The organism is Methylophilus sp. Leaf414 (assembly GCF_001425425.1).
Lineage (GTDB): Bacteria > Pseudomonadota > Gammaproteobacteria > Burkholderiales > Methylophilaceae > Methylophilus.
In genome coordinates this window covers 461370-519040 of the sequence record NZ_LMQQ01000002.1, presented here as the reverse complement: position 1 = coordinate 519040, position 57671 = coordinate 461370, and the positions used below count along the sequence as shown (strand labels likewise).

57 protein-coding genes (2 of these 57 cut by a window edge) are annotated in these 57671 nt (G+C 49.0%); 13 read left to right on the top strand and 44 right to left on the bottom strand.

All coding sequences use genetic code 11. From position 1 onward, the window contains the following. From ASG24_RS06780 to ASG24_RS06665, 24 genes are all read right to left on the bottom strand, one after another. Positions 1-129, bottom strand: partial view of a phosphoribosyl-ATP diphosphatase gene (locus ASG24_RS06780; RefSeq protein WP_055868985.1) — the beginning only. It extends 189 nt beyond the left edge of the window; only the first 129 of its 318 coding nucleotides appear in the window; it begins with the start codon at positions 127-129; the stop codon falls past the left edge of the window. Then, on the bottom strand, positions 122-505 hold the full coding sequence (gene hisI / locus ASG24_RS06775) for a phosphoribosyl-AMP cyclohydrolase (protein WP_055868984.1): 384 nt from the start codon (positions 503-505) through the stop codon (positions 122-124). The genes ASG24_RS06780 and hisI overlap by 8 nt, the downstream gene beginning before the upstream one ends. Further along, positions 502-1266 (bottom strand): imidazole glycerol phosphate synthase subunit HisF, encoded by a 765-nt coding sequence (gene hisF / locus ASG24_RS06770; protein ID WP_055868983.1) that lies wholly within the window; start codon positions 1264-1266, stop codon positions 502-504. The genes hisI and hisF overlap by 4 nt, the downstream gene beginning before the upstream one ends. Continuing rightward, on the bottom strand, positions 1266-2006 hold the full coding sequence (hisA, locus tag ASG24_RS06765; RefSeq protein WP_055830071.1) for a 1-(5-phosphoribosyl)-5-[(5-phosphoribosylamino)methylideneamino]imidazole-4-carboxamide isomerase: 741 nt from the start codon (positions 2004-2006) through the stop codon (positions 1266-1268). Before hisA ends, hisF begins: the two co-directional genes overlap by 1 nt. 53 nt (positions 2007-2059) lie before the next feature. Next, the gene (gene hisH, locus ASG24_RS06760; protein ID WP_055868982.1) at positions 2060-2704 is read right to left on the bottom strand and encodes an imidazole glycerol phosphate synthase subunit HisH; all 645 of its coding nucleotides are present in this window, start codon (positions 2702-2704) and stop codon (positions 2060-2062) included. Between the two features lie 60 nt (positions 2705-2764). Then, a complete protein-coding gene (gene hisB / locus ASG24_RS06755) occupies positions 2765-3355 on the bottom strand; it encodes an imidazoleglycerol-phosphate dehydratase HisB (protein ID WP_055830074.1) in 591 nt (196 codons plus the stop codon). Between the two features lie 153 nt (positions 3356-3508). Then, entirely contained in the window at positions 3509-4378 is an 870-nt protein-coding gene (gene hxlA, locus ASG24_RS06750; protein ID WP_055868981.1) for a 3-hexulose-6-phosphate synthase, read from the bottom strand. Positions 4379-4595: 217 nt separating this feature from the next. Continuing rightward, complete coding sequence (gene hisC, locus ASG24_RS06745) at positions 4596-5660, bottom strand: histidinol-phosphate transaminase (RefSeq protein WP_055868980.1); 1065 nt, start codon at positions 5658-5660, stop codon at positions 4596-4598. 9 nt (positions 5661-5669) lie between these two features. Continuing rightward, positions 5670-6965 carry a histidinol dehydrogenase gene (gene hisD, locus ASG24_RS06740; protein WP_055868979.1) on the bottom strand — a complete coding sequence of 432 codons (1296 nt, stop codon included), beginning with the start codon at positions 6963-6965 and terminating at the stop codon, positions 5670-5672. Between the two features lie 24 nt (positions 6966-6989). After that, positions 6990-7631, bottom strand: coding sequence for an ATP phosphoribosyltransferase (gene hisG / locus ASG24_RS06735; protein ID WP_055868978.1), 642 nt, complete (start codon positions 7629-7631; stop codon positions 6990-6992). Between the two features lie 51 nt (positions 7632-7682). After that, entirely contained in the window at positions 7683-8948 is a 1266-nt protein-coding gene (gene murA / locus ASG24_RS06730) for a UDP-N-acetylglucosamine 1-carboxyvinyltransferase (RefSeq protein ID WP_055830084.1), read from the bottom strand. Between the two features lie 2 nt (positions 8949-8950). Continuing rightward, positions 8951-9259, bottom strand: coding sequence for a Grx4 family monothiol glutaredoxin (gene grxD / locus ASG24_RS06725; protein WP_055868977.1), 309 nt, complete (start codon positions 9257-9259; stop codon positions 8951-8953). A 32-nt stretch (positions 9260-9291) separates the two neighbouring features. Further along, positions 9292-9540 carry a BolA family protein gene (locus ASG24_RS06720; protein WP_055830088.1) on the bottom strand — a complete coding sequence of 83 codons (249 nt, stop codon included), beginning with the start codon at positions 9538-9540 and terminating at the stop codon, positions 9292-9294. A gap of 78 nt (positions 9541-9618) precedes the next feature. Then, on the bottom strand, positions 9619-10437 hold the full coding sequence (locus ASG24_RS06715) for an ABC transporter permease (RefSeq protein ID WP_055868976.1): 819 nt from the start codon (positions 10435-10437) through the stop codon (positions 9619-9621). After that, on the bottom strand, positions 10437-11348 hold the full coding sequence (locus ASG24_RS06710; RefSeq protein WP_200934441.1) for an ABC transporter ATP-binding protein: 912 nt from the start codon (positions 11346-11348) through the stop codon (positions 10437-10439). The genes ASG24_RS06715 and ASG24_RS06710 overlap by 1 nt, the downstream gene beginning before the upstream one ends. A 78-nt stretch (positions 11349-11426) precedes the next feature. Then, positions 11427-11720 (bottom strand): lipid asymmetry maintenance protein MlaB, encoded by a 294-nt coding sequence (locus tag ASG24_RS06705; RefSeq protein ID WP_088178521.1) that lies wholly within the window; start codon positions 11718-11720, stop codon positions 11427-11429. Positions 11721-11738: 18 nt separating this feature from the next. Further along, a complete protein-coding gene (locus tag ASG24_RS06700) occupies positions 11739-12341 on the bottom strand; it encodes a phospholipid-binding protein MlaC (protein WP_200934442.1) in 603 nt (200 codons plus the stop codon). A 26-nt stretch (positions 12342-12367) separates the two neighbouring features. Beyond that, positions 12368-12913, bottom strand: a complete 546-nt coding sequence (mlaD, locus tag ASG24_RS06695) for an outer membrane lipid asymmetry maintenance protein MlaD (protein WP_055830103.1) — start codon at positions 12911-12913, stop codon at positions 12368-12370. Positions 12914-12950: 37 nt separating this feature from the next. Next, positions 12951-13736: a lipid asymmetry maintenance ABC transporter permease subunit MlaE gene (mlaE, locus tag ASG24_RS06690; protein ID WP_055868975.1), complete on the bottom strand. Its 786-nt coding sequence runs from the start codon at positions 13734-13736 to the stop codon at positions 12951-12953. Beyond that, positions 13736-14539, bottom strand: coding sequence for an ABC transporter ATP-binding protein (locus ASG24_RS06685; RefSeq protein ID WP_055830106.1), 804 nt, complete (start codon positions 14537-14539; stop codon positions 13736-13738). Before ASG24_RS06685 ends, mlaE begins: the two co-directional genes overlap by 1 nt. Before the next feature lie 129 nt (positions 14540-14668). Next, the gene (locus ASG24_RS06680) at positions 14669-15310 is read right to left on the bottom strand and encodes a type II secretion system protein (RefSeq protein WP_055830107.1); all 642 of its coding nucleotides are present in this window, start codon (positions 15308-15310) and stop codon (positions 14669-14671) included. A gap of 239 nt (positions 15311-15549) precedes the next feature. Then, positions 15550-16695, bottom strand: coding sequence for a c-type cytochrome biogenesis protein CcsB (ccsB, locus tag ASG24_RS06675; protein ID WP_055830108.1), 1146 nt, complete (start codon positions 16693-16695; stop codon positions 15550-15552). 29 nt (positions 16696-16724) lie between these two features. Beyond that, positions 16725-18647, bottom strand: a complete 1923-nt coding sequence (locus tag ASG24_RS06670; RefSeq protein WP_055869428.1) for a cytochrome c biogenesis protein ResB — start codon at positions 18645-18647, stop codon at positions 16725-16727. Positions 18648-18884: 237 nt separating this feature from the next. After that, positions 18885-19478 carry a cytochrome c gene (locus ASG24_RS06665; RefSeq protein ID WP_369814165.1) on the bottom strand — a complete coding sequence of 198 codons (594 nt, stop codon included), beginning with the start codon at positions 19476-19478 and terminating at the stop codon, positions 18885-18887. A 158-nt stretch (positions 19479-19636) separates the two neighbouring features. On the opposite strand from ASG24_RS06665, the gene yihA reads away from it, so the two are divergent. After that, the gene (yihA, locus tag ASG24_RS06660; protein ID WP_055830110.1) at positions 19637-20272 is read left to right on the top strand and encodes a ribosome biogenesis GTP-binding protein YihA/YsxC; all 636 of its coding nucleotides are present in this window, start codon (positions 19637-19639) and stop codon (positions 20270-20272) included. A gap of 31 nt (positions 20273-20303) precedes the next feature. Here the strand turns inward: yihA and trmB are convergent, their stop codons facing one another. Both trmB and ASG24_RS06650 read right to left on the bottom strand, forming a co-directional pair. After that, positions 20304-21017 (bottom strand): tRNA (guanosine(46)-N7)-methyltransferase TrmB, encoded by a 714-nt coding sequence (trmB, locus tag ASG24_RS06655; RefSeq protein ID WP_055868973.1) that lies wholly within the window; start codon positions 21015-21017, stop codon positions 20304-20306. Positions 21018-21776: 759 nt separating this feature from the next. Next, entirely contained in the window at positions 21777-22946 is a 1170-nt protein-coding gene (locus ASG24_RS06650) for a class I SAM-dependent methyltransferase (RefSeq protein ID WP_055868972.1), read from the bottom strand. 42 nt (positions 22947-22988) lie between these two features. On the opposite strand from ASG24_RS06650, the gene ASG24_RS06645 reads away from it, so the two are divergent. From ASG24_RS06645 to topA, 3 genes are all read left to right on the top strand, one after another. Further along, positions 22989-23753 (top strand): pteridine reductase, encoded by a 765-nt coding sequence (locus ASG24_RS06645; protein WP_082488008.1) that lies wholly within the window; start codon positions 22989-22991, stop codon positions 23751-23753. Between the two features lie 168 nt (positions 23754-23921). Continuing rightward, positions 23922-24878, top strand: a complete 957-nt coding sequence (gene ttcA / locus ASG24_RS06640; RefSeq protein ID WP_055868971.1) for a tRNA 2-thiocytidine(32) synthetase TtcA — start codon at positions 23922-23924, stop codon at positions 24876-24878. 110 nt (positions 24879-24988) lie between these two features. Further along, on the top strand, positions 24989-27580 hold the full coding sequence (topA, locus tag ASG24_RS06635) for a type I DNA topoisomerase (RefSeq protein WP_055868970.1): 2592 nt from the start codon (positions 24989-24991) through the stop codon (positions 27578-27580). 50 nt (positions 27581-27630) lie between these two features. Here the strand turns inward: topA and ASG24_RS06630 are convergent, their stop codons facing one another. The 3 genes from ASG24_RS06630 to metK all read right to left on the bottom strand — a co-directional run bounded on the left by ASG24_RS06630 (position 27631) and on the right by metK (position 31607). Then, positions 27631-28848 carry an HD-GYP domain-containing protein gene (locus tag ASG24_RS06630; RefSeq protein ID WP_055868969.1) on the bottom strand — a complete coding sequence of 406 codons (1218 nt, stop codon included), beginning with the start codon at positions 28846-28848 and terminating at the stop codon, positions 27631-27633. Positions 28849-29082: 234 nt separating this feature from the next. Beyond that, entirely contained in the window at positions 29083-30309 is a 1227-nt protein-coding gene (locus ASG24_RS06625) for an HD-GYP domain-containing protein (protein ID WP_055868968.1), read from the bottom strand. A 134-nt stretch (positions 30310-30443) separates the two neighbouring features. Continuing rightward, complete coding sequence (gene metK, locus ASG24_RS06620; RefSeq protein ID WP_055868967.1) at positions 30444-31607, bottom strand: methionine adenosyltransferase; 1164 nt, start codon at positions 31605-31607, stop codon at positions 30444-30446. 165 nt (positions 31608-31772) lie between these two features. Here metK and dapF point away from each other — a divergent pair, with 165 nt between their 5' ends. From dapF to ASG24_RS06595, 4 genes are all read left to right on the top strand, one after another. Further along, the gene (dapF, locus tag ASG24_RS06615) at positions 31773-32603 is read left to right on the top strand and encodes a diaminopimelate epimerase (protein WP_055830126.1); all 831 of its coding nucleotides are present in this window, start codon (positions 31773-31775) and stop codon (positions 32601-32603) included. 17 nt (positions 32604-32620) lie between these two features. Beyond that, positions 32621-33274 carry a DUF484 family protein gene (locus ASG24_RS06610; RefSeq protein WP_055830128.1) on the top strand — a complete coding sequence of 218 codons (654 nt, stop codon included), beginning with the start codon at positions 32621-32623 and terminating at the stop codon, positions 33272-33274. A gap of 216 nt (positions 33275-33490) precedes the next feature. Further along, the gene (gene xerC, locus ASG24_RS06600) at positions 33491-34372 is read left to right on the top strand and encodes a tyrosine recombinase XerC (protein ID WP_055868965.1); all 882 of its coding nucleotides are present in this window, start codon (positions 33491-33493) and stop codon (positions 34370-34372) included. Positions 34373-34584: 212 nt separating this feature from the next. Continuing rightward, the gene (locus ASG24_RS06595; RefSeq protein ID WP_055868964.1) at positions 34585-35169 is read left to right on the top strand and encodes a superoxide dismutase; all 585 of its coding nucleotides are present in this window, start codon (positions 34585-34587) and stop codon (positions 35167-35169) included. Between the two features lie 426 nt (positions 35170-35595). Here the strand turns inward: ASG24_RS06595 and ASG24_RS06585 are convergent, their stop codons facing one another. Both ASG24_RS06585 and ASG24_RS06580 read right to left on the bottom strand, forming a co-directional pair. After that, positions 35596-39312 (bottom strand): EAL domain-containing protein, encoded by a 3717-nt coding sequence (locus ASG24_RS06585; protein ID WP_055868962.1) that lies wholly within the window; start codon positions 39310-39312, stop codon positions 35596-35598. A gap of 207 nt (positions 39313-39519) precedes the next feature. Continuing rightward, positions 39520-40713, bottom strand: a complete 1194-nt coding sequence (locus ASG24_RS06580; protein WP_235562338.1) for a CynX/NimT family MFS transporter — start codon at positions 40711-40713, stop codon at positions 39520-39522. Between the two features lie 197 nt (positions 40714-40910). On the opposite strand from ASG24_RS06580, the gene xth reads away from it, so the two are divergent. Then, positions 40911-41681, top strand: a complete 771-nt coding sequence (xth, locus tag ASG24_RS06575; RefSeq protein ID WP_055869418.1) for an exodeoxyribonuclease III — start codon at positions 40911-40913, stop codon at positions 41679-41681. A gap of 24 nt (positions 41682-41705) precedes the next feature. Here xth and ASG24_RS06570 read toward each other — a convergent pair whose 3' ends face one another. Genes ASG24_RS06570 through ASG24_RS06560 form a run of 3 tightly spaced genes read right to left on the bottom strand, consistent with a single transcriptional unit; the run spans position 41706 to position 44482 of the window. Further along, positions 41706-42533, bottom strand: coding sequence for a hypothetical protein (locus tag ASG24_RS06570; protein WP_055868961.1), 828 nt, complete (start codon positions 42531-42533; stop codon positions 41706-41708). A 22-nt stretch (positions 42534-42555) separates the two neighbouring features. Further along, positions 42556-42972: a DNA polymerase III subunit chi gene (locus ASG24_RS06565; protein WP_055868960.1), complete on the bottom strand. Its 417-nt coding sequence runs from the start codon at positions 42970-42972 to the stop codon at positions 42556-42558. 22 nt (positions 42973-42994) lie between these two features. After that, positions 42995-44482: a leucyl aminopeptidase gene (locus tag ASG24_RS06560; protein WP_055868959.1), complete on the bottom strand. Its 1488-nt coding sequence runs from the start codon at positions 44480-44482 to the stop codon at positions 42995-42997. A gap of 89 nt (positions 44483-44571) precedes the next feature. On the opposite strand from ASG24_RS06560, the gene lptF reads away from it, so the two are divergent. After that, positions 44572-45675: an LPS export ABC transporter permease LptF gene (gene lptF / locus ASG24_RS06555; protein WP_055830145.1), complete on the top strand. Its 1104-nt coding sequence runs from the start codon at positions 44572-44574 to the stop codon at positions 45673-45675. Positions 45676-45678: 3 nt separating this feature from the next. Further along, a complete protein-coding gene (gene lptG / locus ASG24_RS06550) occupies positions 45679-46773 on the top strand; it encodes an LPS export ABC transporter permease LptG (protein ID WP_055868958.1) in 1095 nt (364 codons plus the stop codon). Between the two features lie 28 nt (positions 46774-46801). Here the strand turns inward: lptG and ASG24_RS06545 are convergent, their stop codons facing one another. The 3 genes from ASG24_RS06545 to ASG24_RS06535 form a co-directional block, all read right to left on the bottom strand. Next, positions 46802-47200, bottom strand: a complete 399-nt coding sequence (locus tag ASG24_RS06545; RefSeq protein ID WP_055868957.1) for an RDD family protein — start codon at positions 47198-47200, stop codon at positions 46802-46804. Positions 47201-47289: 89 nt separating this feature from the next. After that, positions 47290-47832, bottom strand: coding sequence for a formaldehyde-activating enzyme (gene fae, locus ASG24_RS06540; protein ID WP_055830150.1), 543 nt, complete (start codon positions 47830-47832; stop codon positions 47290-47292). Between the two features lie 48 nt (positions 47833-47880). After that, positions 47881-48321, bottom strand: a complete 441-nt coding sequence (locus tag ASG24_RS06535) for a GNAT family N-acetyltransferase (protein WP_055868956.1) — start codon at positions 48319-48321, stop codon at positions 47881-47883. An 85-nt stretch (positions 48322-48406) separates the two neighbouring features. On the opposite strand from ASG24_RS06535, the gene ASG24_RS06530 reads away from it, so the two are divergent. After that, on the top strand, positions 48407-48790 hold the full coding sequence (locus ASG24_RS06530; protein WP_229008015.1) for a DoxX family membrane protein: 384 nt from the start codon (positions 48407-48409) through the stop codon (positions 48788-48790). Between the two features lie 63 nt (positions 48791-48853). On the opposite strand, the gene ASG24_RS06525 is transcribed toward ASG24_RS06530, so the two are convergent. From ASG24_RS06525 to def, 7 genes are all read right to left on the bottom strand, one after another. Next, a complete protein-coding gene (locus tag ASG24_RS06525) occupies positions 48854-50116 on the bottom strand; it encodes a sigma-54 dependent transcriptional regulator (RefSeq protein ID WP_055830155.1) in 1263 nt (420 codons plus the stop codon). Positions 50117-50128: 12 nt separating this feature from the next. Continuing rightward, on the bottom strand, positions 50129-52291 hold the full coding sequence (locus tag ASG24_RS06520) for an ATP-binding protein (RefSeq protein WP_055830157.1): 2163 nt from the start codon (positions 52289-52291) through the stop codon (positions 50129-50131). A gap of 3 nt (positions 52292-52294) precedes the next feature. Further along, positions 52295-52867, bottom strand: a complete 573-nt coding sequence (locus ASG24_RS06515) for a DUF4390 domain-containing protein (protein ID WP_055868955.1) — start codon at positions 52865-52867, stop codon at positions 52295-52297. After that, complete coding sequence (gene rsmB, locus ASG24_RS06510; protein WP_055868954.1) at positions 52845-54134, bottom strand: 16S rRNA (cytosine(967)-C(5))-methyltransferase RsmB; 1290 nt, start codon at positions 54132-54134, stop codon at positions 52845-52847. The genes ASG24_RS06515 and rsmB overlap by 23 nt, the downstream gene beginning before the upstream one ends. Before the next feature lie 144 nt (positions 54135-54278). Next, entirely contained in the window at positions 54279-55151 is an 873-nt protein-coding gene (gene htpX / locus ASG24_RS06505; protein WP_055868953.1) for a zinc metalloprotease HtpX, read from the bottom strand. 131 nt (positions 55152-55282) lie between these two features. Next, positions 55283-56221, bottom strand: a complete 939-nt coding sequence (gene fmt / locus ASG24_RS06500; RefSeq protein WP_055868952.1) for a methionyl-tRNA formyltransferase — start codon at positions 56219-56221, stop codon at positions 55283-55285. Between the two features lie 16 nt (positions 56222-56237). Beyond that, positions 56238-56753: a peptide deformylase gene (gene def, locus ASG24_RS06495; protein WP_055830166.1), complete on the bottom strand. Its 516-nt coding sequence runs from the start codon at positions 56751-56753 to the stop codon at positions 56238-56240. A 255-nt stretch (positions 56754-57008) separates the two neighbouring features. Between def and ASG24_RS06490 the strand changes: the two genes are divergently transcribed. Continuing rightward, a protein-coding gene (locus ASG24_RS06490) for a LysM peptidoglycan-binding domain-containing protein (protein ID WP_055868951.1) crosses the window boundary here: on the top strand, positions 57009-57671 show its 5' portion. It continues 372 nt past the right edge of the window; the window shows 663 of its 1035 coding nt (coding positions 1-663); its start codon is at positions 57009-57011; its stop codon lies beyond the right edge, outside the window.

Here is a 57671-nt window from a genome sequence, read left to right as displayed (position 1 = left end):
TTCCTCACCAATTTTCTTTAGGATACTGTCCATGCCTTTTGCATACAGTCTGGCCACATATGAAGATGCAGGATCAGCAGATTTGCGCTGCTCCATTAATTCAGACAGCCTATCAAGTACATCACTCATGATAAATCGCTTTCGGGTCTTTAATGACAGGCTCAACCGTCACCCAATCATCGCCTTGCAACTGTTGGAAAAAGCAATTGTGTCTTCCTGTATGACAGGCGATACCACCCTGTTGTTCAACCTTGAGCAAAACCACGTCATTGTCGCAGTCAAGGCGGATATCGTGCACGATTTGCGTATGCCCGGACTCTTCACCTTTGTGCCAGAGTTTGTTGCGCGAACGCGAGAAATATACGGCATGACCAGTCTCGCGCGTCAGCTGTAAAGCTTCGCGGTTCATCCAGGCAAACATCAGGATCTTGCCTGAAGACTGTTCCTGTGCAATCACGGGCACAAGACCATCGTCAGTCCAGGCCACTTGATCAAGCCAGTTCATCGTACTTCCAACCCATGTTGACGCATATAGTCTTTCGCTTGCTGCACCGTGTATTCACCATAGTGAAAAATGCTGGCGGCCAGTACCGCATCCGCACCGCCCAGTGTCACACCATCCACCAAATGCTGAAGGTTACCCACACCACCGGATGCAATTAATGGCACTGCTACTGCATCACTAATCGCTTTGTTAAGTGGATTATTAAAACCGATCTTGGTACCATCGCGGTCCATGCTGGTGACCAATAATTCGCCTGCACCCAGGCTGACCATCTTGCGAGCCCATTCAACAGCATCTAATCCGGTAGGATTACGGCCACCGTGGGTAAACACTTCCCACTCAAATGGTTTGTTATCCACTTTTTTGGCATCGATGGCAACGACGATACATTGTGACCCATAACGGCTCGCAGCATCTTCAACCACTTGGGGATTCAGCACTGCAGTTGTATTGATACTGACTTTGTCCGCACCGGCATTCAATAAACGCCTGACGTCTTCGACTTTGCGCACACCACCACCGACAGTGAGCGGAATAAATACTTTTTCTGCCACACGCTCGATAATATGCAGAATCAGGTCGCGGTCATCAGAACTGGCGGTGATATCGAGAAAGGTCAGTTCATCTGCCCCCTGCTCGTTGTAGCGCTGGGCAATTTCTACCGGGTCTCCGGCATCGCGCAGCTCAAGAAAGTTAACACCTTTAACCACACGGCCATTGGTGACATCCAGGCAGGGAATGATGCGTTTAGCACATCCCATTACGCGCTAAGCTCATCGGCCAGGGTCTGGGCTGCTGAGAAATCCAAAGTGCCTTCATAAATTGCACGACCGGTAATCGTCCCGATAATACCTTCAGCCTGCACCGCGCATAATTTGCGCACATCATCAAGATTGGTAACACCACCACTGGCAATCACTGGAATGGTCAAGGCTTGCGCTAAAGCGACAGTCGCTTCAATATTCACGCCATTGAGCATGCCGTCCCGGCCAATATCAGTGTAGACGATGCTTTCCACACCGTAATCTTCAAATTTCTTTGCCAGGTCAATCACATCGTGACCAGTCAATTTTGACCAACCATCTACTGCAACTTTACCGTCTTTAGCATCGAGGCCAACCATGATCTGTCCAGGAAATGCATAACACGCTTCATGCAGGAAACCCGGATTCTTGACGGCAGCGGTTCCAATAATGATGTAACTGATGCCGTCATCCAGATAACGCTCTATCGTATCCAGATCACGAATACCACCGCCAAGCTGGATAGGAATATCCCCTCCCACTGCAGCCACTATAGATTTAATCGCATTTTCATTAATCGGTTTACCAGCAAATGCGCCATTCAAATCAACCAGGTGCAAGCGTTTGCCGCCCTGGTCTACCCAATGCCTGGCCATCGCCGCAGGGTCTTCAGAAAATATGGTGGACTCTTCCATCAGCCCCTGCTTCAAACGTACGCAGTGACCATCTTTTAAATCAATTGCCGGGATAATTAACATGCTGTTTTAATGTAGATATGTAACGGGTTTGGACAAAATTTAGGGAAACGCACTTATGGTTTCCAGTTTACAAAATTACGTAAAAGTTGCAAGCCTGATTCTGCACTCTTTTCCGGGTGGAATTGCACGGCAAACACATTGTCGCGTGCAATGGCACATGTATAGTCAAACGGATAAGCCGTTGTCGCTGCGGTTAGCGCCGCTTCGGCAGGGTCTACATAATAACTATGCACATAATAAAAGCGCGCCTGGTCAGGAATATCTTGCCACATGGCATGCTCGTCGGCTTGGTGCACCTGGCTCCAACCCATGTGCGGCACTTTTAATTTGGCACCCTGGATATCCACCATTTTATCGGCAGGGAAACGTTTCACTTCGCCTGGATAAATACCCAGACCAGGCACGTCGCCTTCTTCAGAATGCTCAAACAGCATTTGCAAACCGATACAAATACCAAAAAATGGCTTTTCACGGGTAGCTTCAACCACTGCCTGGCGTAAACCACGCATATCCAGTTCACGTATACAGTCAGGCATCGCACCTTGCCCGGGAAACACTACACGCTCAGCTGCAGCAATTAATTCCGGGTCACTGGTGATCTCTATACTCACCTCTGGCGCCACTGCTTTTAAGGCATTCGCCACGGATCTTAAATTACCCATGCCGTAATCAACAACGGCCACTTGCAAACGATTCATGGTTTGACTATCAACTTTTTAACGAGTAACTTTAAACGAGCGTCTTTGTAAGAAGCGATTTTATAACGAGCCTTTGGTGGATGGCATCATACCGGCCATGCGCAGATCAGGCGTGATTGCCATGCGCAATGCACGGCCAAATGCCTTGAAAATGGTTTCGGCCTGGTGGTGCGCATTGTGACCTTTAAGGTTATCAATGTGCAGGGTGATCAGTGAGTGATTGACGAACCCCTGAAAAAACTCGTAGAACAGGTCGGCATCGAACTCACCTATCATGGCGCGCACAAACTTGCAGTCAAACTCCAGTCCCGGACGGCCGGATAAATCCAGCACTACGCGGCTCAATGCTTCATCCAATGGCACATAGCTATGACCATAGCGCGTAATCCCTTTTTTATCACCTAGCGCCTTTGAAAAAGCCTGACCAAGTGTGATACCGATATCTTCCACAGTGTGGTGGCCGTCAATATGCAAATCACCTTTGGCGTGAACTTTCAAGTCGATCATGCCATGACGGGCAATTTGATCAAGCATGTGGTCCAGAAAGCCCAATCCACTTTTTAAATCCGACTGACCTGTACCGTCCAGGTTGATCGCAACAGTAATTTGGGTTTCGAGAGTATTGCGCGTAACTTCAGCTTGGCGTGACATAGTGGGAAAAGGTAATCACAGGGATTTAGCAAATAATACAGGCATTTTACAGCAAGTCTTAACGGCCTGGCAAAATCTGTGGTGTAAAAACAAAAAAGCAGTCCTTGCGGACTGCTTTTTTAGTCTGATTACTATCCGGAGATAGTAAGGAGATTAGTTAGTTGCAGCTGGAGCTTCTGCTGCAGGTGCAGCTTCTTCAGTTGTTGCAGCTGGAGCAGCTTCTTCAGTGACTGGCGCTTCAGCAGCTGGAGCAGCTTCTTCAGTGACTGGAGTTTCAGCAGCAGGTGCCGCTTCTTCAGATTTTTTGCCCAACAAAGAGAATACCAATACTGCAGCAACCGCAGCGATGATCCATGGCAGCAATTTGTTACCACCTTTTGCAGAAGTACTAGCACCGTGAGCGATCTTAGTGATTTCTGAAGCAGCAGCAGCAGGATCAGCGGCACCATAGATAGCAGCACCAGCAACAACGATGTCAGCACCAGCGTCAACTACTTGTTTAGTCGTTGCAGCTTTAACACCACCAGCAACAGATACTTTAGCACCTGTTTTCAAGCCTGAAACCAGGCCCAGGTCAGCAAATGGAGTGTGGCCAGCAGCTTGTTGATCCAAACCTGTATGCACGCCAATGATGTGTGCACCCAGTTTAACAACTTCCAAAGTGCGGGCTTTTTTGTCTTTAACGTTGATCAGGTCGATTTGTGCTTCTTTGCCATATTTGTTAGCAGCATCGATTACACCTTTGATCGTACCAGCATCAGCAGTACCCAAAACGGTACAAATGTCAGCACCTGCTTTGTAGAATGGCTCAGCTTCGTAGAAGCCAGCATCCATGGTTTTCAGGTCAACCAAAATCTTGTTGTTAGGGAATTTAGTACGCAATGCTTTCAACAGTTCGATACCGTTATGCTTGATACAAGGTGTACCAATTTCCAGGATATCAACATGTGGCGCTACTTTAGCCGCCAAAGCGATTGTTGCGTCAAAATCCAATGAGTCTAATGCCATCTGGGTTTGTGCCATTTTTCTTCCTCCGAGTTTGCTCTATTTTAAATCCAATGAACTTTTGCGCAGCAATGATGCAAACGCAACCCTCACTGCACATTATGTACAATAGCGTGCATCATAACCGTATTTCAAACAAAATGACAATATTGCGACACATTTTTTTGTACCGCGATAGAATCATTTAAGCGATGTTAGCGGTTAGATTGATGCTGATACTTTGATTTTAGCGACATCAGATACTTAAATATGATTTCAATGCCTGTATCAATGCGTCATTTTGCATGTTATTCCCTACCGTAATTCGCAAAAAGTCTGCAATTCTGGCAGGTTTTTTGAAATGCCTGACGAGGACGGCATGTTCGCGCAATTTTGCGGCGATTTCTTCACCCGGCTGTTGTGAATGACGTGCAAAGATAAAATTTGCACCTGATGGCAAGATATCAAAGCCCAGTGATTGCATTTGCGTGACTAATTGTTCGCGCGAAGCAATTACCTGTTGTCGTGTTTGCTGGAAATAAGCTTCATCTTGTAAAGCAGCAACTGCCCCGGCTTCAGCGAATCTATCGATAGGATAAGAGTTAAAACTATCTTTCACCCTTATCAAGGCTTCAATCAAATTTGCATCGCCCACAGCGTACCCCACTCTAAGTCCGGCTAATGAGCGGGATTTTGAATATGTATGCGTTACCAACAAATTGGGATAGCTTTTTATTAACGCTACCGCTGATTCAGTGCCAAAATCGACATAAGCTTCATCAACTACAACTACCGAGTCTTTATTGGCTTGCAGTAACCGTTCAATCTCAGCCAAGGGCAGTGGAATGCCTGTTGGCGCATTCGGATTCGGGAAAATAATGCCGCCGTTTGGGCGGGAATAATCGTCGATATCAATTTCAAACTGGTCGTTCAGCGGAACGGTTTCATACTGAATGCCATACAAACCACAATACACCGGATAAAAACTGTAAGTGATATCAGGAAACAGCAACGGCGAATCGTGCTTAAGCAAAGCCTGGAACACATGCGCCAATACTTCATCGGAACCATTACCGACAAATACTTGATTGACCTGCAAGCCATGATATTCAGCAATCGCGGCTTTCATACGGCTGGAATCCGGATCAGGATACAGGCGCAAACTATCCGCCGCTTCAGCCTGCAATGCTGCAATCACCTTGGGGCTCGGCCCGTACGGATTCTCGTTGGTGTTCAGCTTGATCAGGTTTTGAATCTTGGGTTGCTCACCTGGCACATAGGGTGTCAGGGTATGCACGATCGGGCTCCACAATTTACTCATCTGCCAGCCTTATTTCAAACGGTACTCAGCGCTGCGTGCGTGCGCTTGCAAGCCTTCGCCATAGGCTAACGTCGCTGCGACTTTACCTAGGGTTTGCGCGCCTTCGCTAGAAACCATAATCAGGCTTGAACGCTTCTGAAAATCATAAACACCCAATGGTGAACTGAAGCGTGCCGTACGTGAAGTCGGCAACACGTGGTTTGGCCCGGCACAATAATCACCCAGGGCTTCGCAGGTATCACGGCCCATGAAAATGGCACCAGCATGCTTAACTTTTTTACTATAAGCGAGTGCGTCATCCATTGATAACTCCAAGTGCTCCGGCGCAATGAAGTTACAAATGTCGGCAGCCTCTTCCAAATCTTTTACCTGGATCAATGCACCGCGGTTTTGCAGTGAAGTGCGGATAATTTCCTGGCGTGGCATGTCAGTGACTTGCCGCTCTATGCTCGCCTGCACCTGATCCAAAAATTCAGCACTTGGGGAAAGCAGAATCGCTTGCGCTAACTCATCGTGCTCGGCTTGGCTGAACAAATCCATCGCTGTCCAGTCCGGGTTACTTTTACCATCACTGATCACCAGAATCTCTGACGGCCCAGCCACCATATCAATACCGACTACGCCAAATACGCGGCGTTTGGCCGCGGCTACATAAGCATTTCCCGGGCCGACAATTTTATCCACTTGCGGCACCGTCTCTGTACCGTAAGCCAGGGCGCCAACCGCTTGCGCACCACCGATACAAAATACGCGAGTCACTCCGCATACGGCTGCGGCCGCCAATACCAATGGATTTTTCTCACCGTTAGGCGTTGGCACCACCATAATCAACTCCTGTACACCGGCCACCTTCGCTGGAATGGCATTCATAAGCACAGAAGATGGATACGCTGCTTTACCGCCTGGCACATACAAGCCTACGCGATCCAGTGACGTCACTTGCTGACCCAGCAAAGTGCCATCCGGCTCGGTGTATTGCCAGGATTGCATGACTTGTTTCTCGTGGTAGCTACGCACGCGGTTCGCTGCCGTTTGCAATGCTTCACGCTGTTCAGCTGGCAAACCATCTAGCGCAGCTTGCAATTCGGACTGCGGGATTTCCAGTTGCGTCAGGCTATCCGCATTGGTTTTATCAAAACGGTTGGTGTATTCCAGCACCGCGGCATCACCGCGTGCTTTAACATCCTTGAGGATATTGGCAACCACATGGTCGATGTTATCGTCCTGTGCGGTTTCAAATGCCAGCAAGGCTTTCAGTTCGCTCTGGAAATCAGCAGATTGGGTAGATAAACGTTTAATCTTCATATCTTTAAATGTGTCGTAATGACATTAGTCTTTCGTGATCGCACTGGCAAAACTGTCGATAATTGGTTGCAACGAAGGGCGACTCACCTTGTAAGAAGCCTGATTTACAACCAGGCGCGAACTGATCGCACCGATCTCCTCCACCGCCTTTAGCTTGTTGGCACGCAAGGTACCACCGGTGCTGACTAAATCCACGATCGCATCCGCCAAACCTACCAAAGGACCCAACTCCATTGAGCCATACAACTTAATCAGGTCGACATGCATGCCTTTGGCGGCAAAATGCTCACGTGCCGTTTTGACATATTTCGTGACCACTTTCAGGCGTGCACCCTGGCGGATACTGGCTTCATAATCAAAGTCTTCGCGCACGGCTACCATCATTTTGCATCTGGCTATATTCAAATCCAGCGGCTGGTACAAGCCTTCACCGCCATGCTCATCCAGCACATCCTTACCGGCAATACCGATATCAGCCGCACCATATTGCACATAGGTTGGCACATCCGTGGCGCGGACGATAATCAATCGCACGTCTTCACGATTGGTTGGCAAGATCAGCTTGCGTGAAGATTCCGGATCTTCCAGTGACTGTATGCCTGCAGCAGCCAGCAATGGTGTGGTTTCTTCAAAAATTCGCCCTTTACTGAGCGCGATAGTAATCATGATTTATTTAACCTGCGTATCATTTAATGTGGACTGTGGGGTTGGTTTAACCTAATTCGACCTGCGGACTTTAGCGCCCAATTGATTGAGCTTTTCTTCCAGCCGTTCGTAACCTCGGTCAAGGTGGTAGATGCGGTCAATCACCGTCTCACCATCTGCCACCAATCCTGCCAGCACCAGTCCTGCAGAGGCACGTAAGTCAGTCGCCATGACATTGGCCCCTTCGAGTGCAGAAATACCTTTGACCACTGCGGTATTACCCTGCACTTCAATATTGGCACCCATGCGCTGCAACTCTTGCACATGCATAAAGCGGTTTTCAAAAATGGTTTCCACCACCGTAGATACGCCATCAGCGATGGTATTCATCGCCATAAACTGCGCCTGCATATCTGTAGGGAAAGCCGGATGCGGTGCAGTGCGAATATTAATCGCTTTCAACTGGCCGTTACTCCTGACCGTAATACTGTTGGGATCACTGCTGATCTCTGCCCCAGCCTCGCGCAGTTTTTCGATGACTGCTTCCAGTAAATCTGGTCGCGCATTTTTCAATGTCACTTCACCGCCGGTCATCGCGGCGGCAACCATGTAAGTGCCCGCTTCAATCCGGTCGCAAACAATGTGGTGCTCGGCACCCGTCAGTCGTTCCACGCCCTCGATGGTGATGGTATCTGTTCCAGCGCCACTGATTTTTGCACCCATCTTGTTCAGGCATTCTGCCAGATCCACCACTTCTGGCTCTTTGGCAGCATTTTCCAACACAGTTGTGCCTTGTGCCAGTGCCGCAGCCATCATCAGATTTTCAGTGCCGGTGACGGTGACCATATCCATATAATAAGTGGCACCCTGCAAGCGGCGATTTGGCAGATGCAATGTGCTGGCCTGGATATAGCCATGCGTAATATGCATGGCAGCACCCATGGCTTGCAAACCCTTGATATGCAAATCTACCGGACGCGAGCCAATGGCACAGCCGCCTGGCAATGAAACGCGGGCAGTGCCGAAACGTGCCAGCAATGGGCCAAGTACCAGTATAGAGGCACGCATGGTTTTCACCATTTCGTAAGTTGCTTCAAACGAAGCTACATCACTGGCATCCAGCGTAACTCGGTCATTGTCTTTTCCGACTTTCACGCCCATGGTGTCTAGCAACTTAAGCGTAGAAGCTACGTCCCGTAATTCGGGAACACCGGTCAAGACCAGCGGCGTTTCAGCCAGTAACCCTGCACATAAAATCGGTAACGCAGCATTCTTTGCACCGGAAATCACAACTTCGCCGCGCAAAGGCACGCCGCCTTCAATAATCAGTTTGTCCAAGATTATGCTTCCGACAACAGCGTTTGCAACTCACCGCTCTGGTACATGCTACGCATAATGTCGGCACCGCCGATAAACTCACCTTTTACGTACAATTGGGGAATCGTAGGCCAGTTAGCATATTGCTTGATGCCTTCACGGATATCCATGTCCTGCAAAACATCAATGGCGACGAATTCAGCGCCACAGGCATCCAGAATCTGAGTCGCCACATTTGAAAAACCACACTGTGGGAATTTCGGGCTACCTTTCATATACAGCACCACTTTGTTATTGGTTACTGTGTCTTTAATTTTTGCTTGCGCGTCCATATTTTCTCCAATCAATTCCGTTAAAACACCGCTTATGCTTGCTGCATTTGCTGCCACTGTGTCGGCGTATATGTTTGCAGGGCCAGCGCATGAATCTCCGCACGCATACGGTCACCCAATGCGGCGTACACCATTTGATGCTGCTGTACCATGCGTTTACCTTCAAATAAAGAGCTGACGACCACCGCATCAAAATGCGTTCCGTCGTCTCCGTTGACCTTTATATAATCGCATTCCAACCCACTCAGGATATACGATTGCAATTGAGCTGCTGTTAACACAAAACCTCGCTTTTATTTCAATTCGGCCAGGCATCAAATGCAAGGCTTGCGCCTGCTCTTCACCTTTGCCTGAGCCAGTTAACTACGTAATTTATAACCGGATTTTAACATCTTTAGGCAACCCCACGCTAATGCCAGCAGAAACACGCCTACAACGCTGACGCTTAGCCATGGCGAGACATCGCCCTGCCCAAAAAACCCGTACCTGAACCCATCAATCATGTAGAAAAACGGGTTAAGTTGCGAGACAGCTTGCCAGAATGGCGGCAAGGAATGGATAGAGTAAAACACCCCAGATAAAAACGTCAGCGGCATAATCACAAAGTTCTGGAAAGCTGCCATCTGGTCAAACTTATCCGCCCAGATACCGGCAATGACACCAAAAGTCCCCAGTAGAGCACTACCCAGCAAAGCAAAGGTAATGATCCACCATGGGTGCACAGTAGGCACATCTACAAAACACAGCGCCACCAGATAAATGCTAAAACCGACTACGAGACCACGAATCATTGACGCCGCCAGGAACGCTACAAAAAACTCCATATAAGTCAGCGGCGTAAGCATCAGGAAAATAATATTGCCCATCACTTTCGACTGGATCAGGCTCGACGAGCTATTAGCAAAAGCATTCTGCAGCAGAGACATCATCATTAGCCCCGGCACCAGAAAAGCCGTGTAGCTGACTTGGTCGTAGACTTTCACATGTGATTCCAGCACATGTGAAAAAATGAGCAGGTACAGCAATGCTGTCATGATAGGTGACGCAATGGTTTGAAAAGCCACCCGCCAGAAGCGCAGCATCTCTTTTTTGAACAAAGTATAGACGCCACGCCTGCGCGAGCTGATATGGTTGTCCAGCCAGTAGAAAGGGTTTAGCCAAGTTAAAAGTGATTTCATTATGCCTGACCTCCATGACTACCCACCAGATTCAGGAACACATCTTCTAAATCCACTTCTTGCAATTGCATATCCTTTACCGTAACTTGCGCCTGGCGCAGGGCAGATAAAATCGTTTCAACCTGTGCAATTTCTGATAAATTGAAAATAACCAAATCTTCCTTCTGGTGCTTGATGAAAGTATGCAGATGCGCCGGCACCGTGCCTTCGAGACGCAATATCAGCTGCTTGGCAGCATGGCTACGTAACAACTGCTGCGTAGTATCCAGTGCCACAATCTTGCCACTCTTCATCATTGCGATGCGCTCACAGAGTGTTTCCGCCTCTTCCAGATAATGCGTGGTCAGGATAATGGTATGGCCCTGCTGGTTAAGCTTCTGGATAAATCCCCAGAGCATTTGGCGCAACTCAACATCAACTCCCGCAGTTGGTTCATCAAGCACAATGACAGGCGGTTTATGTGCAAGTGCCTGCGCAATCAGGGCACGGCGTTTCATACCACCGGACAGTTGACGCATATTGGTATGTGCTTTATCGGTGAGCCCCAGACCTTCAATCACTTCATCCACCCAGGCATCGTTTTCCGGGCCACAGCCAAAATATCCCGCCTGGAAACGCATCATTTCGCGAACATTAAAAAATGGGTCAAACACCAGCTCCTGCGGTACAACGCCTAAGGCCATCCGCGCTTGTTGATACGATGTTTGCACATCGTGGCCCATGATGCTGATCTGGCCACTAGTTGGCTTGATAAGACCGGACAGCAGATTGATGAGTGTCGATTTACCGGCACCATTCGGCCCTAACAAAGCGAAGAATTCCCCCGGCTCTATGGTCAGGTCGATGCCACGCAATGCTTCAAACGCACCAAAATGCTTGGTTATTCCTTGAATTTTTACGGCTGCCACCACGGTGTTGCCTTTCACTATCCTAAAAAAACGAAACCCCACCTCTATGCAGAGCTGGGGTTTTCTGACTTGAGTGTTTGGTTAATTTAACAAGAAACTATCCACACCATATAACTGCATCAAACTACGCAGGTTGTCAGGCACCCCCACCACCGAGACTGACCCGGCCTGAGCGTGCTCATGATGAAACTGTCGCTGAATCTCGAAGATCAGGCTAACAGCCACCGTATCCACCTCTTCCACTTTGGAAAAATCCAAAGTCAATGGCGGATCAAGGCGTAACTTCTGCAACTGAGCCAAAGCATCATTGATGTTATTGATCAACAAATCTCCGCTAAAACTCAATGTATTCTCTTGTTGCGTAATAGTTGCCACGATGACCCTTTGAGATAATTATTTACCAGTAGCGGCTTTGTTTTTTTCAGCCAGCTTTTTGTTCAAACTGTCCAAACCGTTCTGGCGGATTTCTTGTGCGAACTGGCTGCGATAGTTTGTCACCAGGCTGACACTTTCGATCACGATATCGAACACTTTCCAGTCTTCGCCTTTTTTACTCAAAGTGTAGTCGACAGAGATCGGCTCGCCACCTGGTTGCTGAATAGCTGTTTTCACAGTTGCGGTTTCTGCGCCAGCTTCCTGACGGAAAGGCTTGTATTCGATGGTCTGGTTTTTATATTTGGACAAAGCAGTCGCATAAGTACGCAGCAACAGCGTCTTAAACTCAGCCTGGAAAGCTGATTGTTGCTCAGGTGTCGCTTTTGTCCAGTTTTTACCCAAAACTAAACGTGATACTTTATCAAAGTCGAAGTTTGGCAGAATTTTTTCTTCAGCCAAGGCAAAAATCTTTTGCTGGTTGCCAGCCTGGATATCCTTGTCAGACTTGATGACATCAATCACATCATCCGCAGTTTTCTTCACCAGTTGATCCGGTGCCAAACCCGCAAATGCAACACCAGTTACCAGCCACATGGCACAAGCCATCCACCATTTTTTCATCGAATTCCCTTTATCAAGCATTTAAATTACTTACCAATTTTGTCCAATGGACTTGCATCTAACGCATCAGCACCAGTTTCGGTTGATGTCGCAGCGGTATTCGCCGGTTTGTCATCATTTTCAGTGGCTTTGCTATACAAAAACTGACTGATCAATTTTTCCAGGACCACGGCGTCTTGTGTCTGAATAATTTTATCGCCATTTTTCAAGCTGTTTTCATCGCCACCAGCTTCCAGACCTACGTATTGCTCACCCAATAAACCCGCAGTGTAAATATTCGCGAAAGTATCTTTAGGGAAGCTGAAGCGTTTGTCGATGTTGAGACTCACAACGGCTTCATAAGTTTTAGGATCCAGCTTAATTCCTTCAACACGGCCCACCACTACGCCAGCGCTTTTAATTGGCGCACGTGGTTTAAGACCACCAATATTCTCAAAGTTCGCCGTGACCATATAAGTTTCACCAATATTAGTGGTCGTCAGGTTGCCTACTTTCATGGCCAGTCCCAGCAAAGCTGCAAAACCCATTGCCACAAAAATCCCCACCCATAAATCAATTGTTGTTTTTTCCATTGCTGCTCCTCACGAATGCTCTTGATCTAGTATTTTTCTAGCCAAGCATGAACGCCGTTAATATAAAATCCAGTGCCAATACTGCCAGTGACGATGTGACCACCGTACGTGTCGTTGCCCGGCTGACGCCTTCTGCCGTTGGCGGAGCGTCGTAGCCTTCAAACAAGGCAATCATCGTACATGCCACACCAAATACCACGCTTTTGAAAACGCCATTCAGAATGTCATATTCCCAATCTACGTTGGCCTGCATCTGCGACCAGAAAGAACCGGCATCCACGCCGATCAAGGGCACGGCAACCATATAGCCACCAAGAATACCCATCATGGTAAATAATGTGGCAAGGATAGGCATGGCGATCACTCCCGCCCAGAATCTGGGGGCGATCACGCGCGCAATCGGGCTAACCGCCATCATCTCCATTGCAGAAAGCTGCTCAGTCGCTTTCATCAGGCCGATTTCCGCAGTAATGGCTGTACCGGCGCGACCAGCGAATAGCAATGCAGTCACCACCGGACCAAGTTCACGCACCAAAGCCAGTGCAACCAATACACCGATGGCTTCTGATGAACCGTATTTTTGTAATGTATGGTAGCCTTGCAAAGCCAGCACCATACCGACGAAGAACGCCGATACCAGAATGATGATCAGCGACAACACGCCGGTGAAATAGACTTCGCGTATCGTTAAGCGGAAACGGCGGAAACTTTCCCCGGAAGAAACCAGTGTTAACCCAAACAGTCTGGCACCAGCGCCAAACCGCCACATCTTGTTAATAAAGCCTGCGCCAAGATTTTTGAGCAGCCGTTCGATTTTACGCATTAACGTGCCCCTCTCAACAAACTGGCATGATATTCAGGCGCCGCGTAGTGGAATGGTACCGGACCATCTTTTTCGCCATGCACAAATTGGTGCACAAACGGCATTTCGGACTTGCGCAAATCTTCAGGCGTACCTTCAGCGGCAACGACGCCATTTGCCACAAAATATACATAGTCCGCAAACTGGAAGGTTTCTTCCACATCATGCGTGACGATGATAGAAGTTGCGCCCAAGGCATCATTAAGGCTGCGGATCAAATCACAGATCACTGCCATCGAAATCGGATCCAGTCCGGCAAAGGGCTCGTCATACATGATAATGCTGGGATCCAGCGCAATCGCCCTGGCCAAAGCCACGCGTCGCGCCATCCCGCCAGATAACTCGGTCGGGCGTAACGCATGCGCCCCGCGCAAGCCCACGGCATTCAGCTTCATCAGTACCAGGTCGCGAATCATGCTTTCCGGTAAATCGGTATGCTCACGAATCGGGAAAGCCACATTCTCAAACACGGACAAATCGGTGAACAGAGCCCCATGCTGAAACAGCATGCCCATTTTCCTGCGCAAACGGTAAATACCGTCACGGTCTTGTTTGTGTACTATTTCGCCACTTACTTGCACCTCACCTTTGGTCGGTTTAAGTTGACCGCCTATCAGGCGCAACAAAGTGGTTTTACCACTACCGCTACCTCCCATAATCGCAATCACCTTACCTTTAGGAAAGGTCATATTGATGCCGTGATGCAGCAATTTACCTTTGTAACCAAAGGAAAGATCTTTTATTTCTACGATTGATTGGGCCATGTGGTTGGATTCTTTTGCAAGCGGCTCTCATTCTAAATCAGAAACCGTTGAGAATTCTGTATGTAAAACGTATAAAACAAAAAGCCCGTAAAACAGGCTTTTTGCGTTAAAGATGTGTTGTATTCTACACTAAAAACTCATGCAAACTAAGTACGGCGTGGCTGGTTGAGGTGTTGCCTCACCCACTCCTTGTGTACCATTGACCAATATTCTCATCACGCCAGTATTACCGGCACCATCATCCAGCATGGTGTCGAGCTGAGTGGCATATCTGCCAAGAATTCCGTCCGAACACATGGCATGCGCGCTGTTAAAAGTATTCGCGCTGACCGCACCTAAAGCATCAACACTCGTGACACCCACCCTGCCACCTTCACTGTTGCGCGGAATATATTGCGTGCTGCCCGTGTCAGTAGCACCAGTGGCCAATCCACCTAGACGCAAATGTTGCCACAACAAGAAAGACTCATCAGTGGCAGTATCCGAATTCCAGGCGCCTTGTATCAAACCGTTTTGTGTTTGACCGGCAGTAGTGGCGCTAGTACCGCCATTTAAATGGGTGCCGGCGGCATGATCATCACCCGGCAAAACACGAAACCGGTCCTGATAGCCATAAAAGTAAGTTGGGATATTCCTGAAATCGCTAGCCAGACTCTTCACTTTTGCATTGGCGATTAACTCCTGCCCACGCATCACGCCTGCCAGCAATAAACCTGCAATTACCAGAACAATTGCCAATTCAATCAAACTAAACCCGTGTTGCCTCTTCATTTGAATTCTCCTGTTATTTATTTTTAAAAGCATTTATATGCTGAATCGAGCTTTCATAAACGATCCAACGCTCAAAATATTAACATTTATTAAATAAAATAAACATTAGTTAATTTTAAGCTTTGCTTTTTTTGGAGTATTCAAACAAAAAGGGCAAACGTTCAACGCCTGCCCTTCTTTAGAATTACTTTTTAAAATTTTATCTTTTGATAAAGTTTTCTATCCCCCAAACTTTCACACTATAAAGTGCCGTATGAATGCAATCCACTCAGGAACATATTCACACCAAGGAAAGCAAAGGTTGTAACCAGCAAGCCAACCAACGCCCACCAGGCCAATACGGTGCCGCGCAAGCCTTTCATCAGGCGCAAATGTAACCAGGCTGCATAGTTAAGCCAGACGATTAGCGCCCAAGTCTCTTTGGGATCCCAGGACCAATAACCGCCCCAGGCCTCTGCCGCCCACATCGCACCCAGAATAGTGGCAATGGTAAAGAAGGCAAAGCCGATGGCAATCGCTTTGTACATCAGGTCATCCAGCACGTGAAGTGCAGGTAAACGGCTGGCCAGCACACCCTTTTTAACCAGCAAATAAGCGCCCGCAACCATGGCTGCCAATGAGAAAGCACCGTAACCGATAAAATTAGCCGGGACGTGGATTTTCATCCAGTAACTTTGTAATGCCGGCACCAAAGGCTGGATTTCATTCGCATGACGATCAAAGGTATACCAGAGGATAAAACCAACGGCGGCGTTGATCACCACCAGCACAAAACCACCCAGCTGACGAGTTTTGAATAGCTGCTCATAATGCAAATAAAGCAAGGCAGTAATCAGGCAAAACAGGATAAATACTTCGTACAAATTGCTGATAGGTATATGGCCAATATCAGGTGCAATCAAATAAGACTCATACCAGCGCACCATCAGCCCGACAAAGCCAAACAAGGTTGCCGACCAGGTTAAGGCCGAAGCCACTTTTGCAGTAAATTCCGAGCGCTGAAACAGTGCCAGCCAGTAAGTCAGCATTGCGAGTACGAACAATACATTCATCCACATCACTGCCGATTGGCTGGAAAGCAAAAACTTGAGCAGGAAACGTTGTCCGCCATTCGCAAGGTCACCCTGATAAGTGTAGACGCCCAGCAAACTGATAATCGCAACACCAAGTACCAGCCTGGCAATCGCCGACCAGCGCCAGCCCAGATAACTGAAAACGCCAACTGCTCCAAACAGAAAGCCAACTTCGTAAATATCCATGTAGCCAGCGTAACGCTGGTAAGAAAACAATCCGCCTGCAAGCAGCAACACCGCGTATAACCAGTCATACGTGGTCAGCGTTTGCCAGAACGAAGGTTGTTTAGTCCATGATGGTGATGTGTTCATCGCATTCCCCTTTATGTACGGACAAGCAGTTAAGCCGCCTGCCCTGTTTGCAACAACGTGGTAAGTTGCTGTTGCATGCGTGCAAAATCCTGGTCCAGATCCATATTTTTACGGTTGGATGACATTGCCAGCAAAACTTCTTGCTGTGCTGGTTTGATTAGTAACCAGACACGGCGTTCCCTGATATAAAACATAGAAAAAATACCCAGTACCAGCATCACAGAGCCCAGATATACCCAATTCTGCCCCGGCGAACGCGTCAACTGGAAACCACTTGCCTGTTTAAGCGTGTAATCTTTTAACTGGAAATAATAAGGTGTGCCATAGAAAAACAGGTCGTTCATGGCATTTAAACTATCTTGAATAAATATCGCGGTCGCTTGATCTTGCGGCGCCGGCGCCAGATTTCGCTGCGCACGGCTGATCTGGTAAGCCTGCAATGCAGCCGTATTCAATAATTTCAAATAAGTTTGCGCAGCTTGTTCGCGCTGGTCTTTCGGCACTGCTTTCTCAATAATGTTAGAAAGCTCACTGTAGCCGCCGCGTTTGAACGTCAGCAACAACTGCTGCAAGCTTTGCTCAAACTGCACTTTCAACTGCGCATTGCCACTAGGCATCTGCTTCGCCACCTGGCTGGCAATGTCGCGGATTGATTGCTCATTACGCATGGTCTGGCGCAAAGCCATAAAACCGGTGATTTCAAGTTCATCATCTGCTGGCACCCGCAAATACTTGAATTCATCCTGCACGGTTTCGCGCATACCGGAAACAAAATAGGCACGACCGTCCAGTTGCAATGGCTGCATGTAATTCACATACTCGCGAGCCTGGCCGCTGGCATTACGTAACTTCAAGGTGGTATTAGGCCCGACATTGTGTGGCTTGCCTTTACCATCTTTGGATAAATTCAGGATATTAAACTGGCGGAACTCGTTGAATTCCACACTCAGTTTATCCGCCCCTTCTCCCAGTGACCCTTTTTGCAGGATCACGCCATCCACATCAAAACTATCCTGATTAGCTGCCGCCAGATTCCACAGTTTGAATTTGAGTTGCGAACCGCCATCCTGGAAATCGGACTGATAAATGGCAATGCCTTTATGAATATATGGGTGATTGACTCGTACAGTCGCTTCAATCGGCTTGGTCAGCTCCGGGTCAGTAATGACAATATCGCTCTCAAACGATTTCGGCATGCCGGTAGGATAATGTTCAATGCGGAAATCTTTCAGTGCTACGGTGAATGGCAAATCCTGCACCAGGTAACCATCACGCACGCGCACAAAAGCCACATTATCGCGCTCTCCTTCAGGCAAGGTCATGTTGGCACGAAACGACAGATTATTCACACCCAGCCGACTTTCTTCAGGCACTTTGCGCGAAGCGATATCCCGGGTTTCAATTTTCTTGAACCCTAGTAGTTCCTGCACTTTTAAAGGCAAATTGCCATCCAGCAAACCACCAAAACAAATCACGACAATTGCGGTATGCGTAAAAATATAGCCCAGGCGCTGATGCGTACCCAAGCGTGCCGCCATCAGCACATCACCGTTATCCTGTTGCCTGGTTTTAAAGGTATAGCGCTCAGCGGATAAAAAATCACTCAGTCTTGATTGTGTCTCTGCAACAGGTTGCGCAGCAGTTAAACTCGTCTGGTGGCTAAACAAGCGCAAGGATTTCTCGGTAGCATTTTCCTTATAGGCTTTCCACTCCTTGAGCATCACCGGTGTATTGCGGAAAACGCACAGCGTGGTCGAAATCACCAGAAACAATAAAATCAGCAAAAACCAGGCAGCATGGTAAACATCCAGCAGGCCCAGTAACTCAAACAGCTCAAACCAGAACTGGCCGAACTTGATGATGTAATTTTGATAAGGCTCGTTTTGCTTAAGAACAGTACCAATAATCGAAGCCACGCCGAGCAATGTCAGCAAGCTTACGGCAAAGCGCATGGAACTCATCAGTTCGTAAATACGCTGGGATAAAGGAACGGACGCTTTCAATATACTCTCTTCAGGTTTGGCTTAGGTGATTAGCAGAGGGAAATTATGATGTACAACGTTGCACGCGCATGGGTGGACGACATTGACGATAAAAGGTTGCATGATTACTTACGTTTTTGCAAAACCCGATCTGCCAGCATTTAGCAAAAAAGGTGGCCGTGGCCACCTTTATGCATCTTGCGCAGATTAACGCAGACCTTGAATGTAATCTGCCACAGCCTGCATTTCAGCATCACTCATTTTGGCAGCAATCGTCATCATCATCGGCGCATTGGCGCGCTCACCGGTACGGAAAGTGCGCAACTGCTGCACGGTGTAATCGGTATGCTGGCCTGCCAGGCGCGGGAACTGTTTAGGCAAACCGGCACCAGTCACACCATGGCAAGCCGCACAGGCCGGCACTTTATTCGCCGCGATACCGCCACGGTAAATTTTCTCACCAAGTGAGCCCTTACCGTTTTCTTTCGCTTTCGCCAGCTTGATGCTTTGATTGGAGAAGTATTTAGCAATACCTTCCATGTCTTCCTGGCTCAAGGCACTTGCCATGCCAGACATCACCGCGTTAGCACGCGAGCCATCTTTAAAGTTAGACAATTGCTTGACTAAATACTCGGGATGCTGACCCGCCAGTTTCGGGTTGGTCGTGATCACGCTATTGCCGTCTGCGCCATGACAGGCAGCGCACACATTTTGCACCACTTTATCCGGACTATTCACTTCAGGTGCGGCTTCGGTAGTAGCCGCTTCTTCCGCAAATGCAGGCTGAATGGCTATAGTCATACTAATCGCCAGCAGTGCACACAATCCTGCTTTAAAACTCTTCAACATAATTCAATGCCCCAACATTTTATTTGGCGCCATTTTATCAAACAAACCCTGTTCGTGATAGCATTCATGGCTGAATACTCCATAAAACCTTGAGGCAACTCAACCCCACCATGCCAGTTTTCCAAAACGCCCGCTTTCACATCTCGGCACATCATTTACGTGACCTCCCGCCTGCAAGCGGCATTGAAGTTGCATTTGCCGGACGCTCGAACGCCGGAAAATCCAGCGCACTGAATACATTGGCTAACCATAATCGCCTGGCATTTGTCAGTAAACAACCTGGCCGTACACAATTAATAAACTTCTTCACGCTTGGTGATGACAAGCACCTGGTGGATTTGCCTGGCTACGGCTATGCGAAAGTGCCGGAAGCCATGCGCACGCACTGGCAAAATGTACTTTCCCGTTACCTGAGCGAACGCAGAAGCCTTGCCGGTTTGGTATTGGTGATGGATAGCCGCCATCCACTGACGCCGCTGGATAAACAAATGCTGGACTGGTTTTGCCCGACCGGCAAACCGGTGCATGTGTTGCTGACCAAAAGTGACAAACTGTCACGCGGCGAATCAACCATCACCTTGAATAAAGTTCGCAAGGAACTTAAAGACACCTGGGGTGAAGAAATCAGCGTGCAATTATTTTCCAGCCTGAAAAAACAAGGTGTGGATGAAGCAGAAAAAGTGTTGGGAGAATGGTTTTCAACTGCTGAAACAGACCCCGCAGCAGAACAACCTTTACCTGATTAGAAGCTGCAGTTTCCAACATTTACCATCGCTGTTAACCAATACGTTTAAACACCAAATCCCATACACCATGGCCAAGCTTCAGGCCACGATTCTCAAACTTGGTTAGTGGTCTGTAGGCTGGTTTCTCAGCATAATCCACCGCCGTATTTTGCAATAGTGGTTCAGCTCGCAAAACTTCCAAGACCCATTCAGCATATTCTTGCCAGTCAGTGGCTACGTGAATGTAAGCGCCCGCCTTCAGTTTTGAACATAGCAACTGCACAAACTCGGCTTGTATCAAGCGGCGTTTGTGATGGCGCTTTTTGTGCCAAGGGTCAGGGAAGAATATATGCACGCCATCCAGTGAGGCATCAGCCAACATATTCTGTAAAACTTCCACCGCGTCGTGTTGCAGAATACGGATATTGGAAATATCGCCTTCCTGCATCAACTTAAGCAAACCACCCACGCCAGGCGTGTGCACTTCCACTGCCAGGAAATCACTGTCCGGCAAAGTCTGGGCAATTTTTGCAGTTGCATCACCCATCCCGAAACCAATTTCAAGGATTTTAGGGCTGTTGTCACGACCAAAAGCTTTAGCTAGGTCCAGGGATTGTTCGGCATATTCAATGCCGAATTGCGGCCAGGCAGTTTCCAGGGCGCGCTCTTGACCCTTGGTCAAGCGACCTTGGCGCAGGACAAAACTGCGGATGCGGCGTTGATAATGAGCTTCAGAGGATTCAGGTGTTTGATCGATTTCAGTCATGGGGCGCATTATACTTTAGAGCGTGAATTTCCTTAGCATTTGGGAGAATAGATGATTTCTTGTAGAGAATTAGTCTTAAGGGGGGATTAAGCGTTCTTTTTCGCCTCTAGGCGAGTTACTTTTCTTTGCTTGCCCAAAGAAAATGTAACCAAAAGAAATGCACCCTAGCTTCCGCTTTTTCCCTGCGTTGCTCGTCAACGTGGGCGTCCAACAAAACTCGCCCTAGCGGCTTGCAAAGAACGCAAGCCACCGCGGAACTCAAACAGCCGCTGGCCGACCTCTCCCACGCTGACTGCGCTACTCGGCGCGTCAGATAGGGGCCCGTTTAAAACCATCACGATGGAACGTTAGTTAAACGGGTTGGGATTGAGGGCGCTAAGCACCTGTGTAATTTAAGACTAACCCGCCAACTATCTTTCTGCTTTGCTTTTGATTTGTTTTGTTACGAAGCAACGGACGAAAGTCCTAGTTCGAGCAACGCAGGAAACAAGCGGAAGCTAGGGTGCCCTTTCTTTTGGTGCCTTTTCTTTGGGCACGCAAAGAAAAGGCACTCGCCTAGAGGCGAAAGAAAATGCCGAAACACAGCACCAACCATCCAAAGAGTTACTGATTAGAACGTCACAGCAGATGCAACAAAGCTAAACATGAACATTGTCTAAATTCCAGCCTCCGCCGCAATTAAAGTATATTGAAGTGAGCAACAGCTTTCCCTACACGTAAGGTACTGAGTAGTTAAAAAGCATGCTCTGAGAACAGCAATCACAACTGATGCCGCTTATCCCCCTGCAAAAACCCCACCAATGGCAATTCCAACCCCTTACCCAATGCCAATACCTTAAACAACTCGCCCATCTCTGCCGGGGAGAGCAACTTTTGCACCGCCGCCACCGCAGGTAAATAACGCCCATTGTCTTCCGGCGATACTGCTTCCAGCATCTGCAAAATGCCACAGTTAATTAAAAACTGTGCCTGCGGGGTGTAGCCTGCACAACTCAAGCCATGCGCAAGTGCCGTTTCAGCCATGGCCGTAAAATTCACATGCGCAGTGATGTCTTGCAAACCGGGATAGATAAACGGATCATCATGCGCATAATGCTGGAAGTGGCACATGACTGTGCCCTGGCTGCGTTGCGGGTGATAATACTCGCGTGCTGCAAAACCGTAATCAATCTGCACAATCAACCCTCGCTGCAACATTGCCGCCAAACTGGCGATCAGGCCTTGCGCATCCGGGCATACTTCGGTGAAATAATCGTCTGGTAGCTGGTCGCTATCTATATGTTGAACAAGCGACAAATCTTGTAGCGGGCGATCCTGCCAAATTAATCCTTGGTTATAAGTTACACCCCGTTCCAGCCACTGCCCACTTCTCCAGCACACAATATGCACCGGAATCGCATCCAGCACTTCATTGCCTAACACGACACCAGTCATTGTTTCCGGCAAAGTATCCAGCCACCGCACGCGGGAAAAAACCGCTTCAGGCAAGGATTGCTGCAAGTTTTGCTGCTGCCTCTCACGCAAGCTGGCGCTTACATCCAGGATGTAATAATGATCGGGCAGTTGCCCAAGTACATTCAACTGTCGCAATATGTCTATTGCCAGCTTGCCGGTCCCGGCGCCCAACTCCAAAACATCACCACCGGAATCACTGAGCACCTGGCTAATCTGGTTTGCCACAGCGCGAGCAAATAAAGGTGAAATCTCTGGGGCGGTGACAAAGTCTCCTGCGCGGCCAAACTTGTTGGCGTCACCGCTGTAATAGCCAAGCTGCGGTGTATATAGAGCCATCTGCATATAGTCCGCAAAGGTGATCCAGCCGCCTTGCTGATCTATCTGCTGCTGGATATGCGCGACGACGGCCTCGCTATGTTGTTGAGCACTAGCATCCAGTGCGGGCAATCTTGAAGAAATAGTTTGCGCAGTCATTCAGCCATTATAATGTGAGCAGTCCAGAATAAAGAGTGTGCCGTGAATTCCAATCCTGCAGCCCAGCAATCATCCAAGGTAGTGTTAATCACTGGCGGAGCCAAACGTGTGGGCGCCGCGATTACGCGTGAACTTCACAGCCATGGCGCGAATATTCTGCTGCATTACAACACCAGTGCAGCGGAAGCGCTGGCCTTGCAAGCCGAGCTTAATGCAGTGCGCGCGGACAGTGTCATTATCCAGCAAAGTAACCTGCTTGAAACGGCTAACTTGCCGGCATTGATCGAAGCCACCCTGGAACACTTTGGCAAACTGGATGCACTGATTAACAATGCTTCCAGCTATTATCCGACTATCCTGGGCAGCATCCAGCCGGAACAGTGGGAAGACCTGATGGGCAGCAATCTTAAAGCACCATTATTCTTGAGCCAGGCCGCGGCTGATGCGCTGGAAACGAGTCAGGGCTGCATCGTCAATATTACCGATATGCATATTGAGCGCCCCAAAAAGAATTACCTTGTTTATAGCGCTGCCAAAGCGGGCTTGGTCAGTTTAACCAAATCCCTGGCGCAGGAACTTGCTCCAAAGGTAAGAGTCAACGCAGTCGCACCCGGGCCAGTGTTATGGCCGGATGATAATCAGGAGTTTGATGAGGCGTATCGCCAGCAAGTGGTTAACCAGACACTGCTTAAACGTACCGGCGAACCCTCAGATATCGCCAAGGCAGTGAAGTTTCTGATTTATGACGCGCCTTTTGTGACCGGCCATGTATTGGCAGTGGATGGCGGCCGCCACTTGAGTACTTGAGCAATCCACATACAAAGTTTGGCGAATAATTGGCTAAATCTTTTAAAAATGATTGTCTGCCTGTTCATTTGAATTAAATGATTCAGCCAGTCATGGGAGATTTAAATCAACCAGATTAATCAAAGACTTAGCGTGACTTTACATCGCTATCCGCTATAATGCGCGCCTATGAAGATCAAACACTACCCTGAGGGCGTTAGCCAAAACTTTCTAAAACTGCGCAATCAGTTGATCAGCGCCACCGGTAAAGCCATTGGCGATTACAACATGATTGAAGATGGTGACACTGTGCTAGTCTGCATGAGCGGCGGCAAGGATAGCCATGCCATGCTGATGATTTTGCTGGCCTTGCAAGAACGTGCGCCTATTAATTTCAAACTGATTGCGATGAACCTGGACCAGAAACAGCCAGGTTTCCCTGCGGACATTTTACCGGCCTACTTTGAAAAACTGGGTGTGGATTTCCGTATTGTCGAGGCGGATACTTACTCTATCGTCAAAGAGAAAATCCCAGAGGGTAAAACCACTTGCAGCCTGTGTTCACGCTTGCGTCGCGGCATTATCTATACCACTGCACAGCAATTGGGTGCGACCAAAATTGCGCTGGGGCACCACAGGGATGACATTGTGCAGACCTTGTTCCTGAATATGTTTTATGGCGCAAAAATGAAGGCAATGCCGCCAAAACTCGCGACCAACCGTGGCGAATTTATGGTGATCCGTCCGCTGGCATATTGTGCGGAAAAAGATATTGCAGCCTATGCCCGCGGCATGCAGTTTCCTATCATTCCGTGCGACTTGTGCGGTAGTCAGGAAAATCTGCAACGGCAAAAAATCAAGGATATGCTGAACAACTGGGAACGCGAGCAGCCAGGGCGCATTAACAATATTTTCCGCGCGATAGGCAATGTAGAACCTTCGCATCTGGCCGACTTTGATCTGTATGATTTCAAGCATTTGAGCCAGTCCAGGGAAGAAGATGAAGACCCGATGTTTGATCATCAAAAGTTTGAACAGGAAAAGTTTGCGGCCAGTGAGATGGCACTGACCATTGCCACCCAGGATGACAAACGCATTGAATTTGCGCGTAAACCTTTCCCTGTTTCAGTCACGGCTGAAGAATAAGCACATTACATGCCGGGAAGTTTTAAAAAATATGGACTTTCCACAAGGATAGGTTGTCTATTCGCTGGAACGCTTGCTATTATCTAGCCAACTCTTATGTACACCACCTAATGTCAAAACTGCTTATCGTTGAATCCCCGTCAAAAGCCAAGACACTCGAGAAATATCTGGGTAGCGAATTTAAGGTATTGGCTTCGTACGGGCATGTGCGCGACCTGATCCCGAAAAACGGGGCTGTGGATCCCACACAGCAATTTGCGATGAAGTACGACATCATTGATCGCAACAGCAAACATGTGGACGCGATTGCCAAAGCAGTTAAAAATGCAGACAGCATTTACCTGGCGACCGACCCGGACCGCGAAGGGGAGGCCATTTCCTGGCATATTGCCGAGATCCTGGCGGAAAAAAACCTGACCAAGAACAAGCTGGTCAAACGGGTCGAATTTAACGAGATTACACAAACGGCGGTGAAATACGCGATTGATCATCCGCGTGACATCTCGATGGATCTGGTCAATGCACAGCAGGCGCGCCGTGCGCTGGATTACCTGGTTGGCTTTAATTTATCGCCATTACTTTGGAAAAAAATCCGCCGCGGCTTGTCTGCCGGCCGCGTACAAAGCCCGGCGTTGAGACTGATTGTAGAACGCGAACTGCAAATCGAAGCGTTTACCAGCCAGGAATACTGGAGCATTCATATGAGTGCGCTCAAGCATGCGCACGGATTTGATGCCAAGCTGGTGCAACTGAATGGCCAGAAAGTTGAACAATTCACAATCACCCAGCATGACCAGCAAGCAGATATTGTCGGCAAGCTTTTACTGGCCTCCGCTGGCAAAACCACTGTTACCCGCGTTGAGAAGAAACAGCGTAGCCGTAGCCCTGCTGCCCCGTTTACTACTTCAACCCTGCAACAGGAAGCAGTCCGTAAGTTAGGCTTTACTACCAGTCGCGCCATGCGTGTAGCCCAGCAGCTCTATGAAGGTATGGATGTGGGTAGCGGCACAGTTGGTTTGATTACCTATATGCGTACCGACTCTTTCAGCCTGGCGGCTGAAGCGGTGATGCAAATTCGTGAGTATGTGAAAAAGAATTTTGATGCAGACTACCTGCCAAAATCCCCTATCATGTACAAAACCAAGGCCAAAAATGCCCAAGAGGCACATGAGGCGATTCGTCCGACTGACATTACCCGCAGCCCCGCCAGTGTGCGTCAGTACTTGAATGACGAACAATTCAAATTATATGAAATGATCTGGAAACGTACTTTGGCGTGCCAGATGACCCAGGCAAAATATGATGCCGTCAGCGTTGACCTGGCTGTTGGCAGCGATGCGACACTATTCCGCGCCAGTGGCCAGACCCTGATCTTCCCGGGCTTTATTGCCGTATATATGGAAGGCAAGGATGACGACAAGGATGATGAAGATGCAGAGGCAAAATTGCCGCATCTGGAAACCGGTGAAGTGCTGACCGTAGAAAAAATCTTTGGTGAACAACACTTTACCGAACCACCACCACGCTATTCAGAAGCCAGCCTGGTGAAAGCACTGGAAGAATACGGCATCGGCCGCCCTTCCACCTACGCCAGCATCATCTCGACCTTGCAAGACCGCGAGTACGTGATCCTGGATAAAAAGCGCTTTACGCCAACTGATGTCGGTCGCGTGGTCAACAAGTTCCTGACTGAACATTTCACCCAATACGTTGACTATGATTTTACCGCCAAACTGGAAAACGAGCTGGATGAAATCGCTGAAGGTAACCTGGACTGGATACCGGTCATGGATAAATTCTGGCAAGGGTTTAACCAGCAGATCCTGGGCAAGGCGGATGTTGAACGCCCTGGTAACGAGTTAATCGACGAACTATGCCCGAAATGTGGCCGCCAGTTGCAAAAACAACTCAGCCGCTATGGCAGTTTTATTGGCTGTACTGGCTACAACGTCACGCCAAAATGTGATTACAAACGCAGTATTGATGGCGAAGCAAATACTGCCAGCGAACCGGTAGTCATCGGTCAGGATGCTGAAACCAGCAAAGATATTTACCTGATGAATGGTCCATATGGCCCTTATCTGCAGGTAGGCTTGCCAGTTGAGGGCGAGAAGAAAAAACCTAAACGCGTGAGCATTCCGAAAGAGATTCCGCTGAGTCAGGTGAATATCGATACGGCAACCATGCTATTAAGCCTGCCGCGTGACCTAGGTACCCATCCGGAAACTGGCAAGAAAATCATTGCTAATATTGGTCGTTTTGGCCCGTATGTAAATCACGATGGCAAGTTCAAATCCATCCCCAAGAGCGAAAGCGTTTTTGGCATCAACCTTGAAGGCGCAGTTGCACTATTGGCTGCGGCCAGTGGGCCGGCGGTATTGGCAGATTTAGGTGCCCATCCTTCCGGAGAAGGCAGGATAGAAGTATTTTCTGGCCGTTTTGGCCCTTATGTACAACACAATGGCATACGCGCAACCTTGCCGAAAAGCGTGACGCCGGAAGAGCTGACCATAGAACAAGCGTTGGAATTACTGACGGAGAAAGCTGCCAAAGGCGGTGGCAAAACGACGGGCAGAAAAACATCGGCCAAAAAAGCACCGGCAGCGAAAACATCAACTGCAAAAGCGCCAGCTAAAAAAGCCGCTACCAAAGCGACCACTACCAAACCCGCAGCCAAGCGAACGAAGAAAACAGCGGAATAGTACGAAAAAGAAACTGTGAAACATTAAAAAAAGGAGCATAGGCTCCTTTTTTATTTGGTGGGAATCGCCCATAAATGGTCTACATTACCCAGCCCCCAGGTTTCCGCAGATTCGTTCCCTACAATCTCATCCATGCCTTTCGATAAATCCAGTTCCATCACGGGAATATAGAGTTTGGACTTGGTGGAGAAAAAGGCTTTCACCACCGGTTTTAACAGGCTGGCAGGTGCCTGGCGTACGACGACAGCCAAAAGCCCGGATTTCAGGATCACCACTGTACCAATCGGATAAATACCCAGGCTTTTGACAAACGCTTTTAAGATATCCATATCAAAGTGGCCTTGCCAGTTGGCCATCCGCTTGAGCGCGATACCCGGCTCCCACGCCGGTTTATAAGGGCGGGTTGAGGTCACGGCATCATACACATCGCACACTGCCCCCATTCTGGCAAACAGACCGATTTGATCCGAAACAAGCTTTTCGGGATATCCGCTGCCATCCATCTTTTCATGATGGTGCAGGCAAACTTCCAGTGTCGCCGGATCAGTAATATCGGCTTTTATCAACATATCGTGGCCCAGTTTTGGGTGATGGCGAACCACCTCAAATTCTTGCTCGGTCAACGCACCAGGTTTATTCAGAATCTCCAGAGGAATGCCGGCCTTGCCAACATCATGCATCAAACCCGCCAGGCCAGCTTGCTTCACCTCAGTTTCAGACAACTCTAGCGCTCGCGCCAGGGCCGTCATCAGTGCACAGACAGCGATGGAATGCATATAGGTACAATCGTCGATTGTTTTCAGGCGCACCAAACTGACGAGGGCGTGCATATTGCGGCTAACTGATGCCGAAATTTCCTCAACGATAGGCAGCACGGTCTTGACCTGAATCGCTTTACCCATACGCAAGTCTGAGAACATGGATTCAATTTCGTGTCGCGAAGACGCGATAATTTTCGCGGCCTGAGACTGTTCTTCATCCACCGTCACCTGCTTAAACTTTTTGGCTGATACACGCCGCTCAGCAGCTTCATTTTTACTTTTATCGCATACAGGTTCGGCTTCTGAAGGTGATGGTGGCAACACATCCAAACCCTGGCTGAGATCAATCACGACTTCGCAAACCAGGCTTTCCTGGAGCTTTTGCAGATCATCCGGGTCTTTGAGGACAAAATGCCTGCGCCAGAAAGGATGATTTATCCACGCACCTTTCAGTTCATGGATGTACATCCCCAATCGCACATCTTTAACTAAAACAGTTTTTAGCATAAGCCAATCAACCTCTCTTGATTGCTTATATCTTAACGACTATTAATACCTGAAAATTGGGAAGAAAGAGGGCTAAAAGTGATCTGGAAAATTATTTTTACATGAATGTTTTTTATAGCAATTATTGATTCAAGCTGACCACAGGCTGAGGCATTACTTTGTCAGCAACCTAGCTGTAAATGATAAGAAGGAAATTAGAAAATTTGGAAGCGTTTAAATAAAAGTGCTTTTGTTTTAATGCGTAGCCCACAGATGCTCGATATTACCAATACCCCAGCTCACTGCAGATTCATTGCTGACAATTTCATCCGCCCCTGGCCTGGCTAAATCAATTTCCTCAACCGGTATATGCACCAGCGACTTGGTAGAGAAAAATGCTTTCACGACCGGCGTTAGCAAACTTTCAGGCGATTGGCGTACCACTACTGCAAGACGGCCAGATTTAAGCATGACGACAGTGCCTATCGGGTAAATACCCATGCTTTTAACGAAAGCTTCGAGTAGCACCGGGTCGAAGTGACCAGTCCATGAAGCCATGCGTTTAAGGGCAATGCCTGGCTCCCATCCGGGTTTGTAGGCACGTGCCGAAGTGATGGCATCATACACATCGCAGATCGCACCCATCCTGGCATACATGCTGATATTTTCGCCCGATAAATGGCCTGGATAACCGCTGCCATCCATCTTTTCATGGTGATGCAGACAGACGTCCAGCGTGACAGGGTCAGTTATGTTCGCTTTCAGCAGCATGTCATAGCCATTTTGTGGATGCTGACGAATGACATCAAACTCGTTATCGGTTAATGAACCTGGTTTGTTCAGAATCTGTAATGGCACTTCGGCTTTACCCATATCATGCATCAGCCCCGCCAACCCTGCCTGCTTGACTTCGATGTCTGACAATTTGAGTTCTTTGGCCAGATTAGTCATTAAGGCACTCACTGCAATTGAGTGCATGTAGGTGTAATCGTCTGCCGTTTTCAAACGCACCAGGCTGATTAAAGCATGAGTATTGCGGGTGACCGAGGCTGATATCTCCTCTACCAGCGGCATGACATTTTCTGGCTCTATCACTTTGCCCATGCGTAAATCTTTAAACATGGACATGATTTCACGGCGTGAAGCCTGAATGATTTTGGCCGCCTTGCGATGTTCTGAATCCAAAGGTGCCTGTTTGACCTGCTTCAGCTCTTCTTCAACAGCCAGGCTCTCCAGTTCAAGCAGGGCCAGTTCTTTATCTGTCAATGGAGGCGCAAGCACTTCGGGCTCAGGCAACACATCCAGTCCGCGCTTGGTATCAATCACAACCTGCTTCAGCGCGCTGCCCTTGAGTTTGAGCAGGTCCATTTCATCTTTGAGCACAAACTTGGTACGCCAGAAAGGGTGATCCATCCATGGACCTTTCAGTTCATGGATATACATCCCGATTCTTACCTGGTTGACGGCGATTGTTTTTAACATACTGCCCGCTGTTGTTTTACTCTTTTTACTTAATACTCATCATCTTACGCTTGATATCGACAGGAAATCGAAAAAAAAGAGGGCTAAAAGCCCTCTTTAAAATTACTTTTTGTATCAATGCTTTACTGGCACTATTACAATCCGGCAGCCGCGCGCAATTGGGCCGCTTTATCAATGGCTTCCCAGGTGAATTCCGGCTCATCACGGCCAAAGTGGCCATAAGCAGCGGTTTTGCTGTAAATCGGGCGCAACAGATCCAGCATTTTCACAATGCCTTTTGGACGCAAATCGAAATGCTCACGCACCAATTGCGTCAATTTCTCATCCGCAATTTTGCCGGTGCCGTAGGTTTCCACCATGATGGAAGTCGGTTGTGCCACACCAATGGCGTAGCTGACCTGTACCAGGCATTTGTCTGCAAGGCCAGCCGCCACGATATTTTTGGCTACATAACGGCCCGCATACGCTGCTGAACGGTCTACCTTGGAAGGATCTTTACCGGAGAAAGCACCACCGCCGTGAGGCGCTGCGCCGCCGTAAGTATCTACGATAATTTTACGGCCAGTCAGGCCGCAATCACCTTGTGGGCCACCGATGACAAAACGGCCAGTCGGGTTGACCAGGAATTTAATCTCGCCTTTGATCAGTTCAGCAGGTAATGTTGGCTTGATGATTTCTTCAATCACCGCTTCACGGATGGCTTCCAGTGACATCTCGGGAGCGTGTTGGGTAGACACCAGCACGGTATCAATCTTGTGCGGCTTGCCATCTACATATTGAATGGTCACTTGTGATTTGGCATCCGGACGCAACCATGGCAAACGGCCATCTTTACGTAACTGCGACTGGCGCTCCATCACACGATGGCTTAGCCAGATTGGCAATGGCATCAGTTGTGGCGTTTCATTCACCGCATAACCAAACATCAGGCCCTGGTCGCCTGCACCCTGATCCAGCGGATCATCATTTGCATTATCCACGCCCTGGGCAATGTCAGGAGATTGTTTATCGTAAGCTACCAGTACTGCACAACCCTTATAGTCGATACCGTAATCGGTATTGTCATAGCCGATACGCTTCACCGCATCGCGCGCGACTTTAATGTAATCGACATTGGCGCTGGTGGTGATTTCGCCTGCGAGGACGATCAGGCCGGTATTAGCCAGTGTTTCAGCAGCTACGCGTGCAGTGGGGTCTTGTTCAAGAATTGCATCCAGAATGCTATCGGAAACCTGATCAGCTAATTTATCGGGATGGCCTTCGGAAACGGATTCCGAAGTAAAAAGATATTCACTCATTGTTTGACGCCTTGAAAAGTAAAAGTGGTTGATCAATGACACCGACTAAAGGCTGAAGCCGGCATCTAAAAGGAAGAAAGATTCTACCCGAGTTTGCCTGGTTAACGGAATAAATGTTGCCTGCAAGCTGCCACAGCACGGGTTGTTGGAGTATCATTTCAAGCCATGAAACTCAGATTCACCAAAATGCAGGGTGCAGGTAATGACTTTGTGGTCATTGATGCGACTCAAACGCCTGTCCATTTATCACATACGCAAATCCAGCAGATTGCGAACCGCTTTTTCGGTGTTGGTTGTGACCAGCTATTAATGGTCGAAACTACCGCTACGCCTGGCATAGATTTCCGCTACCGTATTTTTAATGCTGACGGTAGCGAAGTCGAGCAATGCGGCAATGGCGCCCGTTGTTTTGTCCGTTTTGTGGTGGACAAAGGCCTGACCGACAAACGTGAAATTAAAGTGGAAACCGCGAGCGGCATCCTGACCCTGACCTTGCAGGAAGATGGCCAGGTCACCGTGAATATGGGCGCACCAAGATTTTCTCCGGCACAAATTCCGTTTGAGGCAGATGCAGAGGCGACTGCTTACGAGTTACCATTAGATGAAGACACAGTCACTATCAGCGCTGTCTCCATGGGCAATCCGCACGCGGTGATGCTGGTGGATAATGTGCATACTGCGGAAGTGGCACTGCTAGGCCCGCAGATAGAATCTCACCCGCGCTTTCCGCAACGCGTGAATGCCGGCTTTATGCAGGTATTAAACGAACATGAAATCAACTTGCGCGTTTACGAACGTGGCAGCGGTGAAACCCTGGCTTGCGGCACCGGTGCTTGTGCCGCGGCAGTCAGCGGTATCCAGTTGGGCACCTTGCAAAGCCCGGTGAAAGTGCACACCCGTGGCGGCATACTGACAATTAAATGGGATGGCGGCCAGAGCCCGGTCATGATGACAGGTCCGGCAGATATCGTTTTTGAAGGCGAAATTGAAATTTAAGAAATGACAGAAGCATAATGGAAGACAGCATTAACGAAAACGATATTAAACTCTATCTCAAGGCGCACCCCGACTTTTTCGAAAGTCATGCGCATCTGCTGGCCGAGCTGTTTTTACCAAGCCCGCATGGCAAAGGCACTATTTCACTGGCTGAACGCCAGCAAATTGCCCAACGCGACAAAATCCGGGTTTTGGAGTCACGCTTTACTGAGCTGATCCTGACCGCTGAAGAAAATGAAGCCACCGCCAATAAGGTGCATGAATTAACCCTGGGCTTATTGTTTGCAAAAGATGTTCCGGCACTGCATGCACATCTGGTGGAGTTTCTTGCTACCCACTTTCAGTTGCCAAATGCACGATTAAGGCTTTGGGAGAACGAAAGCCATACCGCGGATGATATTTTCATCACCGCTGAAGATTCACTGAAAAACTGGGCCAAGGATTTGAGCCAGCCCTACTGCGGCACCCTGCCCACCATGGACATTGCAGGCTGGTTTACCGAATCTCCGGCCTCGCTGGCAGTGATTCCGATGCGCTATCAGGACGTCACTTTTGGCCTGCTGGCGATTCCTAGTGAACAGCGCAGCCGTTTTTATGCAGGCATGGGAACCTTATTTTTAAACCGGATCGGGGAGCTGGTCAGCGCCTCGCTTGCCAGATACATTATATGAAAGCCCCCGCTGAGGTTTCCGCCAAGAGGCATATTCTTGCGGCAATTGTCAGCGTAGAGCCAATATTGCCGCGCATGCAAATAATTGCGTTGCGCGGTACCTGCATTTCTCACCTCCCTGCTTTTAATCCTCTGCGCTTCTGTATCCGCAAGCTGTACCCCATGTTCACTGCATTTTTTGCGGCCAGCTTATGCTGGCCGGCACCAGGGCTCTATCATGCATGAACTGCTTGATGACTATCTGGACTTCCTCCATTTTGAGCGCGGCTTAAGTGAGAATACCCGCAATAATTATCAACGCGATATTGCCCTGCTAATGAAGCAACATGCGCAAGACCTGAAAACACTCACCCCGCAACTCATACGCCGCAATATTGCCAGTTTGCACAGTCAAGGGTTAAGTGGCCGCAGCATCGCCCGCATCCTCTCCAGCTGGCGTGGATTTTTCCATTACCTGGTTCTGCATCATCAATTTCCGGCCAATCCTGTGATCGGTTTGCGTGCACCCAAATCACCGAAAACATTGCCACATGCACTCTCTATCGAACAGACCAGCAAGCTGGTCGAACTGGAAGGTGATAGCCCGATTGTGGTACGCGACCGTGCCATGCTGGAGCTGTTCTATTCTTCGGGCTTACGTTTAAGTGAAGTGGTCGGGCTAGACATTGAGCGGCTTGATTTGCAGGAAGGCGTTGTAACCGTCATTGGTAAAGGCAATAAAACCCGTATGGTGCCACTCGGTAGCAAAGCCATATCAGCCCTGCATGCATGGCTGAGTGTGCGCCCACTTTGGCTAAGTAAAAGACCTTCCGAAACCGCGGTCTTTCTCAGTCAGCAAGGTCGCCGTATTCATGGCCGCACGATAGAAATGCGGGTCAAAGATTGGGCAATCAAACAAGGTTTGCATAACCATGTGCACCCGCACATGCTGCGCCACAGTTTTGCCAGCCATGTGTTGCAAAGTAGCGGCGATTTACGTGCAGTGCAGGAAATGCTGGGCCATGCCAATATCAGCACCACACAGGTGTATACCCATCTTGACTTCCAGCATCTGAGTAAAACTTATGATGCTGCGCACCCGCGTGCGCGCAAGAAATAAGCCGTTCGACCGTCTGTATATGGCAATGCAAGGTTTTGCTGGACCTTAAACTATGGCAAAATACTTCGAAATCGGTAAACCTTTTACCAGTCACGTGGTTCTAAACATCACCTGAAGGTCATTACTTTAAAAACCAGCGTTTCAACAATGCAATTTCAATAAAGATTTTTTTCAAGACCGCTTAACTCAACACACCATAAAAAGGAAACACCATGGAACATACCTTACCACCACTACCATTTGCTAAAGATGCATTGGCGCCACACATGTCTGAAGAAACCTTTGAATACCACTATGGCAAGCACCACCAGGCTTATGTGACTAACTTGAACAACCTGATCAAAGGTACCGAGTTTGAAAACCTGAGCCTGGAAGACATCATTAAAAAATCTTCCGGCGGCATTTATAATAACTCCGCACAAATCTGGAACCATACCTTTTTCTGGAACTGCCTCACACCAAACGGTGGCGGTGAACCAACAGGCGCTTTGGCAGATGCCATTAAAGCCAAATGGGGTTCTTATGAAGAATTCAAAAAAACATTCCAGACATCTGCTGTGGGTAACTTCGGTTCCGGCTGGACCTGGTTAGTGAAAAAAGCGGATGGTTCAGTGGATATCGTTAATATGGGTGCTGCTGGCACACCGCTGACCACAGGCGACAAAGCATTGCTGACTATCGACGTTTGGGAACATGCTTACTATATCGATCACCGTAATGCGCGTCCAAAATTTGTAGAGACTTTCCTGGCGAACCTGGTTAACTGGGAATTTGCAGCTAAAAACTTTGCCGCATAATCGCTAAGCAACTCAGCCTTAAAAGCCTCTAAATTTTTTAGAGGCTTTTTTGTTAAGCTATTGAATAATTACCGATTCACCGGAATATGAAGAGCAAGCCAATGGCTGTGCATTGATGTGAGACTTTTTGTAACCAGAATAGAATCAAAACATGGACTTCAAAATACTTTCTGCTTTTTATTTGGTACCTTTATTCATCTCCGCAATCGGGTCTTTGATTGAATTCCGCAACTGTGAATTCGATACCCTTAAACACGCATTGGGCAAAGCATTCTTTTTGGCATTCCGCAGCATGGTACCGGTGCTCAATATCTTTTCAGCCATTCTGTATCTGATTACTTGCGGGACCTATACCTGGAAAAAATCAGCTTTTGCAAAAAAGTGATCGCTATCAGATATTGGTTTCCGTGACTTGCGGGTATTTCTTTAAAGCATCTCAGCTTCAGTAATATCCTGCGCAGAATTGCCAGCGTTATGAATTACCCACCGCTCAAACAATTCCATCGCTAGCGGCCGTGTAAAATAGTAACCTTGGAACATCTGGCAACCGAGTTTTTTTAACACGCGTAACTGTGCTTCCGTTTCCACCCCTTCGGCTAATACTTCCAGCTGCAAACTGTGCCCTAATGAAATAACCGCATTGACGATGCTTTCGTAATCACTGTCATTGAGCATGTCACGCACGAACGATTGATCAATTTTTAGCTGGTCAAACGGCAAGCGTTTCAGATAAGACAACGATGAGTAACCGGTACCGAAATCATCCAGGGAGAAACATACGCCCACTTCGCGCAAGGCGGTCATTTTAGCAATAATGTCTTCCACATTGTCTACCAGCATGCTTTCCGTTAACTCAAGTTTTAGCCTGCCCGGCTGGATACCGGTCTCGACCACCATGCGTTGCACTTGTTGCACAAAGTCTGGCTGCAAATACTGTTTCGGGCTGACATTCACCGACAGCACCAATGAACTTAATTGTTCATGGGCAGACCACTCCAGCAATATCTGGCAGGCTTTTTGTAATACCCAATGACCGATCTCAACGATTTGCCCCGAGCTTTCAGCCATGGTCACAAACTGGTTAGGCATAATCAGGCCGCGTTCAGGATGCTGCCATCTGATCAGTGCCTCGGCACCGACAATAGCGTGCTGCTGGTTATATTGCGGCTGGAAATGCAGCAGGAACTGTCGCTCTTCGATCGCTATATGTAAATCGGCTTCCATGGCAACGCGATGCAGTAATTCGGTTTCCATCAGCGTGTCAAAGAACTGGTAACCATTCCTGCCCGCTTCCTTGGCTTTATACATGGCCATATCCGCCCGCCGCAAAAGCTCTTCAGACTGGCTGGGCTCGTCACAATCAAATAGTGCAACGCCTATGCTGGGTGAAGTGTAATGCTGGTAGTGATTTAAATTAAAAGGTTGCTCAAACGCCGCGACAATTTTTTCACAGACTATTCTAGCCTGTTTTTCCGCCTGTAGCGGGTCACGGTGCAAGCTATCCAGCACCACAACGAATTCATCACCACCGAGCCGGCTGACAGTATCCAGGCGACGTACCGAGCCTTTGATCCGCTTAGCAACTTCCACCAGCAAGGCATCACCGACCTCGTGTCCATGCGTATCGTTAAGTGTTTTAAAATTATCAATATCGATAAATAGTAGCGCACCACCGGTTTTTTTGCGCACGGCTTTACGCAGATGGGCAATCAGTTTATCTTGTAGCAGCAAACGGTTAGGCAGGCCGGTCATGGTGTCGTAATAGGCCAGCTGGCGGATTTGCGCATCTGCCTGTTTGCGCTCCGTGACATCACGTAATACCAGTACCCAATGCGTATGTCGCCCACCACGGTCATGCAGGGGCAGCGCATCCATCTCTAACGAAACGCTTTCGCCTTCAGAATTGCTAGTCACAACCTCCGCCGTAATCGGTGACATCTGCTGGAAAGCCTGTTTGATATTTTCAAGTTCACGCTTGGGTGTGGCCGCATTAAAAATATCAAATGGAGAACTACCGCTTAAATACTCAAGTGACGATCCGGTAATTCTGGTGAACGCTTCGTTCAGGAACACAATTTTTTGTTGCATGGGCGCCTGCACCGGCGCCTCTGTAATCATCACGATGTCATTGAGCCGGGAGATTCCGCTACGCAATAGATTGAGCTGTTCATCCGACTGCTCGCGTTCAATCGCCAGGCCGAGAATTTGCGCATAGCTTTCGACAAAATCGATTTCTACATCCGTCGGGGTATGCGGGTGCCGCCGGTATACTGCCAACACACCTAATGCATGCCAGCTACGCGACAATATCGGTGCGCTCCAGCAGGCCTGCAAGCCAAAGGTTTCAGCCAGCACCTGATTCTCATCCCCAAACGGATAAGTATGTATTTCTTTGGCAATCACCCGGCTTTGAGTAAGGGTCTTGATTTGGCTGGCCGGCAGGGAGATACCATCCATCACCTGGGTATAGGGTAAGGGCAGTTTTGATAAGGCAGCATGGCGTAAATGGCCTTCCTTATCCAATAACAATATGGCACAACAAGCACCCTGAAATTGCAGCTCTATCAATTGCGCCGCGGTATTGAGGATCTCGTGCAAGGACACATCCGCAAGCATCATGGCCTGGATTCTGTTTTGCCCTTGTTTGATGGCTTCCAGTTGCTTCTGATCGGTAATATCCTGTAACGACCCTTGCAGTTTTACAATGTTGCCGGCTTCATCCCGCACCGGCTGGCCCATGGCACGCACCCAGAAACGGCGGCCTGTAGCGGTTATTTTTTCCAGTTCCAGGTCGTAAGAAATACCTTCTTCTATGCATTTCTTCAGTGCACTTTGCATTAATGGCTGATATTCAGGCACAAACATATTCACGCCCTCTTCCACCGTGGGCGAGTAGCCGGGGGGCATTTCATGCAAGGCAGCCACTTCGTCAGACCACTGCAAGGCGCCCGTCTTGATATCGACCATCCAGCCGCCGATTTTCGCAACACTGCCAGCCACTTTAAGCAAATATTCCGCCTGGGTTCGACGGTCAATTTCATTCTGCAATGCCTGGGTCCGGTTGACCACTTGCCGCCGGATTTGCAGATTCCATAAAAAGGTGACGCCCAGTATCAGTAACAGGATGGAAACGCCGCGCGCCAGCCATACTATGTAAGGGCGTTTGACCCGCATATCCCCCTGATATACAAAACCTTTAAGGTCGATATAGGGAGGCACCAATCCATAATCTGCCAGGGTCTGCGCAATGGCATACCAGCGCTCTTCGTTCATATGTCCCCATGGCACCACTTCAGTGAGTACGTAGGGATGCATCATGTTGGCTTCGCGTAATAACGCTTGTTCGTTGATACCCCGTTTTACAACACCAGGCTTGCCTGCAATATGCTTTGCCATTTCTTCCTGGCGACTCAGGGCGTATAACCAGCCTTTTTTGGTTGCCCGCAAGAAAGCATCCACACGTTCAGGATGCGTGTTCAACTCGCGCTCACTGGTAAACAGCACATCACCATAAAAATCAACGCCATAAGACTGGTTGGTGATAATCGCGGGCGAATAGCCCATTTGTTTTAACTGTTCCGGCTCATCCATAGCATACGCAGAAATCACATCCACTTTGCCTTCGATTAAATCCTGCAGGCGCCAGGTGTGCGGCACCATGGTCATCTGCTTGATATCCAGATGCTGTTTTAGCAACATGGCTTTGAATTGGAACACGCCCTGATCATCCGTAGACATCATGATACGTTTGCCAACCAGGTCTTTAGGATGTTGAATATTACTTTGCTGCAAGCTGAGCAACACACCGGGGGAATGCTGGAATATAGCCGCCAATGCCACCAGCGGTTTACCTGCAATACGTGCCACCAATACTTCGGCATCGCCGATACTGTAATCGGCTTGTCCGGACAGAACCTGCTGTACTGGCGGGCGGTCTTTACTGCCTTCAATGATGTTGACGTTCAGGCCTTCGTCACGATAGTAGCCTTGTTCCTGTGCCGCATAGTAGCCAGCGAACTGAAACTGGTGCCGCCACTTAAGTTGCAGTGTGATGTCTTCAAGTGCGCTCGATACGGCACAATTAGCGAGCGCGACAATAGCCACCAGCCATCTGAATAAATAGAGGGTTGAATTGCGTTCCATGAGGATTTAGAAAAACAATATCACTGCAATGTAATCGGGCATTTTGCCGGTAAATAAGTCCAGCCTGATTTATACCTTAAGTACCGGCAATCACATTGGATAAACAGACAGCGATTTATGGCGGATTCGATGCATTTGATGCCATCGGGCCACAGTGAGTGACTCCGGGAGCGCGTTCTCCCACAGCCAGTTAGATGAGTAAGCGGCTTAGTGTTGCGGCGGTTTTAGCATGGCGGCCAATACCAGCATGAGTGCTGAAACAACAACCAGTAATTGATAGCCACCGACAAAATCACCATTTTTATCATGCAATAAACCCATGATGAAAGGTCCACTGGCGGCAATTAAATACCCTACTGTCAGCACGAAAGCATTCCAGCGATTTGCCGCATCGGGCGTGTGGGTATGATCAAGCGGCAATGTCATGGCCAATGTAAATGCGCCACCAAGCCCAAAAGCAGTGACAGGTACCCATAACCAGGGCCATGCGCCAGGCGTTGCCATTCCGGCGAGGCCTATCGTGGCAACAAGGCTGCAGGCTGCTAACCAGCTACGCCGGTCCAGATTCCTGCTAAACATGCCAGTGATCGGGCTCGCCAACATGAAACAAAAGGTAAAACTGGCAAGTACGGCTCCCGCTTCCCCGGCAGGCATGCCACTTTCCTGGTACATAGCAGCTGTCCAGGTGAGGATAGAATAAAACAGGAAGTTCACGCAGGCAAAAAACAGTGCGATTAACCAGGCAACAGGCGTGCGGAACGGCAAGCGCGTATCCGTTGCGCGCAACTTGCTGCTCACGATCGTTGTTTGCGTAGTAACGGATTTGCGTATCACGCACCACCAGGCAATCATGGCAATGACTCCCAGCACAGCCCATACGCCGACCGCCATCCGCCAGCCGGTAGACTGTAACAGCCAGCCAGTCAGCCCGGCAGACAAGGTACTGCCTAGTGATAATGCCGTCGCATATATCCCCATGATTAAAGCTGCACGGGAGGCGAAACTGGCTTTCACGATGCCCGCGAACATAGCACCTGCAACCGCGATACCTGCGCCAACACCCACCGTTGCACCTATTAACAAGCTGCTATTGCCTGCGAAAGCACGGATGAATATTGAGAGACTGAGCAGGCCCAAAGCGGTCATCAGCACTTTATTCACCCCGAATTTGCGCACCAGCCAAGGGGTTGGCAATGCCAGTGCTCCCATCAGGACATCGGGGATCGCCGTCATCATCGAGGCCATGGCATGGCTTAAGCGGAATGATTCAATGATCGCGGGCAAGGCAGGCCCCATGGACACAATGCCAGGCCGCAACCCAATAGCCACCAGCACAATCGCCAGCACCAGCCACCATTCGCCATGTGAAAACCACACCTGCTTACCCGTCCCGTTGTGCATGCCTGTTCCCCATATGACTGAGCTAATAATATAGAGGTAAGTCAGCCGTTACAAAATACGCCATTTGTCTGATATGGCAATAAAGTGATGCCGATGAGAGGAGGCTTGCTTGACCAGAAAATGACAAGGAGTCGTGTAAAATGCAGAAGGCATGATGTCAATGCCTGCCTTTAATGAATGTCGTATGGAGAACCCTGTTGAAACTGGCCACCTGGAATGTTAATTCGCTGACTGTACGACTGCCACATGTATTGGACTGGCTGGTCGCTAATCAACCGGATGCGCTCTGCCTGCAGGAAACCAAACAGGAAGACAGCAAGTTTCCGTATGCCGCTTTGCAAGAGGCTGGTTTCAATGCCATTCACAACGGGCAAAGAACCTACAATGGTGTGGCGATTATCAGCCCGCACGCGATCAACGAAGTGCATGTTGACCTGCCAAATTTTGCCGACGAGCAAAAACGCATTATTGCAGCGACCATACAAGGCGTCAGGATCATTTGCGCTTATGTAGTGAATGGCCAGGCACTGGATTCAGACAAGTTTCAATACAAACTGAACTGGCTGAACGCATTACACAATTGGATAACTGATGAGTTAAAGCAGCATGAAAAGCTGGCTTTGCTGGGAGATTACAATATCGCACCCGATGACCGCGACTGCCACGACCCGGTCGCCTGGGAAGGCCAGGTGCTGGTCAGCCCACAAGAGCGTGAGGCCTACCAAAAGCTGTTGGCACTCGGATTAACAGACAGTTTCCGCTTGTTTACTGATGAAGCCGGACATTACAGCTGGTGGGATTACCGGATGGCAGCATTCCGCCGAAATATGGGCTTGCGCATTGACCATATCCTGGTCAGCGACGTGCTGAAACCATTGTGCCAAAGTTGCCTGATAGACAAACTGCCACGCAAACTTGAGCGTCCAAGTGATCATACACCAGTGGTGCTAACGCTTGCTGATGCTTAAAAGTTAAATGCTGATCTATAAAAATTAAACGCTGGGCATGACGAATTTGATGCCCTGTAATACTTCCAGAATACTGGCTTTCAGGCGTTTATTCAGCTCTCCCTCGATCACCTGCATTTGCGCATTGACCATGCCTTGCACTTTGTCTTGCAACTCGGTTTCAACTGAAGATAATTCGGTATTGAATTTTTGTTTAAATTCGCTAGTTTGCTGTTCGGTGAATTCGTCAAAGGCGGTTTGCAGGGTCTGCTTGTATTCTTCCACCAGCCTGGCTTCCATCGCTTCCTGACCGGTCGTCAGTGTGTCCTTGCTGCTTTCCTGCAACTGGTGGATATGCTCCGCCATGGTCTTTTCAAGCTGCTCCTGCATCTGCTGTACCTTGGTCGCAATCTGCACCTGCTGGTCTTCAATCAATTGCGCCAGCTTCTCTTCCAGCTTTTGCTTGCCTGCGTTCTCGGCAACTTCACGTATGGTTTGCTCAGTGGTTGCCAGCAACTGTTGCTGCACTTCTGTTAACCTGGCAACCTCAGCTTCCACTGATTGCAGATGTTGCTTACCTACATTGCCCATGGCTTCGCGGAAAGCCTGCTCCACGGACTGGATGCTTTCCCCGACCTGCGCTTGCACCTGCCTGGATAGCCCTTGCTGAATGGATTCAGCATATTCGGCTAATGCCTGCTGCTCGACCACGGTTCGCTCAAAAGCACGTTGACCCAGCTGACTAGTCACTATATTGGTAATTTCGGGTAGCAGCGCCTGTTTGATCTGGGCGACTAGTTCATCCATATCCAGCGCCGCTGGAGCGGTTTTTTGTACCACCTTGGTTAATACCGGAATTTCTGAGATATCCACATGACCTCCCTGGCACAGGCGCTTACTGCGTCTGCATTTTCATATGCTGAATTTCGTAACCGCGGTCGCGATAAAACGCGTAGCGTTGGCGACCGGCTGTTTTGTCATCTTCGGCCGATCCGATCAGCTCGAATAAATGCCGGAAACGACTGAAAAACTTTGGCAACGTTTTCTGGCAATTGAACAACATGTCATCCTGACGAATATGTTCCGGTAACCAGGCCAGCAACACCGGCGTTAAGCTTGCCTGTGGCGCCTCTGCTAGCACATTGGGGATAAACGCAGATTGCTGCCACAAACTGTGACTTAACTGTTCCGCCGCTTCTGGTGATTCCAGGTAAATAGTCACCTGCCGTTGACGCGCGACAGCCTGTTCGACCAAATGCAGAATCAAACTGGACCTATCAGGAATATCGGTATAAAAGCGCACCCGGGTCATAGCGTTTCTATCTTTAACCCTATCAGGCCTTTTCAGTTGCCTGCTGTAACAAGTAGGTCACCAGCAATGGCACCGGACGGCCAGTAGCGCCTTTTTCCTTGCCGGATTTCCAAGCGGTACCAGCAATGTCTAGGTGTGCCCAGTCATATTTTTTGGCGAAACGAGATAGGAAACAAGCCGCAGTGATACTACCACCGGCACGGCCACCGATATTGCCCATATCGGCAAAATTGCTGTCCAGCTGGCCCTGGTATTCGTCCCATAGCGGCATCTGCCAGGCACGGTCTTGCGCTTTTTCACCGGCATCAAGCAGTTTTCTGGCCAGCGCATCATTATTGGCAAACAAACCGCTAGGGTGATGACCCAATGCAATGACGCAGGCACCAGTCAATGTCGCAATATCAATCACGGCAGAAGGTTCAAATCGCTCGGCATATGTCAGCGCATCGCATAGAATCAGGCGCCCTTCCGCATCGGTATTCAATACTTCAATGGTCAGGCCAGACATACTGGTCAGCACATCGCCGGGTTTGGTCGCGCGACCACTAGGCATATTTTCACAGGTTGGAATCAAGCCAACCACATTTAATGGCAGATCAAGTTCACCAATCGCTTTAAACACACCCAGCACACTGGCTGCGCCACACATGTCGTACTTCATTTCATCCATATCGGCACCGGGTTTGAGGGAAATGCCGCCGGTATCAAAAGTGATGCCTTTACCTACCAGCACCACCGGTTTTTGCGTTTTCTTGCCTTTTAAATGTTGCAGCACAATAAATCGAGGTGGCTCGTCACTGCCGCGTGTCACGCCGAGGAATGAACCCATTTTGAGTTTTTCAATCTCGGCTTCTTCCAGCACCTCCACTTTGAAACCATAATCTTTCGCTAACTTCTCAGCCTGCTTGCCGAGATAAGTCGGCGTACAAATATTCGGTGGCAGGTTACCAAGGTCTTTAGCCAGCGCCACACCATTACCCACGCTCTGGCCTTGTTTCACGCCGGCTTCAGCTTCTTCAACATCGGATTTTCCGACCAGTACCGTAATCTGCTTGAGCGGCTTTGGCTCTACTTTTTTTTCTTTGATCGCATTTACCTGGTAACTGGACTCCCATGCGATTTCTGCCAGTGCAGCCGCTTTTGACTGAGTATCTGATTTCTTGATCGCCAAACCGGCAAAATCTGTCGCCACGCTCTCAACGCCAGCTGGCAAACCTTTAATCGCAGCGCGGAAAGCATTACGCAACGTTCTCAGGCTGAACTCTTCGGATTTACCTAAGCCGACCAGCAACACCCGGCTCGCGGTAATGCCGGATAATTGGCGTAGTAACAAAGTGCTGCCGGACTTGCCTTCAATATCACCGGATTTCAGCGCATGTGTGATCGCTTTGCCACTTGCTTCATCCAAAGATTTGCCCAGATCAGTCAGCTTGCGGCCTTCATAAACGCCAACCAGCAAACAATCGGTACGCAATTTTTCCGGGCTAGTGTTTTTTATGCTAAATTCCATCTTTATCCTTTTATGTTCGAGTGCCTGTGACTTGAGCGATGATTGTATTATCTAGTGTTTTATGCTGATTTCAAAGCGGTGCATTTAAATTGAAAATATTCAAACGTGCATTGTCTGCAGAGTTGATGTCCTCATCTTCTGCCATTTTCCTGATTATTCTGGGTATCGTGGTCGCACAGCGCGCCGGTAATATCGTGCGCCAGGTTTCCAAAGGGATTCTGCCTAACGACGCCATTGGCACCATTCTCACCTTCAGCCTGGTGAAACTAATGCCTATGATGCTTTCTCTGGCTATTTTCCTGGCCGTATTGCTGACGTTAACGCGCTGGCACCGTGATTCGGAAATGGTGATCTGGATGAATGCAGGGCTTAGCCTGCGCCAGTGGGTAGTGCCCATCCTGCGTTTTATCTTCCCTATCGTACTGATTATCAGCTTGCTCAGCTTGTTTGTGATGCCATGGGCAACGGAGAAAGCGGACGGCTACCGTGAACAATTGAAAAAAAGGGATGAACTCTCTTCCATCAGCCCCGGCGCATTCAAGGAATCGAACAACGGCGAACGTATCTATTTCATTGAGAGTTTCGACAAACTTGGCTACGAAGTCAAAAATATCTTCGTTCAGTCACGCCAGCATGGTAAAACCGGCATCATTACCGCCAACCGCGGCAGCCGTTATAAAGCTAAAAACGGAGATAACTTCCTGGTCCTGCAACATGGCCGTCGCTACGAAGTGATCCCCAATACACTGGACGTTTCGACCACTGAATTTGAGCGTTACGACATCCGCATCGAAACCAAGGAAACCACGCCCCAGGAGGGAACAGCGCAGGCCAAGACCACGCTTGGCCTGATGAGCGATGCTTCACTCTCAGACCAGGCAGAGCTGCATTGGCGATTCGCGATTCCTATATCCACCATTGTCATGGTGCTATTGGCGATACCGCTAAGCTTTGTAGATCCGCGAGCCGGCCGGTCGCTGAATATCATGTTCGCTATCCTGATTTTTATTATCTACAACAACGTGTTGAGTATTTTCCAGGCGTGGATCACGCAAGGTAAAATTTCGGCATGGGTAGGTTTATGGCCGGTGCACATCTGTTTTGTATTACTGGGCTGGTATTTATACCATAGACGAAAACATCTTAAACCATTGATTCCAGACCTGTTCAAGCGTCGCACCAAGGCTGCATAACCCATGAGCCTGTCTATCCTCAATCGTTATTTTTGGCGGGAAATCAGCTTTAACATCATGCTGGTGCTGTTTGGCCTGCTAGCGATGTTCTCATTTTTTGACCTGCTGCAAGAGCTGGATAGCCTGGGGCGCGGTCATTACGGCATCAACAGCATGCTGACGTTTGTCGGGCTCAGTATTCCCGGGCATATCTATGAAGTAGCGCCAGTCGCTGTGCTGCTAGGTATTGTGTATACACTAGGCGCAATGGCCGGCAACTCCGAGCTAATCGTCATGCGTACCAGCGGCATTTCACTAAAGGTGATTGCCAAAATATTGTTAAGCATAGGTCTGGTATTTGCCATCGTCACCTTTATGATTGGTGAAATCATTGCGCCTTTGAGTGAAAAAATGGCGCAGCGGATCCGCATCCAGGCTACCGATTCAGTAGTGGCTCAAGACTTCCAGTCCGGGCTTTGGATTAAAGATGGCAGTAGTTTTGTGAATGTGAACACGGTACTACCGGATAGCAGTCTGGTAAATATAGATATCTATGACTTTGATCCACAGTTCCACCTGCGCAGTATCAGCCATGCCGAAAAAGGACATTTTGCCGATGACCACTGGAAGTTACTGAACGTTACGCAAACCATCTTTAATAATGAGCGCGCCGTGCAAAACAACTCGGTGACTTCAAAGTTTGTAAAACAGGCGCAGTGGGAATCGCTGATCAGGCCAGAACTGCTGAATGTCTTGCTGGTGTTACCGGAAAAAATGTCGGCCTGGAACCTGTATAGCTTTATTCAGCACTTGCACCGCAATGGACAGAAAAGTACCCGTTACCAGGTCGCTTTATGGTCCAAGCTGATCTATCCGCTAGCTTGCCTGGTGATGGTAGTGCTCGCCCTGCCATTTGGGTTTTTACAGCAACGTGCCGGCGGTATCAGTGCCAAGATATTTTCCGGGATATTACTCGGCGTGGTCTATCAGATTATGAACCGGGTATTTGTGCACCTTGGCGTACTCAATGACTGGTCACCCCTATTTAGTGCTATCGGCCCGACGCTGCTGTTTCTATTTGCAGGCCTGGGTATGCTGCACTACGTTGAAAAGCGCTAGGTTGAAAGACATTAGCGGACTCACACAGCTACAGCCTGACAACACGCGAGCCAAGCAAGCGGTCATGCAAAAACTGCTGTTCACGATCCAGGATAGCCCACCACAAGGTTAATCCAGCCGGTAACAGTAATATGCTGGCAACCACATACCGCATCACTGCCTGCTGCCATGCTAATAATTGCCCCTGCTGATTAACCACTTTCAGTTTCCACGTCTGGCTCGCCAATGTTTGCCCGCTCACCGTCCAGCAGCGGACAAAGTAAGCACCCATGCTTCCCCACACCAGCAGCTGCAATCCCAATCTTTTCCAACCTTGGCTGGCATCGCCAAACACCATGTAATAAATCGCGGTGAGGACCAGCGCTAGCGCCACCATTAAAAGCGATTCATAGACCACTGCCAGATAACGCTTAATCAAGAGTCTCATACTTACCTTCTATAACAAAAACCCCGCAAATGCGGGGCTTGGCAGGGGCAAACCGGATAACTTCAACTCCAGTTTCTGTTTATGCCAGCTTACTTTTGATCCCAGCTATCTTCCCACATGCAGTGTTTGATCTTGTGACGGTTGGCAATGATTTCGTCAATGCTTGGTTCGTCGTTCAAGGCACGTTTCAATGCCAGCTTGATCGCTTCGTAGTTGTTTTTGTACAAGTCAGCCTTGTCCAGGTTAGCTTCTTTGGCACAGCCCGGATCGATCCACAATAAAGCAACGATGCACAGGTCATTTACCAGTTCTTTAGGGATAATGCCTTCGATAACCGCATCAGTAATACCATCAGCCACACCCGCTTGCACCACGCCACCGAACAATTCAATGTTCAGTGAGTCTTTCAAAGTGACTTTAGGCACCATCATCGTCGCAGGGCGTACCATCTGGTTAATATCACGCACAGCAAACATGGCGGTATGGCCTTTGGTTTGCGCCATCATGTTGGCAAACGCAGTCCCAACCGGGCCATCAACGGCACCAATCACGATTTCCGGCATCGCCGCAGTTACATCTTTACCTTCGGAAAATACGGTGGCTTCACCGGCTTTTAATACGATCTTTGACATGAGAATTCCTTTTTATGTCTGGAAGTGATAGAAAAACTTAAACCGCAATTATACCAGCTCAAGCTGCATATCGACATGCATGATATTCGCATCCAGATAAGGCTCACTGCAGACCACAAAGCCTGCACGCTCATAAAATTTCACCGCCTGTGTTTGCGCTGACAAGCGGGCATATAACGCTTGCAGATGCCGGCATTCCTGGATGGCCTGTAGCAATAATGCCTCGCCTATGCCTTGCCCTCTCCATTCCGGTAACACCGCCATCCGCCCGATGTGTCCATCTTCCAGTACTCTGGCACAGGCGGCCGGTTGCCCGTCCACCATGACTAAAAAATGCATGGCGGTCGCATCTGATGCATCCCATTCCAGCGCCACCGGTACTTGCTGTTCGTCAATAAACACACGTTTACGGATCATGCGGCATTCGGGCCATAATGCATGTCGAGTATCAAAACGATGAATGATTAATTGAGTGCGTTCTACCGACACATTTCCGCTCCGGATGAAAGTTTGCAATTGTGATAAGCCACAGGCATTATAGGCGCTTTATAAAAACAGGATTTGAGGAAAAGAAATGTTGTGTCCATTACAAACTGCTGCCGCCAGGATTTTGCTAGCGCTGGTGTTCTTTGGCATTGTGATTTTGAAGCTGATTGCCATTACCTCTGCCCCTGATGGCTATCTGCAATATCAATTTATGCTGGGCCAATTGGGTTTGCCGGCCATATTTGCGCCATTGCTGATTTTTATCCAGCTCGCATTTGGCCTAGCCTTGCTGGTCGGCTTTAAAACGAAAATCAGTGCCAGAGTACTGGGTGTGTTAGCGGCTTTTATGGCCATTGTGTTGAGCCAGGCTTCGCTGGATGCATTTTTTGCCTACATGGGGATTGCCGGTGGCATGTGGTTGCTGAGTCTTTATCCGCAGACCGGGTACAGCCTGGATAACCGCCAGAAATAATACTTCTGGATGATGGAAAAAGCCGGGGAACCCCGGCTTTTTTTATTTATTTCAACCTTGTGATTAACCTTTTATCCGGATACCCAGTTGCTTGAGTTTACGGTACAAATGTGTGCGTTCCAGGCCGGAAATATCAGACAGGCGACTCATGTTGTTTTTAACCAGCCGCATATGATATTGAAAGTAAAAACGCTCAAACTCGTCTCTTGCTTCGCGTAATGGCTGGTCGAGATTCAGAGGCATATGCTGTTCAGCGGATTCTGCAATCTGGCCCTGAAAATCTTTCAACACCCGCTGTACATCTTCCTGTGTAATGCTGTCACCCAGGCTGGTCATCAGCAGGTTCTGTACGACCGATTCCAGCTCATCCAGGTCACCCGGCCAGTCTGCGTTACGCAGTGCATTTAATGCCGCGACATCAAACGATTTGTAATCGATCTTGCTGGCTTCTACCATCAAGGTAGCCATGGCATTGGCCAGGTCAGGAATATCTTCTTTATGCTCGTCCAGGCACGGCACTTTCACCGCTGCACCGGCTAGCGTCTGCAACAGGGATTGTTCCAGCATGGCTTTTTCAATCAGTTGCGGCAAGCCAAACTCGCTGCCACAGATGACTCGCACGCCATATTTTTCTGACTTGGCAATCAGCAAACTCAAACCCTTTTGCTCGGTTTTGCCCAGGCGCGTCACTTCATCGACGAAAACCACGCCTTCGCGCGCCTGCTCCAGGATCTCCATTGGTGCCGAGACCAGTTTGTCATATTCGGTGAGTGAAACCCAAGGTGTATTTGGTGGACGCAGGAATTTTGCACACAGCGGCACGCTGCCACCTTTTTTGCCGATCAGGAATAAAGTGTTTTTATGGCGGGCCAGTTGTTCCAGGCGTTGCTTGAGCTCCTGGATGACGGCGCTTTTGCCAAAGCTGGAAAGGTTGATTTCTGTATGTGCCAAATGCTCGGTGTGCTTGATGGCGGCACCCACTGTTTTAAGCAACTTTTGCAGCGCAATCGGCTTTTCCAGGAAATCGAACGCACCCAGGCGGGTAGCTTCAATCGCTGTATCAATAGTGCCGTGGCCGGACATCATAATGACCGGCATCGTCAACAACCCTGCATTCGCCCACTCCTTGAGCAGGCTGATACCATCGCAATCCGGCATCCAGATATCCAGCAATACCAGGTCCGGTCGCTGCTTGAGTCTTTCTTCGCGTGCCAATTGGGCATTTTCTGCCAGGCGGACTTGATGACCTTCGTCGCGCAAGATGTCGCTCAACAACTCGCGAATGCCGACTTCGTCATCAACCACCAATATATTCCGTGATGCCATGTCCGTACTTCCTTACACGATGCGCTCTACGCGCCGACGCTGTTGTTGTTTATCTACGGGCAGGTGTATCGTCACGCTGGCGCCCCCCTGTGGCAGATTATCTATACGTATCTGTCCACGTTGTTCTTCTATCATTTTCTTCACAATGGCCAAACCAAGGCCAGTGCCGTGCGATTTGGTGGTGACATAGGGTTCAAACACCCTAGCCATCACATCGGTCGGGAAACCACCGCCATTGTCTGTCAGCGATAATTTTACACGCTCGCCGTCGCAATCCGTGAGGATGACCACTTGCGGATGCTCCACCTGGCTCATCGCATCCTGTGCATTTTGCAGCAAATTATGCAAAATCTGCCGCATCATGGTGGCATCAGCCTGCACCTCAGGTAACTGTTGATGCAATACCAACTCCAGCTTAACCGTCGATCCATTGTACAAGCGGCTGACATCCCGGATCAAAGCATTTAAATCCAGTTTAACCAATAACGCTGCCGGTGTCCTTGCATATTCACTAAATTCATTGACCATGTTTTTCATGGCCTGCACCTGATTCACGATAGTATCGGTCGATTTCAGCAGCATCTCGGCATCTTTACTATCCAGCTTATCATGCAGTTTAAACTGCAGGCGCTCAGCAGAAAGTTGTATCGGCGTCAGCGGATTCTTGATCTCATGCGCCAGCCTTCTGGCCACCTCTGCCCAGGCTGCATCACGCTGAGCCTGCGCCATCACCGTCACATCATCAAACACCACCACCAGTCCATGCCCGGCACCTTCCGGCAAACGTGTGACACGCAACATCAGAATCTGTTTGCCGTGCACATGCTCAATATCGATCTGGCTGGTCATATGCCGCTCATGATGATCCAGCTGTAAAGTCTCATCATAATGGCGCATGACGATTTCTACAAATGGGCTTAAATACAGATTTTCGTTAGCGATTTCGGTAAATACTTTATTTTTGAAACCGACTAACGAAATGCCCAGAATACTGGTCGCCGCCAGGTTGTAGACGCGTAACTCAGCCCGCTCATTAATGGTCATCACACCAGAGCTTAAGTGCGACAGGATTGCTTCAAGGTAGGCGCGTGCAGATTCCACATGCTGTCGGCTTTGTTCAGAAGCGATTTTCGCTTCCTGCAACTGTCGCGTCATGCTGTTAAAAGACTTCACCAGCACACTCAGCTCATCTTTGCCGAATGAAGGCAATTGCTGCGAAAAGTCGCCGCTGGCAATCAGCCGTGTGCCTTCGGCAAGCACTGTCAGCGGTTGCGCCATGCGCCGGCTCAACGCAAATGCGATAATCAGCGCCCCTAGCATCGAGAGCAGGAGAATCATGGTCAGCGTCAGCATGAAAATATCTTTCAGTGACTGACGGCTATAGGACAAAGTCTGGTACTCGCGGTAAACATCCTGCACCGCTTCCGCAGTGTTAGACAGCGCTTTTGGCACCGGCTGCATCAGCTGCAGAATCCGCACTTCACCGATAATACCTAACGGCTCCACCGGCACCAGCACACGCATGTATAAGCCTTTACCCGGAATAGGCTCGATCTTGCCATACACGCCGCTTCTGGCCTGGCGTAACTGCGGTACTGAAGGCAGTTCTGGCAAGAAACTGCTCGGGTCGGCACTACTCACGGCCAGAATGGCGCCTTGTGGTGTGAGTAAAGCAGCATCCTGAATACCTGCTTTTTCACGTAAATCATTCAGTTGCGCATAATTAGACTTGGCAGCTTGCAGAGATAAAGAGACTGTCATGCCCTGCGCTTTATCTTTAAGCTCGGACAGCATGATATCCAGTGCCCGCTGACCAAGATTCAAGCCACCATCCAAGGCAGACTCAACTTTAACGTTGAACCACGACTCAATTGAGCGGCTGAGAAAATTCACTGAAACCAGGTAGACAATCATGCCGGGAATCAAGGCCATCAGCGCAAAAGTGACCAACAACCTGAAATTGAGTTTACTACCAACCTGTTTGGTTTTTGTGGTGCGGTAGAGGTGGCGTAACTGGTAGCCAATCACGCCCAGCAACAAGAGCGCCAGACCGGCATTGATATAGAGCAGGATGATGTAATAGTCGCCGCTGATGGCCGTGTTGGCACTGGCTAGGGACAACAGGTACAGCAGACCCGCCGCCAGCGAAATCGACAAAATCAGTACATAACGCATAACTTAGCGCAAGGTCTCCTTCACCCACCAGTTAAAGGTAGGCGTAACCAGTTCCCAATCACTCTCGCCAATCGCATCCACCTGCAAGGCTTTTGGCAATTTGCTGGTATCCAGATGCATTTTCAAGGCTGCATGATAAGACTGGTTTTTTTCAAGCGTGGCATGCGGTGCCAAACGCCAATCGTGGATAATGGATAACTCTTGTTTGGCATCACTCAGCGTATCAAATACTTTTTGCTGCTGCGGATAATTGAGGATGTATTGCTTGGTCAGCGCGTGGTAATTCAAGGTGACCTGGCGACGTTCGGTGACCACCTCATCATCAAACCAGTATTTAAGCGGTTTAACGATCTGGAACTCGTACAAAAAGGTTAGGGTGACGCCCTTGCTCAGCGCCTCTTCCAGCGCACGGCCCAGCTGGATATCCATTTCGGCATCCAGCGTCCATAAATCATCGCGCAATACCAGTTCTGCCACTTTAATATGTGCATGATTACCGCCAGCCAGTACTGACCAGGCAGTGAGCAGCATGCAGACTAGCAATAGACAGGATTTAATGCTTTTGCAACAACGCATAAAATAATCCGTCATGGGCAGCCACCGGCAATAATTGCCCGGGTGCTGCATGCTCGCACGGCAGGATGGAGGCATCAAACCCCACTGGTAGCCGGATTGCATCATCATGGGAAGTTAAAAATTGCTGGATTTGCATTTCGTTTTCTTGTTGAAACACCGAACATGTCACATAAAGCAATTTACCGCCTTTTGCCAGCATTTGCCACAAATTAGATAAAATTTGCTGCTGTGTGTGTGCAAAAGTCGCCAAATCCTGAGGTCTGCGCAACCATTTCATATCTACATGCCGGCGCACGATGCCGGAAGCACTGCACGGGACATCTGCCAGGATACGGTCAAACGGTTGCCCGTCAAACCAGTCAGTGCTGGCTGCATCGCCGGTAATGACTTTAGCTTGCAAACCCAGCCGCTGCAGATTTTCATTCACACGCTTCAGGCGTTCGCCTTCCACATCCAGCGACACTAAGTCCACATCGCAAGATTCAATAATATGGCAAGTTTTACCGCCCGGGGCACTGCAAGCATCCAGCACCCGCATGCCTGGCCAGACATCCAGCAAAGGCGCTGCCCATTGCGCGCCTGCGTCTTGGACACTGACCCAACCCAGGTCAAATCCGGGCAGCTTATGCACAGGTAGCGGCTGATGCAGCTGAATGGCCGTACTGCCTAAATGGGTGACCGAAATTTGTGACTCTTGCAAAGCCTGCAAATAATCTTCCACGCTGATTTTTCGCACATTGACGCGTAATGTCATCGGTGGATGCTCATTACCGACTGCGAGCATGGCTTGCCAGTGATCAGGGTATTGCTGTTTGATCAGGTCTATCCACCATTGGGGATAGTTCCAGGTGACCTCTTCTTTTTGCGTGACTACCCGTTGCAATGCTTCACGTTGCCGCAAGAAGTTTCGCAACACGGCATTCACTAAACTTTTGGCCCAGCGCTGACCGGTTTTACCTGCGGCTTCCACTGCCTGGTTCACCACCGTAAAATCATCGTCTTTGCCATGCAATAACTGCGAAAGCGCTATCAGCAATAAAGCTTCTACCCGTGTGTCAGAAACGGGCTTGGGGGTGAGCTTCGCCAGATAGGCGGCTGATTCCGCATAAAAGCGCAAAGTCAGATAGCTGTAATCCTGCGCAGCAGCCTGCTGTTGTGGCGTAGCAGCTTTGACTTTGCGCAATGCTTTTGGCATCGAGACAGTCAGGTTATGGCCAGCCAATACTTCGGCAACGGCATGGGCGGCTATTAGCTGGGCAACTTGCACGGAAATAAACTCGGAGTAAAAACGCTATTTTACTTGATGCAGCTTCTTTCACAGTGAAAACAATGTAAGTAATCAAATATGGACGCAGACCAATAAAAAAGGCTTTCCTGAGGAAAGCCTTTTAACAACAGCTTTACTTTTATTTTAGTACTGGTTAGCCAGCGACATTAAACGGCGAACACGCTCTTCTGTTTTGGGATGGGTACTGAACAAACCGGAAAAGTGAGCCCCTGATAACGGGTTAATAATCATCATCTGACCGGTTTCAGGGTGTTGCTCAGCAGTCATGTTAGGAATCTTGTGCGCATAATTATGGATTTTCTCCAATGCACTCGCCAGGGCTTTCGGATCACGGCTGATATCCGCACCCATACGGTCGGCTTCATATTCACGCGAGCGTGATATTGCCATCTGGATCAAACTCGCGGCCAGCGGCGCCATGATAATCATCAAAATACCCAGCATAGGGTTAGGTCTTTCTTCACCTTCCCTATGACCACCACCAAACAGCATACCGAATTGGGCAATCGCTGAAATCGCACCAGCCACGGTGGCTGACATGGTAGAAATCAGGGTATCGCGGTTTTTCACGTGCGCTAGTTCATGCGCCATCACGCCACGCAATTCGCGTTCGCTAAGGATCTGCATAATGCCGGTGGTGGCAGCCACTGCCGCATTTTCCGGGTTACGCCCGGTAGCAAATGCATTTGGCTGGCTTTCGTTAATGACAAATACACGTGGCATCGGCAATTGCGCGCGTTCCGCCAGTTCTTTGACCATGTTGTAATAGTTATTGAACTGGTTGTTTCCGTAATTGTTCTCGGCGTTGATTTCTACGGCACCATACATTTTGAGCACAGCCTGGTCGCTGAACCAGTAAGCATAAAAATTCATGCCGCCTGCCAGCAACAGAGCCATCAGCATACCGCTTTGGCCACCAAAAGCACCGCCCACAGCCACAAACAAGGCTGTAATCGCTGCCATCAGCACAAAGGTTTTAGTCCAATTACCTAACATTCCAAATTCCTTCATTCCATGATTACTCTTCACCAACATGGGGTCGCTAACGGTTTTTTCAATGCTAATGATCTCTTATGAAATCACCGTGACATCCGCACATTTTGTATGGATTCAACATATAAAGACATTTATAAAAACCTGTCACCAATATGCACGTGCTGCCCCTGCACGAACTGCTGTGCAGACTGGCGTTTGCCGCCCGGCATTTGCAGTTCATGTATCTCCAAGGCTCCATCTCCACAGGCAACTATTAAAGGCTGAACCTGTAAAATGGTGCCTGCCGGTTGCGCTAAATCAAGCTCGACTGCATGTTGGGCAACTTGCGCAAACCAGATTTTGCATACCTGCTCTTTGAATTTGGCCGTGGCAACCGGAAAAGGATTGAACGCCCGCACCTGCCTAGAAAGCTGAATGGCAGATTGTGTCCAATCGATGGCCGATTCAGATTTTTCAAGTTTGTGCGCATAAGTCACCAGCGATTCATCTTGCACTTCTGAAGGCAGTTGGCCGGTTGTTTGCAGCGTATGCATTGCCTCTATCATCAGGCGCGCGCCTTCCCGGCTGATGGCATCATGCAAAGTCTGTGTGGTGTCTTGCTCAGTGATCGGCACGGCCCACTTACTGACCATATTGCCTGCATCCAGCTTGGGCACTACTTCCATAATAGTGACACCGGTTTCACTATCGCCTGCCAGAATAGCGCGATGGATAGGTGCCGCCCCGCGCCAGCGTGGCAGCAGTGAGCCATGAATGTTATAACAGCCACGCTTGGGAATATTGAGGACAGCAGTGGGGATAATCAGGCCATAAGCGGCCACAATCAACACATCGGCATGGGTTGTGGCAATTTGATCCTGCACCTCTGAAGGTTTCAGATTTTCCGGCTGGAATACAGTCAATCCATGTTTTAAAGCCAGTTGCTTGACCGGGCTGGCCTTAAGTTGCATGCCGCGCCCTGAAGGACGATCCGGCTGGGTGAGCACCATGACAATATCATGCCCGGCGTTAATGAGTCCCTGCAAGGCAGGCACGGCAAATTCCGGAGTCCCGGCATAAATAATTCGCATGGTTTAACCCCGTGACTTAATAGCTGTTGCGCTCAATCTCACGCGCATGCTTGATCATTTTGCTGCGAATTCGATTGCGTTTCAGGGGAGAGAGATATTCCACAAACACCTTGCCCTTCAGGTGATCCATTTCGTGCTGGATACATACACTCAGCAAACCATCCGCATCCAGTTTAAAGGTCTTGCCTTGCGCATCTTCTGCTTCCACGGTAATGAATTCCGCGCGCGTAACACTTTCATAAATGCCGGGCACGGACAGGCAACCTTCTTCATAATCCTGATGGCCGGATTCAGCAATAATCCTCGGGTTGACCAGCACCAGCAGATCATTTTTTTCCTTGCTCAGGTCAATCACAATCAACTGGATATGCTGGTCAACCTGGGTGGCAGCCAAACCGATGCCAGGCGCGTCATACATTGTTTCGGCCATATCTGCGACCAGCTTCTGCAAAGCATGATCAAATACCTTTACCGGCTTGGCAACCGTGTGCAAGCGGGGATCAGGATATTGCAAAATAGGGAGGAGTGCCATGCTCTATAAATCTTTCAATCCAAAGTGTTTACGAAACGTTTTAAGGGTCTGTGTTAGCGAGTGGTAAAACTACAGTGACCTTGCACTTCACCGCTATACACTTATTTTGGCGTTTCTTAAATGAATACAAGGCAAAACGCCCGTTTTTTCATCTTGATAATAACTTTAAACCCATGCTAGATTGGTCGACATTGCGCATTAACACGCGCCATGCATGCTGCATAACGTCAGCACTGCATATTACAGAGACGTCACATGACCAAAATTGTTCAAATTATAACCTCGCTTGCCCTGGCTTGTAGCAGCTTGTACGCTTTTGCAGAGGAAATTACCCTACGTTCGCAACACCCGGACCGCCACGTGGTGGTTAAAGGCGATACTTTATGGGATATTTCTGCCAAGTTCCTCAAGAATCCCTGGCAGTGGCCACAGATATGGCAGATCAACCGTGACCATATCAAAAATCCGCACTGGATCTACCCGGGAGATGTAATCGTGCTGGACACCAGCAGCGGCAAACCGGTACTGAGGTTGATTCGCGAATCTGTCAAACTGGAGCCTGGCGTCATTGTGACACCGATCAAGGCCGATGCTATTCCGACCATACAGCCAAACGCTATACTGCCTTTTTTGACTAAGCCTATGCTGGTTTCCGCAGATGAGCTGAAAAATGCGCCTAGAATTATTGCCGCGGAAGAAGAACGAGAAATCCTGAGCCCCGGTACACATATTTATGTGCAGGGATTGCCACAAACACCGCAACCGGTCTGGGCCATTTACCGTGAAGGTGAACCGGTTAAGGATCCCGAAAATGGTGAAATCCTCGGTATTGAAGCGCATTATCTCGGTGAAGCCAATCTGCTACGCCTGGGTCAACCTGCAACCCTGAATATCAGCCAGGTGAAAGAAGAAATCGCC

Excerpts from the sequence above, each read along its gene's own strand:
- hisI (WP_055868984.1), bottom strand. The coding sequence starts at position 505 with ATGAACTGGCTTGATCAAGTGGCCTGGACTGACGATGGTCTTGTGCCC.
- hisF (WP_055868983.1), bottom strand. The coding sequence starts at position 1,266 with ATGGGATGTGCTAAACGCATCATTCCCTGCCTGGATGTCACCAATGGC.
- hisA (WP_055830071.1), bottom strand. The coding sequence starts at position 2,006 with ATGTTAATTATCCCGGCAATTGATTTAAAAGATGGTCACTGCGTACGT.
- hisH (WP_055868982.1), bottom strand. The coding sequence starts at position 2,704 with ATGAATCGTTTGCAAGTGGCCGTTGTTGATTACGGCATGGGTAATTTA.
- hisB (WP_055830074.1), bottom strand. The coding sequence starts at position 3,355 with ATGTCACGCCAAGCTGAAGTTACGCGCAATACTCTCGAAACCCAAATT.
- hxlA (WP_055868981.1), bottom strand. The coding sequence starts at position 4,378 with ATGGCACAAACCCAGATGGCATTAGACTCATTGGATTTTGACGCAACA.
- hisC (WP_055868980.1), bottom strand. The coding sequence starts at position 5,660 with ATGAGTAAATTGTGGAGCCCGATCGTGCATACCCTGACACCCTATGTG.
- hisD (WP_055868979.1), bottom strand. The coding sequence starts at position 6,965 with ATGAAGATTAAACGTTTATCTACCCAATCTGCTGATTTCCAGAGCGAA.
- hisG (WP_055868978.1), bottom strand. The coding sequence starts at position 7,631 with ATGATTACTATCGCGCTCAGTAAAGGGCGAATTTTTGAAGAAACCACA.
- grxD (WP_055868977.1), bottom strand. The coding sequence starts at position 9,259 with ATGGACGCGCAAGCAAAAATTAAAGACACAGTAACCAATAACAAAGTG.
- ASG24_RS06715 (WP_055868976.1), bottom strand. The coding sequence starts at position 10,437 with ATGAAATCACTTTTAACTTGGCTAAACCCTTTCTACTGGCTGGACAAC.
- ASG24_RS06700 (WP_200934442.1), bottom strand. The coding sequence starts at position 12,341 with ATGAAAAAATGGTGGATGGCTTGTGCCATGTGGCTGGTAACTGGTGTT.
- mlaD (WP_055830103.1), bottom strand. The coding sequence starts at position 12,913 with ATGGAAAAAACAACAATTGATTTATGGGTGGGGATTTTTGTGGCAATG.
- mlaE (WP_055868975.1), bottom strand. The coding sequence starts at position 13,736 with ATGCGTAAAATCGAACGGCTGCTCAAAAATCTTGGCGCAGGCTTTATT.
- ASG24_RS06685 (WP_055830106.1), bottom strand. The coding sequence starts at position 14,539 with ATGGCCCAATCAATCGTAGAAATAAAAGATCTTTCCTTTGGTTACAAA.
- ASG24_RS06680 (WP_055830107.1), bottom strand. The coding sequence starts at position 15,310 with ATGAAGAGGCAACACGGGTTTAGTTTGATTGAATTGGCAATTGTTCTG.
- ccsB (WP_055830108.1), bottom strand. The coding sequence starts at position 16,695 with ATGAACACATCACCATCATGGACTAAACAACCTTCGTTCTGGCAAACG.
- ASG24_RS06670 (WP_055869428.1), bottom strand. The coding sequence starts at position 18,647 with ATGCGCTTTGCCGTAAGCTTGCTGACATTGCTCGGCGTGGCTTCGATT.
- ASG24_RS06665 (WP_369814165.1), bottom strand. The coding sequence starts at position 19,478 with ATGACTATAGCCATTCAGCCTGCATTTGCGGAAGAAGCGGCTACTACC.
- yihA (WP_055830110.1), top strand. The coding sequence starts at position 19,637 with ATGCCAGTTTTCCAAAACGCCCGCTTTCACATCTCGGCACATCATTTA.
- trmB (WP_055868973.1), bottom strand. The coding sequence starts at position 21,017 with ATGACTGAAATCGATCAAACACCTGAATCCTCTGAAGCTCATTATCAA.
- ASG24_RS06650 (WP_055868972.1), bottom strand. The coding sequence starts at position 22,946 with ATGACTGCGCAAACTATTTCTTCAAGATTGCCCGCACTGGATGCTAGT.
- ttcA (WP_055868971.1), top strand. The coding sequence starts at position 23,922 with ATGAAGATCAAACACTACCCTGAGGGCGTTAGCCAAAACTTTCTAAAA.
- topA (WP_055868970.1), top strand. The coding sequence starts at position 24,989 with ATGTCAAAACTGCTTATCGTTGAATCCCCGTCAAAAGCCAAGACACTC.
- ASG24_RS06630 (WP_055868969.1), bottom strand. The coding sequence starts at position 28,848 with ATGCTAAAAACTGTTTTAGTTAAAGATGTGCGATTGGGGATGTACATC.
- ASG24_RS06625 (WP_055868968.1), bottom strand. The coding sequence starts at position 30,309 with ATGTTAAAAACAATCGCCGTCAACCAGGTAAGAATCGGGATGTATATC.
- metK (WP_055868967.1), bottom strand. The coding sequence starts at position 31,607 with ATGAGTGAATATCTTTTTACTTCGGAATCCGTTTCCGAAGGCCATCCC.
- dapF (WP_055830126.1), top strand. The coding sequence starts at position 31,773 with ATGAAACTCAGATTCACCAAAATGCAGGGTGCAGGTAATGACTTTGTG.
- ASG24_RS06610 (WP_055830128.1), top strand. The coding sequence starts at position 32,621 with ATGGAAGACAGCATTAACGAAAACGATATTAAACTCTATCTCAAGGCG.
- xerC (WP_055868965.1), top strand. The coding sequence starts at position 33,491 with ATGCATGAACTGCTTGATGACTATCTGGACTTCCTCCATTTTGAGCGC.
- ASG24_RS06595 (WP_055868964.1), top strand. The coding sequence starts at position 34,585 with ATGGAACATACCTTACCACCACTACCATTTGCTAAAGATGCATTGGCG.
- ASG24_RS06585 (WP_055868962.1), bottom strand. The coding sequence starts at position 39,312 with ATGGAACGCAATTCAACCCTCTATTTATTCAGATGGCTGGTGGCTATT.
- ASG24_RS06580 (WP_235562338.1), bottom strand. The coding sequence starts at position 40,713 with ATGCACAACGGGACGGGTAAGCAGGTGTGGTTTTCACATGGCGAATGG.
- ASG24_RS06565 (WP_055868960.1), bottom strand. The coding sequence starts at position 42,972 with ATGACCCGGGTGCGCTTTTATACCGATATTCCTGATAGGTCCAGTTTG.
- ASG24_RS06560 (WP_055868959.1), bottom strand. The coding sequence starts at position 44,482 with ATGGAATTTAGCATAAAAAACACTAGCCCGGAAAAATTGCGTACCGAT.
- lptG (WP_055868958.1), top strand. The coding sequence starts at position 45,679 with ATGAGCCTGTCTATCCTCAATCGTTATTTTTGGCGGGAAATCAGCTTT.
- ASG24_RS06545 (WP_055868957.1), bottom strand. The coding sequence starts at position 47,200 with ATGAGACTCTTGATTAAGCGTTATCTGGCAGTGGTCTATGAATCGCTT.
- fae (WP_055830150.1), bottom strand. The coding sequence starts at position 47,832 with ATGTCAAAGATCGTATTAAAAGCCGGTGAAGCCACCGTATTTTCCGAA.
- ASG24_RS06530 (WP_229008015.1), top strand. The coding sequence starts at position 48,407 with ATGTTGTGTCCATTACAAACTGCTGCCGCCAGGATTTTGCTAGCGCTG.
- ASG24_RS06525 (WP_055830155.1), bottom strand. The coding sequence starts at position 50,116 with ATGGCATCACGGAATATATTGGTGGTTGATGACGAAGTCGGCATTCGC.
- ASG24_RS06520 (WP_055830157.1), bottom strand. The coding sequence starts at position 52,291 with ATGCGTTATGTACTGATTTTGTCGATTTCGCTGGCGGCGGGTCTGCTG.
- ASG24_RS06515 (WP_055868955.1), bottom strand. The coding sequence starts at position 52,867 with ATGCGTTGTTGCAAAAGCATTAAATCCTGTCTATTGCTAGTCTGCATG.
- htpX (WP_055868953.1), bottom strand. The coding sequence starts at position 55,151 with ATGTTAGGTAATTGGACTAAAACCTTTGTGCTGATGGCAGCGATTACA.
- fmt (WP_055868952.1), bottom strand. The coding sequence starts at position 56,221 with ATGCGAATTATTTATGCCGGGACTCCGGAATTTGCCGTGCCTGCCTTG.
- def (WP_055830166.1), bottom strand. The coding sequence starts at position 56,753 with ATGGCACTCCTCCCTATTTTGCAATATCCTGATCCCCGCTTGCACACG.